Consider the following 54345-nt stretch of genomic DNA (forward strand, 5'->3'; position numbering starts at 1 on the left):
TCGGATTTTAATATAGCGGTAGATATTCTTGTTGAACTAGATAACCATGCACAGGTTATTATCGAAGTTCAACTAGCTAAGCAGGTATTTTTCGTTAATCGTATTTGGGCATATCTGTGTAAACAGGTTAATGAAAATATCGAAAAATTAAAACAAAACGAAGAAGAAAAGTTGGCTATTTATAAAAAATTACCACCTGTTTATGTAGCAGCTATCGTCGATCAAAATTATTTTGATGGCGATGAGGCTATAAGTACTTTTTTAATCAAAGAAGAAACAAGAAACACCGAATTAAAAATGTATGTAGATAGTGATACTAAAGAAATGCCACTATTGAAAATAGTATTTTTAGAATTAAAAAAATATAAAGAAGGTTTGAACAACGATTATAAGAAAATTAGATGGCTAGAATTTTTCGGAAATAAACAGTACACAAGCAAACCGGATGATATTCTTATTCAAGCTGATAATTTATTAAATCTTAGAAATTGGAGTAAGGAGGAGAAACTTATGTATGATGAAATAACAAGACAACAAGACCATTACTGGGCTTCATTAACTTATGCTCAAGAAGAAGCAAGAGCAACTGGGCTTGCTGAAGGTCGTGCTGAAGGACGCGCAGAAGGACGCGCTGAAGAAAGATTGGACATATTAATTAATTTGCTGAAGGATGGTTATATTTCTCCGGAAGTTGTTGCTGAAAAATTAAATATTAGCGTTGATGAATTGGATAAATATCTATAATTGAAAAATGATATTTACTAGACAATACTATATAACACTTTTCATATTTATAGTTATTTTTTTGATGAGAAATGCAGAAATAAATAAGATAATTTTAAAATTAATTAAAGAAAATAAATAGAATTTATTTTTATATTTATAATAATAGAAATTAGATTGTGTAGTACACCGTATATAGTAATATGCGGTGTTTTATTGATAATATTAAAAAAGATATAAAAATATATCTCAGATATATACTTGGAAAATCATCATGAGCTTATTTTATAAAGAATTTTGATTTAGGAAATTAGCAGTAAGTATAAGGTCTTAATAATCATGTTTTCAGTACTAATATTATAAATTTAGTGATATAATATTAGTATCGGGGGGATAAATATGAGAATTAATAAAGAAGAAACTGTTGTGTTTTTTAAACAAAATATTAAATCTATTGTTTTAGCATTTTTTTGTAGTGTAGTTGTTATAGGAATAGGGCTCTATTACTTTAATTATAATAAAACAGAAGACTATAATAACATTAGTTTTTCAAATCATAAAAGTGATAGAATAGATAATGAAGAAAAAAATGATGATAAACAAGATGAAAAGATTTTTGTTGATGTTAAGGGGGCTGTGAAAAATCCTGGTGTTTTTGAAACTACAAAGGATAAGAGGATAAAGGATTTAATAGATGTAGCTGGTGGCCTTTTAGATGATGCTGATACATCTACTTTGAATTTAAGCCAAAAAGTAAAAGATCAAATGGTTATTTATGTCCTTAAACATGGGGAAAAACCTAAACAAATGTCCGAGATTGGTACAACTAGTTCATCTAGTGGTGAAGTAATAAATATTAATACGGCTAATAAGGAGCAACTCATGAAAATTTCAGGGGTTGGTAAAACTAAGGCAGAGGCAATTATCGAACATAGAGAAAAAATGGAGATTTTAAAAAGAAAGAAGATATAACAAAAGTACGAGGTATAGGTAAAGCTACTTTTGAAAAAATTAAAGATAAAATAGAGGTATAATTATGCAAAGAATTAGTTGGGATGAGTACTTTATGGCTCAAAGCCACCTACTGTCTCTTAGATCGACTTGTAGTAGGCTGTCTGTAGGAGCTACAATAGTTAAAGATAAACGAATAGTTTCTGGTGGATACAATGGATCTATTAAAGGTGATGAACATTGTATAGATGTTGGCTGCAAAGTTGTGGAAGGACATTGTGTTAGAACTATTCACGCTGAAATAAATGCTATTTTACAGTGTTCTAAATTTGGAGTAGGAACTGAAGGTGCGACAATTTATGTTACACATTTTCCTTGTTTAAATTGTACAAAATCTATAATTCAAGCAGGGATAAAAGAAATTTGCTATGCAAATGATTATAGAAATAATGAATATGCTCGAGAGTTATTAGAAAAATCAGGAGTAATCGTAAGAAAAATAGATTACGATGTAAACAATGTGATTGAAAGGTTATTAAATAATAAGTAATGTTTTACTTACAACTTTCTTTACTAGCATTAGGGGCGATATTATTAAATTTTAACGTAGTAATATCTATGCTATGTATTGTTATTTTTCTGCTGATAACTTGGAAAAATAAAAATCTTGATGCTAGGAAAACTATTATCTGTATAATGGTCTTCTTAGCGTTTTTTATTCGGGGAGCATATGAACAAAAAACTAATACTTCTTATTTAATAAATATCGAAAATAAAGATTTTGAGGTATTAGTTTCTGATAAGATTGATGTTAATGGTAATTATATGTCTGGAATTGGATATATTAATAACGAAAAAGTTTTGATTAATTATATAGTGAAAAATGAGGATGAAAAGAGGTTTTTTAGAGAAAAATTTTTGGGAGGAAAGCTAGTGGTAAATGCCACGATAGAAGATATCCCAAGTAAAACTAATTTTTACTCATTTGACTATAAGAAGTATAATGCGAATAGGGGTGTTTTCAAAAAAGTCACTATTAATGACTTATATGAAGTTAAAAATGTAGACTCATTTAGATTTAAATTACTAACATATAGAAATCTATTAAGTCTTAAGATAGCTAGAGAACTTACTTTTGATAAAAGTGGATATTTTCAAGCTTTAATATTTGGAGATAAGAGTTATTTACAAAGGGATGATGTATCTGCCTTTAAAAATTTGGGAACAAGCCATTTACTAGCGATTTCTGGATTACATATTGGAGTGCTAATCTCTCTAATATATTTTATTTTATTAAAATTAAATATCAGTGTTAATATTATTGAAAAAATTATTCTTCTTATTATTCCGATATACATATTACTTAGCGGAGCAAGTGCATCTGTTCTAAGGGCTGGTTTTATGATTATATTATATATATTATTTAGAAGAAAGAATATTGATAAGTTGGACAGTCTTCTTCTTACATTGTTAATATTATTAATAGTCAATCCTATGTTTATTTTTAATATCGGGTTTCAGCTTTCTTTCTTGATAACATTTAGCTTATTAATGTCAGGACGTTTTATAAAAGATTCTAAGAATAAATTTCAAGGGGCTTTTAGGATTAGTCTTATTTCTACTCTGGCAAGCTTTCCTATTTTACTGTATAATTTCGGTACAATAGTTTATATTTCAGTGTTTAGTAATATTGTACTAGTGCCTGTTTTTAGTATTTTGATTTTCCCTTTGGTTTTAGTTAGTTATATAATATTTTTAGTAAGTAGTCAATGTTTCAATATATTTTGTAAACCACTTTTAAATTTTATCTTTAATTTATTTGATAGAATACAGGATCCCTTTTTATTAGCATCTCCTATTCGTATAGGGCAACAAAGTTTATTAATTATTGTTGTAATCTTTGTCCTTGTTATATTGATAATGGTACAATTGAATAATTTTAAATATATTAGAGCTTCTGTAAGTGGATTTTTTATAATAATATTGTGCTTTGGAGTAACTTATTTTCCACGAAATTATGTTGAAAAACTTAAAATTGGAAAAGAGAATGTCTATTATATTAGAGCAAATCAAAGTAATATGTTAGTAAATACATCCAGTAATATAAAAAATTTTCACACTGATTACAGAAAAAAAGATAAAGAATATGATATAATAAATGAGTATGATTTGCTTTTGAATTATGAAGGGAAGAATAAGTTTGATTATCTTCTCATTACTTCAGCGAAGAAAGGAAAGAGTGAATATTCAAAAGATTTATTAGCAAATGGACTAATTAAAAAGGTTATAGTAGTTGATAGTATAAATAAGAAGTTAATAGAGTTGAAAAATATAGCTGAGTTTAAGAAGGTAGACTACATAATTCTAAAAGAAGGAACAGAGATTAAACTAGGAATGACTACAGTATATTATTTTGCAGGTAAAGTAAAAATAAAGAATCAAAGTTTAGAATTTGAGATTGAGGTAGATAATTGATGAAAAATATCTATGTGATATATGGAGAAAATTTTGAGGCTATTAATGATTATGAAAAAAATATAGCTAAGAATTATTTGAAAGAGGTTGATGAATTTAATTATATAAAAATTAATATGCAAGAAAATACTCTTGAAACTTTAGTATATGAATGTCGTAGTAGCGGTTTATTTGGTAATGAAAAGGTAGTTGTTGCAGAAAATTGTAATTTTTTACTTTCGAAACCTAAAAAAATAAAAGTAGAACATAATATTGATACTTTGAGTAATTATATAGACAATATTAATAAAGAAGTTGTACTAATCTTAAAGATAGTAGATAAGATTGATAGTAGGAAGAAAATAGTAAAGAAAATAAAGGAAGTAGGAGAAGTTAAAGAATTTTCTAATTTTAATGAAAAAGAAATCGCAAGCTATATAGTAAAAACTGTTGTTGATTCTAATATGAAGATTTCGAAAGATGATGCTGAATTTCTAGTGAATTATACTCGGTTAGATTTCGCAAATATAAAAAAAGAATTAGAAAAACTGCTGCTTTATTGTGAAGATAAGAGAATTATTACAAGAACAGATATAGAACTATTAGCTACACGTAGTTTAGAATATGATGTTTTCAGTATTACTAATGAACTATTTGGAAAAAATTATTCTAAGCTAAGAAAAGTTTATAACTCGTTAGTTCTTAAGAAAGAAGAACCGATATTTTTACTTTCATTAATTAGTGGACAATTAAGAGTTTATTATAAAGTAAAAGTTTTGTTAAATGAACATTATTCCCAAAAAGATATAGCAAAAGAATTAGGTGTTCATCCATATAGAGTGCAATTAGCAGTACAGGGAATTAGAAATTATAGTGTTGAAAAAATAATGAAAACTCTTATTCTAGCAGCAGATTATGATAAATTATTGAAATCATCTTATATAGATAAGTATATCATATTAGATTTGTTTATTAATAAGCTAATTGAGGAATTAAAATAATATATTTAGATAAATTATAGAAAGGGACTGATCCAAAAGTCCTAGATTTAAAAAAGTATATATGAAAACTGATAGATGCAGTGATTTATTGGTATCTAAATTCGTTTTATAAAAGCTTTTTAGATATCAATAAACTGTGTGGGGGTGACTCGATAAAATCGAGATTTTTGAGTCACTCCCTATTTTTATTCTAAGAATTGAATAGTATTCTTGTAAAATATTATAAAAAAAACAAAAAATTCAGACAAATTAGTTTATTGATAATAAATATAATGTTATAATGGTACTATAAAAATAGAATTATTTGATATTATGAGGTATGACTTGATGAAAAAAATAGAAACTAAATTAGCTCAATTGGGAAATAGAAATGATAAGGTGACTGGTGCAATAGTGACTCCAATTTATTTATCTACAGCTTATGCTCATCCAGGCTTAGGAGAGAGTACTGGATATGATTATACAAGAACAAAAAATCCAACACGAACTATTTTAGAAGATGGTTTATGTGAGTTAGAAGAAGGGTGTAGAGCTATTGCGACAAGCTCAGGAATGAGTGCTATTCAGTTAGTATTTGAATTATTTGAATTAAACAGCGAATTTCTAGTTTCTAGGGACTTATATGGAGGTAGCTTTAGATATTTTGATGAACTTGAGCGCAAGGGAGCTCAGAAATTTGTATATTTCACAAATGAAGAAGATCTTAAAGAAAAAATTACAGATAAAACTAAGGCGGTGTTTATAGAAACGCCAACAAATCCCTTGATGCAAGAAGTGAATATTGAAAAAATTGCAGAAATAGCAAAAGGAAAAGGGGCATTGTTAATAGTAGATAATACTTTATTAACACCATTGAGACAAAAACCTCTTACTTTAGGAGCTGATATCGTTATTCATTCAGCAACTAAATATCTAACGGGTCATAATGATATTCTTGCTGGGGCTGTAGTTACGAGTGATGAAGAGATTGGTGAGAGATTAGGGTGGATTTCTAATACAACTGGAGCAGTTTTATCATCATTTGATAGCTGGTTATTTATAAGAAGTTTAAAAACTTTACCTCTTCGCTTTAATCAACAAGAAAAAAATGCGATGAAACTAGCGGAAGAATTGGAAAAACATCCAAATGTTAAAGAGGTATTATATCCGAACAGAGGAGCTATGCTTAGTTTCAAATTATATGATGCTTCTAAGATAGATCAGTTTTTACGTTCTTTAAAAGTGGCGACTTTTGCTGAAAGTCTAGGAGGAATTGAAACATTAGTAACTTATCCTACCACTCAAACACACTTTGATATACCAGAAGACTTACGATTATCATATGGCTTAACGCCTGATTTATTGAGAGTTTCAGTAGGTGTTGAAAATGTTGAAGATTTACTGGAAGATTTTTTACAAGCGTTAGAAGTATAAGAGGGATTAATTAATGAGTAGAGTAAAAGAGTTCGTTGAAAAATATTATGTGGAAAGAAGAAATACAAATAGTCTTAAGTGGGATGCGTTGAAAGAACGATTCGGAGATAGTGAGTTATTAGCATTATGGGTTGCTGATATGGAATTTAAAACACCAGAATGTATAAGAGAAGCTTTGATTGAGAGAGTAGATCATGGGGTATTTGGTTATACTAAACTTCCTGAAAGTTATTATGATGAATATGAAAGTTGGCATAAGAAAAAGTATAATATTGATATTGAGAAAAAATGGATTAGATTTGCACCAGGTATTGTTCAAGCAATACTGTGGGTGATTCAAGCTTACACTAAAAAAGATGACGCGGTTATCATCATGCCACCGGTGTATTATCCTTTTGCTAATTCAATTAGAAATAGCGGTAGAAAATTAGTAGAATCTCCATTATTAGAAGATAATGGTGTATTCAAAATAGATTATGATACATTTGAAAAACAAATAAGAGAAAATGATGTTAGGTTATATATTCATTGTTCACCACATAACCCAGTTGGAAGAGTATGGACATTAGAGGAGCAAAAAAAAGTATTTGAAATCTGTGAAAGATATGATGTGCTTGTATTATCTGATGAGATTCATCAGGATTTTACGTACGGTGATAATAAACAGATATCAGCTTTAGACGTTGACGGTGGAAGATATAATAAACGACTGATTGTGGCAAATTCTGGCTCTAAAACGTTTAACCTAGCTTCACTAGTACATTCAACTTTATTAATTCCGGATGAGGATGTTAGGAAGGTGTTTGATAAATTTAGTAAAGAAAATCTTGGAGCTGAACCAAGTTTATTAGGTCAAATAGCTCTTGAAGCTGGTTATAGAGAAGGGCATGAATGGCTTGAGGGATTGAAGGAGACGATAGTATTTAATTATAATCTACTTTGTGAAGAATTGGCAAAAAACGCTCCTGAAATAAAGGTTTATCCATTAGAAGGCACTTATCTAGTATTTTTAAATGTAGAAAAAGTTTTAAATGGAAAAACAACGAAACAATTTATACAAGATGAATGTGGTTTAGCTATAGATTTTGGGGATTGGTTTGGAAAAGGTTATAAAAACTATGTTAGAATTAATCTTGCAACAAGTCCGGATAATATAAGAAAAGCTATAGAAAGAATTGTAAAAAATTGTAAAATTAGTTAGAGTTGAAAGTTTAAAAGTTCACAGTATAAAAAAGTTTATATGCGAATATACACACATAATGGTTTATTGATATATAAATTTTTAAGTAAGTGAGAGTGATATGACAAAATAGATTTTATTGAAATCATGATTTTATTATGTCACTCCTTTATTTTCATATACAAAAAAACTACTCGGATGCCCAAGTAGTTTTTTTATTATTTAGCTAGGTTTGATTTATATCTAGCAGCTGCGTTTTTGTGGATTAAGTTAGTTTTAGCAGCTTTATCGATTTTTTTGTAAGCAAGGTTTACTAACTCTGCAGCGTTAGCAGCACCTTCAGATTTAGCTACTTTAGCTTTTTTAATAGCTGTACGCATTTCAGATTTTTTAGCTGTGTTAGCAGCATTAGTTTTAGCATCTTTTCTTACGCTTAATACTGATGATTTAATGTTTGGCATTCGATTCACCTCCTGGTTCGTATTTTTATTACTAAGAAATATTAATTAATATTCTTAATTACAATGAATTAAGTGTTGTTAAATACAACTACCTCATTTTAACATATTAAAAATGTAAATGCAAGGTATTTTTATAAAATTTTTTAAGGGGTTTTATTTTTTTTTATATTTTTTTAGATTTTTGTTGACTTACTAGTATAAAATGTGTTAGTATATATGACGTTGATATTTAATTTTACATAGGTAAGGTTATTTGTCTTCTGACTTTATTATAATAAAAGATGTTTGAGAGATCCATCTATAAAAAAAACCTGAAGTACTGGTTTCTCAAATCAGTACTTCTTTCTTTTCTCTTGAACAAGATAAGGAGATATAATGAAAAATAATGCAGTCAAAGTATTAACTATTCAAGCGTTAATAGCAGCTATTTATGTGGTGTTAACAGTAGCTATCGCACCATTTTCATACGGTGCAATTCAATTTCGTATTAGTGAATCGCTATCTCAATTAGTGGTATTTAGTAAAAAATATTGGTTCCCTATAACTTTAGGTGTTGCAATAGCAAATATTTTTAGTCCACTTGGTATAGTAGATGTGTTCTTTGGAACATTAGGAACAGGTTTAGCGTTAGCTATCAGTGTTTTTGTATTCAAATTTGTAAAAAATAGAATCGCTAGACACATCCTTAATATTGTTATTTATTTAGTGGTTTGTATGCCAATTATTGTATATGAAATTGCTATTTTTAGCGGTGAAAACTCTGCAAGAGTACCATTCGAATTTGAAGCATTTACAGCAATTTATGGATCACTTTTATTATCACAAGTTGTCGTAATGATAATCGGTATTGTTATTACAGAAGCCTTAAATAAAGCTATTGATCTTAAAAAAGTATTTGAATAATATTCATAAAAAATCGTTAAGGAATTTTCTTAGCGATTTTTATTTTAGTATTGACCTTTACGCTACGTGATGGTATATAATAAATTTATCACTAGTGAAATATTATAAAGTATAGAGGAATTAATATGAGAATAAATGAAGTGGTAAAACTTACAGGAGTAAGTGCAAGAACATTACAATATTATGACGAGATAGGACTATTGATTCCAGAAAAATTAAATAACGGGTATAGGGATTATTTGGATGAGAATTTAGAAAAACTCCAAAAGATACTATTTTATAAATTTTTAAAGTTTAAGTTAAATGATATAAAAAAATTACTAGAAGCAGATGTCGATAATTTAAAAGTACTTGAACAACAACGTGAGTTAATTTTAAAAGAAAAAGAGAAGTTCGAAATAATTCTTCATAATATAGAAAAAACAATAAAAACATATAAAGGAGAACACAAAATGACTATGGAAGAAAAATTTAATGGATTTAAAAAAGAGGATTTGAATAAGTATGAGAATCAAGCGATAGAGAAATATGGTCAAGAAACTATAGAGGAATCTAAAAAAAGACAGAGTGGTAAAGAAGATATTGTTGCTGAGAAATTTAATAGTGTTTTTCGTTCGATGGCTGAATATATAAAAGATGGATATAGTATAGAAGAAAAAGAAGTTCAATCTAAAATAGAAGATTTATATAACTATATGAACGAATATGCATTTGATTGTAGTGTAGAAGTATTTTCATATATAGGGAAAGGATATTCACAAAATCCAGAATTTAAAAGTAATATAGATAAATTTGGTGAAGGCGTAGCTGAGTATACATCTAAAGCTATAGAAGTATATTGTAATAGTAGATTAAATAGGTAATTTATAGAAGGAATATCTAGTTTAGAATTCTTTTTAAAATATTTTTTAAAAAACTATTGACAAATGAAATTATATATATTAGAATAATTAAGTCAGTTGAAAATGTACCGTAGACAGTAGGGGGAGAAATCCTTAATTAGCCTACCGAGGACAAAATTCGAAAAGAAACTTATGTGCCTTTTTGTATGTTCTCGCATGCAAGAAGGTTTTTTTAATGGTACTGAAATTGATAAATCTACTTAGGAGGAAGTTCAATGTCAAAAGCTATTGAGAGAAAACAAGAGTTAGTAAATCAAATCGCAGAAGAAATTAAAGCAAGTTCTTCAGTTGTTATTGCTGACTACCGTGGATTAAACGTTGCGGAAGTAACAGAATTACGTAACAACATGCGTAACGAAGGTTTAACTTTTAAAGTTTATAAAAACTCATTAGTTCGTCGTGCGATGGAGCAAGCAGGAATTGAAGGATTAGACGAAGTTCTAACTGGACCAAATGCTTTTGCTTTCTCAACAGACGATGCTGTAGCTCCTGCTAGAGTTTTAAACGATTTCGCTAAAGAACACGAAAACTTAGAACTAAAAGCTGGTGTTATAGAAGGAAAAGTTGCAGATCAAGCTGAAATTAAAGCTATCGCTACATTACCAAGTCGCGAAGGATTACTTTCAATGTTACTATCTGTATTAACAGCGCCAATGCGCAATACTGCTTTAGCTGTTAAAGCTGTTGCAGACCAAAAAGCTGAACAAGAAGCTTAATAAATAAAAAAATATTAAAAACATATAATTTAAAAATCGGAGGAAATTTATAATGACTAAAGAACAAATTTTAGACGCTATCAAAGAAATGTCAGTTTTAGAATTAAACGACTTAGTAAAAGCAATTGAAGAAGAATTCGGAGTAACTGCTGCTGCACCTGTAGCTGTAGTTGGTGGAGCTGCTGCTGGAGCTGCTGAAGAAAAAACTGAATTTGACGTAGTTTTAGCTAACGCTGGAGACTCAAAAATTAAAGTAATCAAAGTTGTTCGTGAAATCACTGGAGATGGACTAAAAGAAGCTAAAGAAAAAGTTGATGGTGCGCCAGCAACACTTAAAGAAGGAGTTTCTAAAGAAGAAGCTGAAGAAATCAAAGCTAAATTAGAAGAAGTTGGAGCAACTGTAGAAGTTAAATAATTTCTATTCTAAGTAGATAAAAAGATAGATGTAAATAAACAATAATATTCTATTTGAGAATATTTGATACGATGATAATAACAAAAATAGTATATCTCAAGTGCCTAGCTATGGGATATACTATTTTCTTTCATTTTAAGAGGTGTCTTTATTATGGAACATTATTATACAAATAATCCGACGACGCAAAGTCGCGAAAGAATTATTAACTCAACAATAGCAAATGAGGATTTGAAATTTTATACAGATAATGGAGTATTTTCTAAAGAGAGTGTAGATTTTGGAACTAAAACAATGTTAGAAAGTTTCACTACAGATAAAGAAAATGCTAAAGTTGCGGATATTGGATGTGGCTATGGTGTTATATCTATTTACCTAGCAAAAAAATATCCGGCTTTTAGGTTCACTATGGTAGATGTGAACAACAGAGTTTTAGAGTTATCTAAAAAAAATATTGAACTTAATAAAATAGAAAATGAAGTAGAAGTACTAGAAAGTAGTTCCTTTGATAATGTTGAAGGAAACTTTGATATAGTTTTAACAAACCCTCCTATAAGAGCAGGGAAAAAAATTGTACATAAAATAATGACAGACAGTTATGAACACCTAAATGACAAAGGAGAACTTTGGGTGGTTATACAAAAAAAACAAGGTATGGCTAGTTGTAAAAAGTTATTAGAAGAAGTTTTTTCTACGGTAGAAGTTGTAACGAAAAATAAAGGTTATTATATTCTGAAAGCCGTAAAATAATTGACAACTTGCTATGACTATGATAAAATGATATATTGCAAGTAATTCTATTTTCTTCAAGGTAGAATTACCAAAATTATATAAGTAAGTAAGAGAAAATGTTTATATTTTCTTTTTAGTTTTTAAGAGAAAAGCTGAGAGGTGACACAGTTGCAAAAAGTTAAATTTGGTAAGCACAGAGAAAGACGTAGCTATGCTAGAATATCAGAGGTAATTGATTTACCGGACTTAATTGAAATTCAAACGTTATCTTATGATAAATTTTTAGAAACTGGTCTAAAAGATGTTTTTAAAGATGTATCGCCGATTGAGGGTAATAATGAAAAATTAAGTTTAGAATTTATCGATTATAAATTAGGTACACCTAAGTATGATGTTGATGAATCAAAAGAGCGTGATGCTACATATTCAGCACCTTTAAGAGTGCGCGTACGTTTAATTAATAAAGAACGTGACGAAATTAAAGAACAAGAAGTATTTATGGGTGAATTACCGTTGATGACTGAAACTGGAACGTTTATCATTAATGGTGCAGAACGTGTAATTGTATCTCAATTAGTACGTTCGCCTTCTGTATATTTTACGGAAGATGACAAACTTAAAGTAAAAAATATTCCAAATGCCTATAAAACAACTGTTATTCCTAACAGAGGAGCTTGGTTGGAATTTGAAAAAGATATTAAAGGATTAGTTTACGCTCGTATTGACAGAACTAGAAAAATTCCTTTAACAACGCTTATTAGAGCGTTAGGTTTTGAATCTGACGAATCAATTATTAAATTATTCGGAGAAGATACAGAGCTATTAAACACATTAGAAAAAGATGAAAACCTAGACACAGGAACTGCGTTAAAAGTAATTTATGATAAATTACGTCCTGGAGAACCAGCTAACGTAGAAACTGCAAAAGCAACTTTACACGGTAGATTCTTCGATCCAAGAAGATATGACCTTGCTAAAGTAGGACGTTATAAATTAAATAACAAACTTCACGTTGGTGAACGTCTAGAAAATCAAATTCTAGTTGAACCAATCGTTGATACAGAAACAGGAGAAATTTTAGTAGAAAAAGGTACTAAATTAACACGTGAAATCATTGATGGAATTTATGAAGAATTAGGAACTACAGCTAACGTAGTTGAATTTGATATGAATGAAAGTCTTGATGGGACTGAAAGCTTAAAATTACAATTATTCAAAGTTGTAAATCAAGTTAAAGTAGGAAATGACTTCGATATCGATGAATTAACTAATGATCAAGTACTTCACATTATTGGTAATGGAGCACCTAACAAAGATGTTCTAACTTTAACAATTGCTGATATTGTTGCAAGTATTAACTATTATTTATTATTAATAAGAACTCGTAGAAATAGCGATGGATTTGAATTTGAATTAATTGGACGTGTAGATGATATTGACCACCTTGGTAACCGTCGTCTACGTTGTATCGGAGAATTATTACAAAACCAAATCCGTGTTGGTATTTCACGTATGGAACGTGTTGTTCGTGAGCGTATGAGTATTCAAGATACAAATGAAATTACTCCACAACAATTAATCAACGTAAGACCAGTTACAGCGATAATTAAAGAATTCTTCGGAAGTTCTCAACTTTCTCAATTCATGGACCAAGTAAACCCGTTAAGTGAGCTTACTCATAAACGTCGTTTATCTGCACTTGGACCTGGTGGTTTAACAAGAGAACGTGCAGGGATGGAAGTGCGTGACGTTCACTATTCACACTATGGACGTATGTGTCCAATTGAAACTCCAGAGGGACCAAACATCGGTCTTATCAACTCACTTTCTTCATTTGCTCGTATAAATGAATTTGGATTTATTATGACTCCATATAGAAAAGTTGAATTTGATGGAGAAGGACGTCCATATGTAACGGAAAACGTACAATACTTGACTGCTGATCAAGAAGATAAATACGTTGTAGCACAATCAACAGCTAATGTTGATAAAAAAGGTTACTTTGTGGATGCTGAAGTAGTTTGTCGTTTTAGAGGTGATAACACGGTTAAACCACGTGAAATGATGAACTTCATGGACGTATCACCTAAACAGGTAGTATCTGCTGCGACTGCATGTATTCCATTCTTAGAGAATGACGACTCAAACCGTGCTCTAATGGGAGCAAACATGCAACGTCAAGCGGTACCTCTAATGATTACTGAAGCACCATTCGTTGGTACAGGTATGGAGCACCTTGCAGCACGTGACTCAGGAGCTGCTGTTATTGCTAAATATCCTGGTATCGTAGAATACGTAGATGGAGCGAAAATCAAAGTACGTCGTATCGAAAGTCTAGAAGGTAAAGAAATTAAAGGTGACATAGATACATACGTAATACATAAATTTGTACGTTCTAACCACTCTACAGCTTACAACCAAAAACCAATCGTTAAAGTTGGAGATAGAGTAGAACCTAAAGATATCCTTGCAGATGGTCCATCAATGGATAAAGGAGAATTAGCTTTAGGTAAAAACCTTGTAGTAGCATTCGTAAACTGGGATGGATATAACTATGAGGATGCCGTTATTATGAGTGAACGTCTTGTTAAAGATGATGTGTATACTTCTATTCACGTAGAAGAATATGAAACAGATGCTCGTGATACTAAACTAGGACCAGAAGAAATTACTCGTGAAATTCCTAACGTGGGTGAAAATGCACTTAGAAACCTAGACGCACGAGGAATCATTAGAATTGGTGCTGAAGTTAAAGATGGAGATATTCTAGTAGGTAAGGTTACACCGAAAGGATTAACTGAACAAACTCCAGAAGAAAAATTATTATATGCTATCTTTGGAGCTAAATCTAAAGAAGTGCGTGATACTTCATTACGTGTACCTCACGGTGCTGATGGAGTAGTTGCTGATGTTAAAATCTTCAAACGTGAAGATGGTGCAGAATTGCCTAACGGTGTAAACGAACTTGTTCGAGTATTTATCGTTCAAAAACGTAAAATCCGCGTAGGGGACAAAATGGCTGGACGTCACGGTAACAAAGGGGTTATCTCAAATATCTTGCCAGAAGAAGATATGCCATATTTACCAGATGGTACACCTGTAGATGTAATGTTAAACCCACTAGGGGTTCCATCTCGTATGAACATTGGACAAGTATTAGAGCTGCACTTAGGTATGGCTGCTAAACAATTAGGAATTCACGTTGCTACACCAGTATTCGATGGTGCTAGTGATGAAGATGTATGGTCTACAGTCGCTGAGGCTGGAATGGCTAAAGATGCCAAAACAGTTCTTTATGATGGACGTACAGGTGAACCATTCGATAGCCGTGTATCTGTAGGGGTAATGTATATGATTAAACTTGCTCACATGGTTGACGATAAACTTCACGCTCGTTCAATTGGACCGTACTCATTAGTTACTCAACAACCACTTGGAGGTAAAGCTCAATTTGGTGGACAAAGGTTTGGTGAGATGGAGGTATGGGCGCTTGAAGCTTATGGTGCTGCATATACTCTTCAAGAAATCTTAACTTACAAATCAGATGATACTAATGGTCGTGTGAAAACTTACGAAGCAATCGTTAAAGGTGAAAATATCCCACGTCCTGGTGTTCCTGAATCATTCCGAGTGCTTATGAAAGAGCTTCAAGCCTTAGGTATGGACTTTAGAGTAATGGACAATGATGATAACGAAGTTGATATGGGTGACATTGATTTAGGAGATACTATTGATTTCCATGAGTCACACAATCACAACCACGATGAAGAGAATTCAGAAGAAGCTTCTGGAAAAGTTGAAGCTTCAAACGAAGATGCTGAAGAAGGATATCAAAGTTTAGCTAATTTGATTCTGTCAGATACTGATGAGTATGATGATGTAGAGAAAACTGATAGCGAAGAAGAAACTTCAGGATATCAAGCATTGGCAAGTCTTTTAATGTCAGATACAGATGAGTATGATGATGTAGAAGAAGACGATGCAGATGAAGAATAATATAAATTTTACAATTAATCACAAAGAACTATTCAAGGCTTTTATACAAAAAAATAAAGGAGGTATGCTCCTTGATAGACGTAAATAATTTTGCATATATGAAAATTAGTTTAGCTTCTCCTGAAAAAATCAGAAGTTGGTCTTACGGAGAGGTTAAAAAACCTGAAACTATTAACTATAGAACTTTAAAACCAGAAAATGATGGACTATTCTGTGAAAGAATTTTTGGTCCAACTAAAGACTGGGAATGTGCTTGTGGAAAGTACAAACGAGTTAGATATAAAAACATTAAATGTGATAAATGTGGAGTTGACGTTACTTTAGCAAAAGTACGTCGTGAAAGAATGGGGCACTTAGAATTAGCAGCCCCAGTCAGCCACATTTGGTATTTTAAAGGTATACCAAGTAGAATGGGTCTTCTACTTGACCTTAGCCCAAGACAATTAGAAGAGGTAATATATTTTGCTTCTTACATTGTTATTGATCCAGGTGAAACTGACTTCACGAAAAAACAAATCGTTTCTGAACGTGAAGTACGTGAAGCACGTAGTACATTTGGAGCAAACTCTTTCGTAGCTAAAATGGGAGCTGAAGCAATTCGTGACTTATTAGCTGAGTTAGATATCGAAAAAGAACTTAAAGAACTTAAAAATGAACTTAAAGAATTAAGTGAAAGTAACTATAAATCAGGTCAAAAAGTTGTTAAAATCATCAAACGTGTCGAAGTATTCGAAGCGTTTAAACACTCTGGAAATAAACCAGAATGGATGATTATGACTGTATTACCTGTTATTCCACCTGAATTAAGACCTATGGTTCAATTAGATGGTGGACGATTTGCAACAAGTGACTTAAACGATTTATATAGACGTGTAATTAACCGTAATAATCGTCTGAAAAAACTTATCGAACTTAAAGCACCAGGGTTAATCGTACAAAACGAAAAACGTATGTTACAAGAAGCTGTTGATGCATTAATCGATAATGGCCGTCGTGGTCGTCCAGTAACAGGTCCTGGTAATAGAACATTAAAATCATTATCTAATATGTTAAAAGGTAAACATGGTCGTTTCCGTCAAAACTTATTAGGTAAACGTGTTGACTATTCAGGACGTTCAGTAATCGTAGTTGGTCCAAACCTAAAAATGTATCAATGTGGATTACCTAAAGAAATGGCACTTGAATTATTCAAACCATTCGTAATGCGTGAATTAGTTAAACGTGAATTAGCTAATAATATTAAAAATGCTAAAAATCAAATTGAAAGAATGGAAGATCATGTATGGGATATCTTAGAAGATATTATTCGTGAGCACCCGGTATTACTTAACCGTGCCCCGACTCTTCACAGACTTGGTATCCAAGCATTTGAGCCAATCTTAGTAGAAGGACGTGCTATTCGTCTTCACCCTCTTGTTACAACAGCGTTCAATGCTGACTTTGACGGTGACCAAATGGCCGTTCACGTACCATTATCAAAAGAAGCACAAGCAGAAGCACGTATGCTAATGTTAGCTGCTCAAAACATCCTTAACCCTAAAGATGGTAAACCAGTAGTTACACCATCTCAGGATATGGTATTAGGTAACTACTACCTAACACTAGAAAGACCTGGAGCAGTAGGGGAAGGAATGATTTTCAAAGACGCTGATGAAGCAAGAATTGCTTATCAAAACGGATATATTCACCTACACACACGTGTTGGTATTGCAGCAAAATCATTTGATAATCCAACGTTCACAGAAGAACAAAATAAAAAATTACTTGTTACTACAATTGGTAAAGTAATATTCAACGATATATTACCAGAAGGATTCCCATACCTAAATGAGCCTACTAAAGATAATTTAGAAGTTGCGACTCCTGATAAATATTTCGTATCACCATCTGATTTAACAGAAGGTGGATTAAAAGCATTTATAGCAGAAAAAGAAGCTGTAACACCATTCAAAAAAGGGTTCTTATCTAAAATCATCTCTGAAATCTTTAATAGATTCCACATTACTGAAACATCTATGATGTTAGATAGAATGAAAGATTTAGGATTTAAATACTCTTCAAGAGCTGGTATTACAGTAGGGGTAAGTGACGTATTCGTCCTACCTAACAAATATGAAATCTTAGCAGACTCACAAGCTAATGTTGATAAAATCACAACATTATACAGACGTGGTCTATTAACTGAAGAAGAAAGATATCAAAACGTAATTGCTCAATGGGCAAAAGCAAAAGATATCATCCAAGATCAACTTATGGACTCTCTTCCAGCGACTAACCCAATTTACATGATGAGTGACTCTGGAGCCCGTGGTAACGCGTCAAACTTTACACAGTTAGCCGGAATGCGTGGTCTGATGGCATCTCCATCAGGACGTATCATGGAAATGCCTGTACGTTCATCATTTAAAGAAGGATTAACAGTATTAGAGTTCTTCATCTCTTCTCACGGTGCGCGTAAAGGTCTTGCCGATACAGCACTTAAGACAGCCGATTCAGGATACTTAACTCGTCGTCTTGTAGACGTTGCACAGGATGTTATCGTTCGTGAAAACGACTGTGGTACATCACGTGGATTAAGAGTAGCGGCACTTAAAAATGGAACAGATGAAATCGAAAGCTTACAAGAGCGACTTGAAGGTAGATACAGTAAAGAAACTGTTGTCCACCCAGAGACAGGAAAAGTTATCGTTGAAGATGGTCAATTAATTACATTAGATACAGCTAAAGAAATCGAAGCAGCTGGTATCGAAAGTGTTGTTATCAGATCAGCATTTACATGTAACTCTCGTCACGGAGTTTGTGAGAAATGTTATGGTAAAAACTTAGCTACAGGTGAAAAAGTAGAAGTTGGAGAAGCAGTTGGTACAATTGCCGCTCAATCTATCGGAGAACCTGGTACACAGCTTACAATGCGTACGTTCCACACAGGAGGGGTTGCCGGTGCCGATATCACTCAAGGTTTACCTCGTATTCAAGAGTTATTTGAAGCGCGTAATCCTAAAGGTAAAGCATTAATCTCAGAAGTAGATGGAACAGTTACGAAAGTTGAAATCGATAATAATCACGTACGTAGAATTTACGTATTAAGTGAAATTGGAGAAGAAAGAGAATATCAAGACTATGGTGCTAGTCGTATGTTAGTTAAAGAAGATGACAAAGTTAAACGTGGTCAAGCTTTAACAGAAGGTTCTATCGAGCCAAAAGAACTATTATCAATTGCAGGATTAGAGGCTGTTCAAAGCTATCTATTAACAGAGGTACAAAAAGTTTACCGTATGCAAGGGGTAGAAATCAGTGATAAACACGTAGAGGTTATGGTACGTCAAATGTTAAGAAAAGTACGTGTAATCAATGCTGGTGATACTGAATTACTTCCAGGCTCATTAGTTGATATTCATAAATTCACAGATGAAAACAAAAAAATTCTTGAAGTACGTGGAAACATGGCTACAGCTAAGCCTGTAATCCTTGGTATCACTAAAGCTTCATTAGAAACTGAAAGCTTCTTATCAGCAGCTTCATTCCAAGAAACAACTCGTGTTCTTACAGATGCGGCAGTTAAAGGAAAAATTGATAAACTTATGGGACTTAAAGAGAACGTTATTATCGGTAAGTTAATTCCAGCTGGAACAGGAATGCCAAGATATAATGATGTTGATATTAAAGTTGAAAATCAATTAGAAAAAGAAGTAGATAATGAATTAAGTAGACCTATTGAAGAAGAACTTCATGAAGAATTAGACTTAATTTAATTCAAATATAGATAAAAGTTAATAGGAATATAAAAAAATCTTATATTCCTATTGACAAATCTATAAAAAGTATGTAAAATAGATAATGTTGAATACAAAAGTAGAAGCACCCGTTTCTCACCTGCCAATATAGATTGTTCAGGTTACTGTAGATGAAATGTAGAATTTTAGGCTGGGTGTTTTGCACTCAGTTTTTTTAATGCTTTTAGTATTTAATGAATTTATAAATAGGAGGTGCTGATCATTAGTAAAGATACTGCACAAGTAAATGAAGGTATTAAAGCGAAAGAGTTTCTTTTAATTAGTCAAAATGGAGAACAATTAGGAGTAAAAACTAAGGCTGAAGCTATGCAAATCGCAGAGCGTATGAACTTAGATGTTGTTCTAGTAGCGCCAAATGCTAAAACACCTGTTGCTAAAATTATGAACTACGGTAAGTTTAAATTTGAACAACAGAAAAAAGAAAAAGAAGCACGTAAGAAACAAAAAATCGTAATAACCAAAGAGATAAGATTATCTCCGACAATTGAAAAACACGATTTTGAAACTAAGTTGAAAAATGCACGTAAATTCTTAGCAAAAGAAGACAAAGTTAAAGTTTCTATTCGTTTTAAAGGGAGAGCAATCACCCACAAAGAAATTGGACAGAAAGTTTTAGAAAACTTTTCTAACGAAGCTAGCGATATAGCTACTGTCGAACAAAAACCTAAAATGGAAGGTCGCAGTATGTTCTTAGTTCTAGCACCAAAAAAAGAGAAATAAAGGTTTAATATAGGAGGAATTTGATAATGCCAAAAATGAAATCTCACCGTGGTTTAGCAAAACGTGTGAAAAAAACAGCTAGCGGTAAATTAAAACGTAGCCGTGCTTATACTTCTCACTGGTTTTCAAGAAAAACTACTAAACAAAAACGTCACTTACGTAAAGCTTCATTAGTATCTCGTGGTGATTACAAACGTATTAGAACTTTATTAGTTAAATAATATTAAAGAAGATTAATTATAGCGTAAATACTTATTTAAGTTATACATAAGGAGGAATTAGATATGCCACGTGTTAAAGGTGGAACTGTGACTCGTCGTCGCCGTAAAAAAGTTTTAAAACTAGCTAAAGGATATTTTGGTTCAAAACATACATTATTCAAAGTTGCTAAGCAACAAGTAATGAAATCAGGAATGTATGCTTTCAGAGACCGTCGTCAAACAAAACGTAATTTCAGAAGATTATGGATCGTTCGTATCAATGCTGCTGCAAGATTAAATGGATTATCTTACAGCCGTCTAATGAACGGACTTAAAGTTGCTGGAATCGATATTAACAGAAAAATGTTATCAGAAATCGCTATCCACGATGCAGCTGGATTCGCAAGCATTTGTGAACAAGCTAAAGCAGCTTTAGCTAAATAATTAGTAATAGTTAAAAAAGTTACTTGCATATTTTTGCAGGTAACTTTTTTTTGTTTTATAAAATATAAACCGATTAAACTGGAATGCTGGTGAGATGATAAAAAATAAGTTTAAATTGTTAGTATACTATTTTTCTAGGATTTTTAAGGTTATAAAGCTTATCTTGAGCTATTTGGTTGTATACTTCTTCATTTCGTTTATCATATAATAAGGTAGCCCAAGTATACCAAAGTAAATCGCAGAACTGTAAGAATATGTCTAGCTTTTTAAAATTGCATATCTCATCAACAAAATATGATTTTAAGAATGTTATAGTTTCTTCGTAGTTTAAATTATTTTCGGATATAAAACTTGCAATATCAAAGTAATAGTCATTATATCCTGCATATTCAAAATCAATTAGGTATAGCTTTTCATTTGTAAATAGAAAATTGCCTTCAACTAAATCATTATGACAAAGACGATCCGGTGTATATACTTTTTTGAAATCAACTATAATATGCATAAATTTATCTAAATTATATTCAGTAGTATCTAGTTGTTCATAATATTCCATAAATTTAGATATCGGATCAAATTTATTTTTAGCTTGAAATTTGCTAGAGTGGAATTTTTTTAAAAGTTTTGAAATTCTAACTATATTTGACAGTGTTCTTTGTGAAAGAAATGTTTTGGGATTTTGTTGAAACTCAGTTATAAGATTATCATTATTAAAATAAACAGGTTTAAGAAAATATGATTCGGAAGATAGTAATGTTAGAGCTTCTTTTTCATTTGCTTTATTGACAATTTTTGTTGTATCTTTTGATGTTCTGTAGAAATATTTATTCGTATCAGTAGTAATAATATAATTTTTATTAGATACGCCATAGCTCGTTTCTTCAAGAGATATTATCTTTTGATTTAATATTTTTTCTAACTTATTAATATTGAACATATTATTCTCCTCCTTGATTTGTAAAATAATGTTATTTATTCATTTAAATTATACAATATTTGAATAAAAGATAAAAGTGAAAATGTTTTCTTTTTAATTCGATGAAGATTAAAATTTATTATTAAAATACTATTTTTTTTATAATAAAATTTAAATATAAGGAGATAAATTCCATATTAATTTAATAAGTTATTTATGTGAACTTATACTTTTAATAATATTGAAAAATATATGGTATATATAGTTATTTTCTATTTTTAATTAATAAAAAAAAGACGTTTTGTTGAAAAAAAATTAAAATTTTGGTATAATTATAATGTATAAAATATATTTATATACACATAGTTTCATTTTTAAATATCATAGGAGGTGTAAAATGAAAGAAGTTTTTATTAATACTGAATATATTACATTAGCACAATTTTTAAAATTAGAAGGCTTTATAGGTTCAGGAGGAGAAGCTAAATATTTTTTACAAGAAGTAGAAGTTGAGCTTAATGGAGTATCAGAAAATAGACGAGGGAAAAAATTATATTCAGATGATGTAATCAAATTAGAAGGAAATGAATTTATAATTATTAATGAAAATTAAGAGTTTAAAGTTACTCTACTTTCGAAATTATTTATCTGCGAATATAGAATCACATCCCTCGCTTAATGTTTTAGTAGGAAACAATGCGAATGGAAAAACTAATATTATTGAGTCTATTTTTTGCTTGGCACTAGGAAAAAGTTATAGAACAAAAAGCGATAGTGAGTGCATAATGTTTGGAGAAACTGCAACAGCTATGTCGTGTGTAGTTAACAAAAATAATAAAAATCTAGATATTATGTTAGGAATAAATAATAAAGGTAAAAGTGCTAAAATAGCGGGTTTGAAAAAAACTAAGTTAACAGATTTTGTCGGTGAGTTAAATGTAGTATTATTCTCTCCAGAAGATTTGCAAATAGTTAAAGGTTCGCCAGCGCTAAGACGTGAGTTTATTAATAGAGAATTCTATCAATTTTCTCGTGTATATCATAAGTATTATTTGATGTATCAACATCTTTTAAAACAACGAAATTCTTATTTAAAAGATATGAGAAAGAATCCAAAAGATGAGATGTCCCTAGCATATTTAGAAACTATTACATCTCAACTTGCCAAAGTAGCAATATATATTACTAAAGAGCGAGTAGCATTCGTTCATGAAATTTCGGCGTTAACATATCAGAATATGCTTAATATATCAAATGAACAAGAAACTTTAAAAATTAAGTACAGAAGTTCAGTGTTGGAATCATTAAATATAACAGATGTGAATGATACTAATTTTACAGAAGAGAATTTAGTAAAAGTTATGATGAAGAAATCGTTTGATGATATTATGCGTGGAAGTACAAAAATTGGGCCACATCAAGATGATTTAGAATTTTATATTAATGATCTTGATGCAAAAATGTATGCATCCCAAGGACAACAAAGAAGCATAGTATTATCGTTAAAATTAGCTGAAATTAACTATTTAAAATCAAAGACAGGAACATATCCGGTCTTACTTTTAGATGATGTACTAAGTGAGTTAGATAAAAATAGACAATTAAAATTATTAGATGCTATTAATGAAAATGTACAAACGTTCATTACGACACCTTCAATATCAGATATTAAAGAAGATTTATTGAAAAAAGCTAAAGTTTTTAAAATTGAAAATGGAAATATTAGCGAAATAGTCTAGAAAATTTATTTATAAATTTACTAAAATGAAAGGAAAAATCATGGTAGAAAATAAACAAATACAAGAATATAATGCCGATCAGATTCAGGTCCTTGAAGGATTAGAAGCTGTTAGGGTAAGACCAGGTATGTATATCGGTTCTACATCTAGCAAAGGTCTACACCACCTAGTATGGGAGATTGTGGATAACTCAATAGATGAAGCTTTAGCCGGATATTGCAACACAATAACAGTAGCAATAGAAAAAGGAAATTGGATAAGAGTAGAGGATAATGGGCGTGGTATTCCTGTAGATATTCAGGAACAAACAGGAAAACCTGCTTTGGAAGTTATTCTTACAGTACTGCACGCTGGTGGTAAATTTGGAGGCGGTGGATACAAAGTATCTGGTGGTCTTCACGGAGTTGGAGCCAGTGTTGTAAATGCCTTATCAACAAACTTAGAAGCATCAGTTCATCGTGATGGTAAAATTTACAGTATGAAATTTGAACGTGGTGATGTAGTTCAAGGGATTACAGTTGTAGGAGATACTGACAGAACAGGAACAACTATTCGTTTTAAAGCAGATCCAGAAATCTTCCAAGAAACAACAGTATATGAATATGATATTTTAAGAACACGTATTAGAGAACTTGCTTTCTTGAATAAAGGAATAACAATAATTCTTAAAGATGAAAGAGAAGGTCAAGAAAAAGAAGAAACTTTCTGTTATGAAGGTGGATTATTAGAATATGTGGAAATGTTAAATGAAAATAAAGACGCTCTACATGAAGCTATTTATGTGCATGGTGAGATGGAAGGTAAAGAAGTAGAAATCTCAATGCAATATAATACTGGTTATTCAAATAATGTCTTAAGTTATGCAAATAATATTAATACTCATGAGGGTGGGACTCACGAAAGTGGATTTAAAACTGCTCTTACAAGAATAATTAATGCATACGGTAAAAAGAATAAACTTATTAAAGATAAAGAATCTTTAACAGGGGATGATGTTCGTGAAGGACTTGTTGCAATTATCTCAATCAAACACCCAAATCCACAGTTTGAAGGACAAACAAAAACTAAACTAGGTAACTCAGAAATGAGTACTATTACTAACAAGCTATTCTCTGAAGAATTAGATAGATTCTTATTAGAAAACCCAAAAACAGCGAAAATAATCGTTGAAAAGGGACTTCAAGCATCACGTGCGAGAATCGCAGCGAAGAAAGCTCGTGAATCTACACGTCGTAAAAATGCATTAGAATTTACTAATCTTCCAGGTAAACTTGCAGACTGTTCAAGTAAAGATGCAGCTGAGTGTGAATTATTCCTAGTCGAAGGGGACTCTGCGGGAGGAAGTGCAAAACTTGGACGTAATAGTAAATTCCAAGCTATTTTACCGCTTAAAGGTAAAATTCTGAACGTAGAGAAAGTAAGAATTGATAAAGTACTAGCTAACGATGAAGTTCGTTCGTTAATTACAGCTATTGGTATGGGGATTGGTGAAACATTAAACATCGATAAACTTCGTTATCACAAAATCGTTATTATGACCGATGCCGATGTCGATGGAAGTCATATTAGAACATTATTATTAACATTCTTCTTCAGATATATGAGAGAATTAATTGATGCAGGATATGTTTATATAGCAAGACCACCTCTATATGGATTGAAAATAGGTAAGAAAGAAATATACTGCCATACAGAAGAAGAACTTAAACAAAATATTGAAGAACATGCTGGAGATAAAAAGTATACAGTTCAACGATATAAAGGTCTTGGAGAGATGAATGCAGAAGAACTATGGGATACAACAATGGATCCAGAACATCGTTTAATGTACCAAGTGAGTGTTGACGACGCTCAAAGAGCAGATGCTGCATTTGACACATTAATGGGTGAAAAAGTAGAACCAAGACGTAAATTTATCGAAGACAATGCGCTAAATGTTATTAACTTAGACATTTAGAAAGAAAGGATAGAACATGGAAGATAATAAAAATAATATTACCTTAAGAAACATAACGACTGAAATTGAAAATTCATTTTTAGATTATTCAATGAGTGTTATTGTATCGCGTGCTTTACCAGATGTGCGTGACGGGTTAAAACCAGTTCATAGAAGAATACTTTATGCTTTTAATGATTTAGGATTAACATATGATAAACCTTACAAAAAAAGTGCCTTCGTTGTAGGGGAAGTAATGGCGAAGTATCACCCACATGGTGACTCTGCAACATATGGAACAATTGTACGTTTAGCACAAGATTTCAACAGTAGATATCCTTTAGTAGATGGTCAAGGGAACTTCGGTTCTATTGATGGAGATGGTGCTGCTGCGATGCGTTATACTGAAGCAAGAATGAGTAAAATTGCTTCTGAGTTACTACGTGATATCAACAAAGATACAGTTGATATGCAAGATAACTACGATGGTACAAAACAAGAACCTAAAGTATTACCAGCAAGAATACCTAACTTATTAGTTAACGGAAGTAGTGGTATCGCGGTTGGTATGGCTACAAATATCCCACCTCATAATTTAGCTGAGGTTATCGATGGAGTAATTGCATTAGCTGATAACTCTGAAATAACAATTGCTGAATTAATGTCTAAAATTAAAGGACCTGACTTTCCAACAGGATCATTCTTATTAGGACGTAGTGGAATAGTTAAGGCATATACAACAGGACGTGGTTCTGTGATTATGCGTGGTAAAACTGAAATAGAACAGATGAAAAATGGTAAGGAAAGAATCGTTATTACAGAAATTCCTTATCAAGTAAACAAAGCGAAATTAGTTGAGAAAATTGCTGAACTAGCTCGTGATAAGAAAATTGAAGGTGTTACAGATCTTCGTGATGAAAGTAACTTAAAAGGTATCAGAATTGTAATTGAATTACGTCGTGATGTTAACAGTAACGTAATTTTAAACAATTTATACAAATTAACACCTTTACAAAGTTCATTTGGTGTTAACATGATTGCTCTTGTAAATGGAGTACCAAAGTTATTAAATCTTAAAGAAGTACTTTATCACTACTTAGAGCACCAAAAAGAAGTAGTAGTAAGAAGAACTAAGTTCGACCTTAAAAAAGCACAAGCTCGTGCACATATACTAGAAGGTTTAAGAATTGCTTTAGATAATATCGATAGAATTATTAGCTTAATTCGTGGTTCTCAAACTGCTGAAGAAGCGAAAGCTGGTTTAATTGATCAATTTGGATTAACTGAAATTCAAGCTCAAGCAATCTTAGATATGCGTTTGCAAAGACTTACAGGTTTAGAACGTGATAAGATTGAAGAAGAATATAGTAAGCTTATGGAACTTATTGCTGACTTAGAAGATATACTAGCAAAACCTGAGAGAGTAATTCAAATCGTTAAAGATGAGTTATTAGAAGTTAAGGAAAAATTTGGAGACAAACGTCGTAGTGTAATTATCGAAGGGCAAGTAGATCAAATTGAAAATGAAGATTTAATTGAACAAGAACAAATCATAATTACTCTATCTCACAATCAATACATCAAACGTCTTGCAGCAAGTACTTATAAATCACAAGGACGCGGTGGACGTGGTGTTAATGGAATGACTACAAATGATGAGGATAATGTAGCCTATATGTTAAGTTGTTCAACTCATGATCATATCCTATTCTTTACTGATAAAGGTAAAGTTTATACTCTTAAAGGGTATGAAATTAACCAAATGAGCCGTCAATCTAAAGGTATACCTATTATTAACTTATTAGAAATTGAAAAAGAAGAAAAAGTAAATTCTATTATTGCAATCTCTGATTTACAAGAAGAAGATACAAACTTAATCTTCTCAACTAAGTACGGTATTATTAAGAAATCTAAATTAGGAGATTACGCAAGTATTCTTAAGAAAGGTAAGATTGCTCTTAAACTTGATGATGATGATTCATTAATCGATGTTCAAAGAATTACTGATGATCAAGATATTATGATTGTTACAGCGAATGGACAAGCAATTAGAATTAATGCTGAAAAAGTTCGTACAATGGGACGAGTAAGTCGTGGTGTTAAAGGTATCACACTTTCTCCAGATGACTATGTAGTAGGTATGGAAGTAGTCGATGAATCTAAGAAAATTTTAACAGTAACAGAAAATGGTATTGGTAAAATATCTAAATCTACGGAATTTAATGTAATTAACCGTGGAGGAAAAGGTGTTAAAGTAGCAAAAGTTACTAAGAAAACAGGTAAGATTGTAGCTGTTAAATCAATCGCTGGAAATGAAGATTTAATGATTATGACTGATCAAGGAATAATTATAAGAATAGATGTTTCAACAATCAGTACACTTGGAAGAACAGCGACAGGTGTTAAAGTAATTAATCTTGTTGATGATCAAAAAGTAGCAACTGTTACATTAGCAGCGAAAGAAGAAGTTTACGAAGAAGAATAATAAAAGTTAAATAAAGATCAGACCTAAAAGGACTGGATTTTAAAAAAAGTTTACATGATAACTTTTAGACACAGTGATTTATTAATATCTAAATTCGATTTATAAAAAAGCTTTTTAGATATCTAATAAACTGTGTGGGGGGTGACTTTATAAAATCGATTTCTATGAAATCACGATTTTTGAGTCACTCCCTTATTTTATATTAATATAATATTTAAAAATTTAAAATTTATGTAAAACTAATTTAAATGAATTAAAAATATAATTAGAGAATTATTTAATGATATGAAAAATGAACAATTACATTGTATTTTTCATAAACATTTAGTAAAAAAGTTAATAATATGAAAAAAAATAATAAAATTCATTGTGTTATTTTAAAAAAAGTTTTATAATGGAATATGTAGTTAAAACTGATAAAATAAACTTTATTAGTAAAAATCTTATCAAGGAGTAACTAGATGAAAAAAACAAGACTAGAAAGCAATGTAAATGAAAATATTATACAAGAGGAGATTCAGATACTCACAGAAATGTTGTTAAAAGCAACTCAAAAGTTAATTTCGGAAGAGACATTTGAAAAAATTGTAGAATTAAAAGCATTAGCTGATGAAAAAAATTATGATAAATTAAATCTTATTATTAAAGATTTAACACAAGAAGAGATGGAAATAGTAGCTAATTTCTTCTCGGTTTTACCATTATTAATTAATATTGCTGAGGATGTTGACTTAGCATATGAGGTAAACTTCAAAAATAATTCAAATGAGGCTTATATTGGTAAATTATCTGAATCTATAAAAAATATAAAAGATAAAAATATTCTAGATAATATTAATGTAGTTCCAGTATTAACAGCACATCCGACTCAAGTACAACGTAAGACAATTCTTGATTTAACGGAAAAATTACATACATTATTAAGAAAACATCGTGATGTAAAAAATGGGCTTATTAATGAAAGAAAATGGAAAAATGATATTCAAAAGCATATAGAAATACTAATTCAAAGTGATATAATACGTGAAAAAAAATTAAAAGTAGCTAATGAAATCACCAATGTATTAGAGTATTATAATCTATCTTTTATTAAAGCAATTGGAAAATTAATGACTGAGTACAAAATGTTGCTAAAAGAAAATAACATTGAATTAAAAAATGAGACTCCTATAACTATGGGTATGTGGATTGGTGGAGATCGTGATGGTAATCCATTCGTAACTGCAGAAACGTTAAACTTATCTGCTATGAAACAATGTGAGCTTATAACAACATACTACTTAGAAAAGTTAGAAAGTTTATATAGAACTTTCTCTATGTCAACACAATATATAGAAGAAAGTAAAGAATTAGAAGAACTAGCCAATCTTTCAAATGATTCGTCGGTTTACAGAGAAAAAGAACCGTATAGAAGAGCTATTTTTTATATAAAGGAGAAATTAGAGAATACAAAAGAATACTTACTTTATGATAAAGAAATTGGAGAAAAGTATTTAACATCTACAGAATTTATTAATGATTTAGAAATTATTGAAAAATCATTATTAGAAAACAAAGGTGAAATACTAGTTACTGGAGAGTTTGAAGAGCTATTAAATGTTGTTAAAATCTTTGGATTTTATTTAGCTAGTATTGATATGAGACAAGACTCAAGTGTTTATGAATCATCAGTTGAGGAACTATTAAATAGTGCAAATATAGAGAAAAATTATAGTGGACTTACTGAAGAGGAAAAATGTAAATTGTTATTAAAACAATTAAAAGAAGATCCACGACCATTGAGCATCAATGATGAAAATAAGCAATCAGAAGAGTTGAAAAAGGAATTATCTATTTTTAGAACAGCAAGAAGATTAAAAGATAAACTTGGAGATAATATTATTAAACAAAATATTATCTCGCATACAACAAGTATTTCTGATTTATTAGAACTTGCAATTATGTTAAAAGAAGTAGGATTAGTTGGAAGTGACTTTGCTAGACTTCAACTAGTTCCATTATTCGAAACTATAGAAGACTTGGAAAATTCATATGAAATTATGGATGAATATTTAAGTCTTGATATAGTAAAAAAATGGGTAAGTGATAATAAAAATTATCAAGAAATCATGTTAGGATACTCTGATAGTAATAAAGATGGTGGATATTTATCATCAGGATGGTCACTATATAAAGCACAACAGGAGCTTTCTTCATTAGGAGAAAAACATAATATTAAAGTTACTTTCTTCCATGGGCGTGGTGGAACGGTAGGTCGAGGTGGTGGACCAAGTTATGATGCGATTATTTCACAACCATTAGGAAGTGTTCAAGATAGAATTCGATTAACAGAACAAGGTGAAATTATAGCGGCCAAATATGGAAATAGCGACGCAGCATATTATAACTTAGAAGCACTATTTTCTGCTGTTATTCAAAGAATGAATGCTGATAAAGTCAATACTGATATTAGAGGTATTCCTGAAATTCAAAGAATTATGGATGAGATAGTAGAGGATAGTTATAATAAATACCGTGAGTTAGTTTTTGAAAATAAAAACTTCTATAATTACTTCTTTGAAGCAACACCAATTAAAGAAATTTCTAGTTTAAATATAGGATCACGTCCAGCTTCACGTAAGAAAATTACTGATATCGGCGGGTTAAGAGCTATTCCATGGGTATTCTCATGGTCACAAAGTAGAATTATGTTACCAGGATGGTATGGAGTAGGTACAGCATTCTCTAATTTTATTAGTAAAGATAAAGATAATATAGAGATACTTCGTAACATGTATAAAAACTGGCCGTTCTTCAACTCATTATTGTCAAATGTAGATATGGTAATGTCAAAATCAAATATGGGAATTGCTAAAGAATATGCAAATCTATGTCATGATGAAGAAACTAAAAAAGTGTATGATGAAATATTAAGAGAATGGAATTTAACAAAACAAGTAGTATTAGAAATTTCAGAACATAAAGAATTTTTAGAAGATAATACTTATTTAACTCGAAGTTTAGAAAATAGGTTACAGTACTTCAATACTCTAAACTTGTTACAAGTAGAGTTAATTAAACGTGCAAGGGAAGGTAAATTACCAGAATCACAAATTAATACAATTCACATTACGATTAATGGAGTTGCTACCGGGCTTAGAAACTCAGGATAATATAATAAATAGATTCAGAAGTAGGTTTAATGAAATGCCAATTTCTGAATCTTTATTTTGTTTATAATCCAGTAAGATAAATTAGATTAAAGAGAAACCAGACTGATTAATAATAAATAAACTTTATATGATGTAATAGTTTATTGATATCTAAAATTATCATAAAAAGATTATTAGATATTTTATAATCTTAATAGGGAGGATACAAAAAACCAATCTTTCCAAAATCACGGTTTTTTAGACCTCCCTAGTTAAAAATATTATTTAATTTTAATAGCTATATAGCTATGTGGTGGTACAACTGTACCAAAAGGTGTAGAGTATATTTCAGTATTACCGAATAACTTATCACCGCAATAATTTTCAATAAAATGAGCTTTAGAGTCAAGATTAATAATACAAAGAATATTATTACGTTTATATGCAACGCATTTTTCATTAGTGTAAATAAATTCGAAATTTGTTATAAAATCTTCTCTATTGTCATTTCTAAATTTTGATAGATTAATGTAGTGATCTAATAAATCTTCATCTTTATTATCATGTGTAAAACCTAATCTATTATATGGATCTCTAAAACCATACATTCCTATTTCATCACCATAATAGATACATGGTACACCAGGTAAAGTGAATTGAATAAAACTTGCATACTTAAGTAGTTCCTTCGCTTTATTATATTGTTCAGGTGACATTTTATAAGTAGGTCTTTCATTGACTGGTACATTTTCTGGATTATCGAATGCCAGCATTGTTAGAACACGTTCTGTATCATGACTACCTAGCAAATTCATCACAGTATCAAGAGCAGGACGAGGATAGTTTTCTACAAGTTTTAATATTTCTAAAGTAAAATCTTCTGCATTTTTATTTTTTACAAAATCTATAATTGCATTTTTCCAAGGGTAATTCATTACACTGTCAAGTTGATCTCCAAGGAAATAGCGTCTTCGTGTATTATATGAGATTTTATTTGTAGCATCTTCCCAAACTTCACCTATTATAAGAGCATCTTTATCGTAATATTTAGCACTCTCTCGAATTCTATCTAAAAATTCATCTGGAAATTCATCTGCAACATCTAAACGCCATCCTGCGATACCTAATTTTTGCCAAAAATTAACAACTCCGGTGTCTTTGTTGTTGATAAAATCACTGTATTCTTTATTTTCTTTTATTACAGTTGGTAAGTTATCAAATCCCCACCATGAGTGATATTCATTAGGGAAATTCTTAAAGTCAAACCAAGGATAATAAGGTGAACTTTTAGAGTTAAATGCACCAATACTGTCGTAGTTATTATATCTATTGAAATAGATACTATCTGAACCAGTATGACTGAATACACCATCTAGAATAATTCTGATATTATCGTTTTTAAAGTTATTACAGAAACTTTCAAATTGTTCATTTGTTCCAAAATATGGATCAACATTAAAATAATCAGAAGTAGAATATCTATGATTTTCAGGGCTTTCTACAATAGGATTAAGATAAATGCTTTCAATATTTAATTTTTTAAAATATTCTTTTTCTTCTTCAATACCTAATAAATTACCCATTAAGAAATCTTTGGCCCCGTAATTTTCGTGAGTAATAGAAGAATGAGGAATGTTGTTCCAATTTTCATGGCGTATTCTAATATTTTCATTTCTAGCCACTTGTGCAATATATTTTTCACTACGTTTAAATCTATCTGGGAAAATTTGATACATAATAGAGCCTTTGTACCATGATGGGGTAGTAAAGTTCGAATCATAAACTGTAAGTTGCCAATCTGGAAGTTCATCAATATTGTTTACTAATTTAGCATTAAGTCTATCATTTTTCAGAAAAACATAGAAACTATCAAAATGAACTTCAAAATGATAAAAGTATAAACCTATGTTAAATGGCTCGAAGTTTACACCATATTTTGTGTAATTTTCTTCAGTTTTCTCTTTAAAAGATAAACTTTTAGTAATCAATTCGCCTGTGAAATCATTTCTAATTACAATTTTTAGATCATTAAAGTAAAAATCGTCTTTAATTAAGACTTCAAATTTTAAGTTTTCTTTGTTATTAATAGCTCCTTTAGGAAATTTATTTTTTATTGGATTAAATTTAATCATATTTTTTTCTCCGAAATGTTAATTTTTTGTTATTAAACTGTTTTACAAAATTCATCATTTTAATTTTAATATAAAAGTTTTTAAATGTAAATATTATTATTATAAAAAAAACAAAAAAATATTAGTATAAAAGCAATGTAAAGGGTGTAATTAGCGTTTGAAAAAAGTTACAGAAAACATTTACACTTAACACTTTTTGTGTTATAATATAGGTATAAATATTTAATGAATAAGCGAATATAATTTTAACTATTTTATACGCGGTATTTTTCATAATAAATTTTTTTAAGAGTAAAAGAAAACGGTTACTTTTAAAGAAAAGGGGGCTATTAAGTGAATAATAATATGGCGGAATATTTATTCCATGAAGGGACAAATTACCATAGCCATAAATTTTTAGGATCATTTTTAGAAGGAGACACATGTACTTTTAGAGTATGGGCTCCAAATGCGAAAAAAGTTTTTGTTACAGGTGAATTTTGTTCGTGGCATCCACATGCTCATGAAATGAGACTTATAAATGACAAAGGTATTTATGAAATTACAATACCAGGTGTTAGTCAATTTGATGCCTATAAGTATATCATAGTTACTAGAAGTGGAGTTGAATTATGGAAGGCTGATCCATATGCGAAACATGCAGAGACTAGACCATTGACAGCATCAAAAGTTTATTCTATGCCAGATTACAAATGGAATGATAGTAGATGGATGAAAAATAGAGAAGTACCTTATCATCGTCCAATGAATGTTTATGAAGTTCATTTAGGATCATGGAAACACCACGAAGATGGTAAGGAGATGAGTTATAGAGATCTAGCACATACACTGGTAGATTATGTTAAAGAAATGAATTATACTCATATCGAATTACTACCAGTAACGGAATATCCATATGATAAATCATGGGGGTATCAGGCAACTGGTTACTTCTCGCCAACTTCTAGATATGGAACACCAGAAGATTTCATGTATTTTGTAGATCGTTGTCATCAAAATAATATAGGAGTAATTCTAGACTGGGTTCCTGGTCATTTTACAAAAGATGCTCATGGGTTATATGAATTTGATGGGACTCCTTGTTATGAATATTCTGATCTAAGGAAAATGGAACATGAAGGTTGGGGAACAAGAGTATTTGATTATGGTCGAAACGAAATTAAGTCATTTTTAACTTCAAGTGCAGTTTCTTGGATAGAAGATTATCATATTGATGGAATTAGAGTAGATGCTGTTAGTTCTATGATATTTTTAAATTATTGTCGAGATGAAGAAAAATCTGCAAGAAACATCTATGGTGGATTTGAAAATCTAGAAGCAATTGATTTTATAAAGAATCTTAATCTATATATAAAAGAAAATTATCCTGGTGTTAGTATGATTGCTGAAGAATCTACAAGTTATCCAAAGGTTACAGCTGCAGTCGAGCATGGTGGTTTAGGATTTGATTTCAAGTGGAATATGGGATGGATGAATGACAGTCTTGATTACTTAGAAACAGATCCTTTCTTTAGAAAAGGAGTACATAACAAATTTACTTTTTCAATGCACTATGCATTCTCAGAAAACTTCATTTTACCTATATCACACGATGAAGTAGTTCATGGGAAAAAATCACTTTTAGATAAGAGTCCAGTACCTTATGATGAGAAATTTGGTAATTTTAAAGCATTTTTAGGATATATGTATGCACACCCAGGGAAAAAATTAACTTTTATGGGAATTGATATTGCACAGTATATTGAGTGGGATGAAGAAAGAGAATTAGATTGGTTATTGATGTTATATCCAAAACATGTCTTCACACATAGATATGTTAAAGAATTAAACAAGTTTTATAAAAATACACCAGCATTATGGGAAAACGATAGTGATTGGGATGGATTTAAGTGGCATGTAGTGGATGATTATATTAATAACGTATTTGCTTTTTCACGAAAAGATAGAGGAGGAAAAGAAGTACTAGTAATTAGTAACTTTTCTAGTCAAATATTGAAGAATTATGAAATCGGAGTAGATACTTGGGGAAGTTATAAAATAGTATTGAACTCGGATGCTAAAAAGTATGATGGTATAGCTATTACTAACAGAAATTTAAGGACGATAAATAAAGAAAAAAATGAATTTAAATATACTTTGAGTATAAACATTCCACCTTATACAACAATGTATATAGAAAAGAAATAATAAGTTTAGAAGAAGGGGGTCAAAATAATGGCACGAAAAAAAGAAGTAGTAGCTATGCTACTAGCAGGAGGACAAGGAACAAGGCTTCAAGTTTTAACAAAAGACATGGCTAAACCAGCCGTACCTTTTGGAGGAAAATATAGAATCATAGATTTTCCTTTATCAAACTGTGCAAATTCAGGTATTTCAACAGTTGGAGTATTAACACAGTTTATGCCACTTGAACTCAACTCATATATGGGAAATGGTCAACCATGGGATTTAGATAGAATGGATGGTGGATTATCTATTTTACCACCTTATACAGCTGGGAAAACTGGTGAATGGTATAAGGGGACTGCAAATGCAATATATCAAAATATAAAATATATAGAGCAGTATAATCCAGAATATGTGCTTATTTTATCAGGAGATCACATTTATAAAATGAATTATAAAGAAATGTTAGATTTCCATAAAGAAAAAGGTGCTGATTTAACAATTGCTCATATTAATGTACCAATAGAAGAAGCAAGTCGTTTTGGTATTTTAAATACTAATTCGGACTTGAAGGTAACTGAATTTTTAGAAAAACCAGAACATCCGATTTCAACAAAAGCATCAATGGGAATCTATATTTTCAGCTGGAATCAACTTAGAGAATATTTGATTCGTGATGAAGAAAATGAAGATAGTGAAAAAGACTTCGGTAAAAACATTATTCCAATGATGTTAAATGAAGGTAAAAATATCTATGCATATCCATTCTATGGTTATTGGAAAGATGTAGGAACAATTGAAAGTTTATGGGAAGCTAATATGGACCTAATTAAAAATAAAGAAAACTTTAATATCGATGATAAATTATGGAGAATATACTATAGACACGAAGGAGCTATGCCACAATATTTAGCTCATAGTGCAAATGTTAAAAACTCTATGATTTCTGATGGAACAGCTGTATACGGTACTATTTCAGATTCTATTATTTCTTCAGGTGTGAGAATTGAAGAAGGAGCGGAAATAGTAGGAAGTATTATTATGAAAAATGTATTAATTGAAAAAGGAGCGAAAATCTTTAATTCAATTATTGCAGAAGGTTCAGTTATCAAAGAAAATGTAGAAGTTGGAAATAGAGAAATAGTTTTAGGGAAAGAGCAAATAACTGTAATCGGTAGAGATGAAGTTGTAAATGAGAATAGGAAAGTAGAGGGAAAATAATATGGTAAATGCATTTTGTATATTATTCGCAGATAATTATCGTAATGATGACTTACAAGGATTAGTAAGAAATAGAACACTAGCATCTTTAGCTGTCGCTTCAAGATATAGAATGGTTGACTTTATGTTGTCTTCTTTAGTAAAAGCTGAAGTTTCTAACATTGCGGTAGTAACAAATCACCACTATAAATCACTAATGGATCACCTAAGTTGGGGGAAAGACTGGGATTTAAACAGAAAAAATAGTGGACTAAAATTCATTACTCCTATGTCAAATCATCAGTCAAATCGTCTAGCTCAAAATAAAATAGAAGCATTAGGCGATGCTGCAAGATATGCAGACACTTTATTAGAAGAATACTGTATTCTTACAGATGGAAATATCGTTGGTAATATTGACTTTAAAGATATGGTAAAATATCATAAATCAACAAATGCTGATATTACTTTAGCGTATACTTATAGACAACCTCAACAGCGCGAATCACAAATTATCTTTGATGACAAACATAGAGTATATGATAGTTTATTTCACTATGACGGATATAACGAAGTATGCCCGACACAAGTGAAGATTTATATAATGTCTAAGGGGATGTTCAAGGAAATAGTTAAAAAAGGTATGACATTAGGTTGGCAAGATTTATTATTAGACTTTATCGCTAAAAATTTCCATAGATTAAATGTGTATGGATATGAAGTTAAAAACTATATTAGAACAATTAATAGTGTTCAAGAATACTACAACTTTAACAAAGACTTATTAAACCCTGAGAAATTAAATGAATTATTTTTATCAGGAACTGATATCTTAACAAGAGTAGCAGATAGTGTACCGACAACATATGGAGATGGAGCGATTGTTAAAAACTCTATTTTAGGTGATGGCTGTGAAATTAATGGTATAGTTGAGGATAGTATATTATTTAGGGATGTTGTAGTTGAAGAAGGTGCTGTTATTAAGAACTCGATAGTTATGTCTAACAGTGTAATTAAAAAATCAGTATATCTAGATTATGTAATTGTTGATAAAGGTGCAGTTGTTTCAGAAAAAGTAGAATTAAAAGGAACTGAAAACTGTCAAGTTATTGTAGAAAAGAATAAAGTAGTAGAATAATAATAATGGGTTAGAATAAAATGTGGAAAAAGTTTGTAAAATCTTCGATTTTCTATTGAAAATAGAGTATAATATACAGATAGACTACATCTAAAACTAACCCTTTTAGTATGATAGTAATAACGAATAAGGAGAAATATAATGAAAATATTATTCGTGGCGGCAGAAGCGGCACCATTTGTTAAAGTTGGAGGTCTGGGAGATGTTATAGGATCTTTACCAAAGGCACTTCAAGATGAAAATGTAGAAGCAAGGGTAGTACTGCCATTGTATTCTTCAATAGATAGAGAAAAGTACGATTTAAAATATAAACAGCATATTTTTATAAACTTAGGATGGAGAACTGTTTACTGCGGAATATTTGAAGCACAAGTGAATGGTGTAACATACTATTTTATAGATAATGAACAATACTTCAATAGAGCTAGTGTATACGGACAAGAAGATGATGGAGAGAGATTTGCTTTCTTCTCTAAAGCAGCTTTAGAAATTTTACCACATATAGATTTTAAACCTGATATAGTTAATGCTAATGATTGGCATGCAGCGTTATCTATAATCTATCTTGATGATTTAAAATCACGAGGAGTGGAATTCTATCAAAATATTAAAAGTATAATATCTATTCATAATATTGAATTCCAAGGTAAGTTTAATCCGTATGATATGGGGTACCTGTTTGGCTTAGATAACAAATATTTTGATGCCCTAATATATAAAGGTGATTTAAATCTATTAAAAGGTGCTATCCAGTTAGCTGATAGAATTAATACAGTGAGCGAAACGTATGCACATGAAATATTAGATCCCTACTTTTCATACGGCTTAGATGACATCTTGAGAGTGGAACAAGGAAAACTTCACGGTATTATTAATGGTTTAGATATTGATAAATTCAATTCGAAAACTGATAACCAAATTTTCAAGAATTTTGATGTAAAGACATTAAAAAATAAAGTTCAAAATAAATTAAAATTCCAAGAAGAAATGGCGTTAGAAGTAAATGAAAATATTCCGATGATTGGTATGGTTACGAGATTAACTCACCAAAAAGGTATAGATCTAGTCCTTCATGTAGCTGATGAAATATTAAAAACAGGAGCACAGCTAATAATTCTTGGAACGGGAGATAGACATTATGAAGATGCTTTACGTTCTCTTGAGTATCGACGTCATGATAAGGTAAGAAGTTTAATAATGTTTTCACCAGAAGTTTCATCAAAAGTTTATAGTTCTTGTGATATGTTCTTAATGCCATCAAAAACTGAACCATGTGGGTTATCTCAGTTGATTTCAATGCGATATGCGACGATTCCAATCGTGCATAGAGTAGGCGGATTAAAAGATACAGTAGTTCCATTTGATGGTAAGTTTGGAACAGGATTTACTTTCGAAAGTTTTGATGCTTACGATATGCTAGATGCTATCTATAGGGCAACATATTGTTATTACCAAGAACGTCATATTTGGAACAAAATTATGAAAAATGCAATTAACCAGGATGTAAGTTGGAAAAAATCAGCATTACAATATATAGATATGTATAATGAAATTGTGTAAAACAATTAGAGTTAGGAGACACTAATGAAAAATAAAGAATTTGAACAAAAAGTTGAGAAGTATTTAAAAAGACAATTCGGTATAACTATAGCACAAGCAAGTAAACGTCAAGTTTATGAAGCTCTTATGAGTACGGTAAGAGAAAAACTATCTGAGAAGAAATTCGCTTACGAACAAGAATTGAAAAAAACAAAACAAAAACGTGCTTACTATATGTCGATGGAGTTCCTTGTAGGTAGAACATTAAGAAATAACTTGTTTAATCTAGGTGTAGAAAAAGATGTAAATAAATTTTTAGCAGACAATAATTTTGACTTAGATGAGATTTATGATATCGAGCCAGATCCAGGATTAGGTAATGGAGGGCTAGGACGTCTTGCTTCATGCTATTTAGATGCTTTAACAAGTAGTGATTACCCAGTTACAGGATTTTCAATTTTATATGAATATGGTATATTTAAACAAGTAATTAATAATGGGTGGCAACAAGAATTCCCAGACTATTGGTTAGATTTAGGTAAGTATGGATTAGTATATAGAAATGACGAAGAAATTGAAGTAAGATTCTATGGTTATGTCGAAGAAAAAATGACAGAAAATGGTTTTAAAGTTGAACATAAGGATTATACTTCAATTCAAGCAGAACCTTATGATTTACTAATTTCTGGATATAAAACAAAAACTGTAAATACATTGCGTTTATGGGAAGCAAAAGCAAAAACTGGATTTAATATGAAATTGTTCGAACGTGGAGAATACTCTAAATCTTCTGAAGCAGAAGCGATTGCCTCTTCAATTTCTAAATTATTATATCCGGCAGATAGCACAAATGAAGGTAAAGAATTACGTATTAAACAACAATACTTCTTTATTAGTGCGTCATTACAACAATTAGTGAAAAATCACTATAATGAATTTGGTACATTAGAAAACTTAAGTGAACATGTTGCTTTACACATCAATGATACTCATCCTGCGATGGGAGTACCAGAATTAATGAGATTATTACTTGATGAATATGGTTATTCTTGGGATAAGGCTTGGGAAATTACAACTAAAACTTTTGCCTACACGAACCACACAATTATGGCAGAAGCTTTAGAAAAATGGTCTGTGGATTTATTTAAACCATTATTACCACGTATTTATTCAATTATTGAAGAAATTAATAAACGATTCTGTCAGTGGGTAATTGATCAAGGAAAAGAATTTACATTAGCAGAGACTGCAATTATATACGATAACCAGATTAGAATGGCTAATCTATCAATCGTAGGAAGTCACAATGTTAATGGTGTATCAAAACTACACAGTGATATTCTTGTAGATTCTACGTTTAGAGCATTTAATGAACTTTATCCAACTAAATTCGGTAATGTAACAAATGGTATAGCACACCGTAGATGGTTAGGTCAAGCAAATCCTGAGTTAGCTTCTTACCTTGAAGAATTAATCGGAGATGACTTTGTAAAAGATTTATCTAAGATTAGTAAGCTAAATGAATTTAAAAACGATAAGAAAGTTGTAGCTAAGCTTCAAGAAATTAAAAAAATTAAAAAAGAACAACTTGCAAAATACATTCAAAATACTACAGGTATAACAGTTAATCCTGATTCAATTTTTGATGTTCAAGTTAAAAGACTACACGAATATAAACGACAATTACTAAATGCATTACATATTGTATACTTATACAGAGAGATAAAATACAATGGATTACGTCCAGTACCAAGAACGTTTATATTCGCGGCAAAAGCTTCATCAGGATATCAAATGGCAAAAAATATAATTAAATTTATCCACTCAATCTCACAAATGATAGAATGTGATGAATTAGTTCGTGATTACATTAAAGTTGTATTCTTACCTGATTACAAAGTAACACTTGCAGAAAAAATTATCCCAGCAGCTGATATTAGTGAACAAATCTCACAAGCTGGTAAAGAAGCAAGTGGAACAGGTAATATGAAACTAATGCTTAATGGAGCGTTAACATTAGGAACTTTAGATGGTGCCAATGTTGAGATTCATGAAGCGGTAGGTGATGATAATATCTTTATCTTTGGATTAGAAACTCCAGAAGTTGATGCTTTAAATGCACAAGGTTATAAACCATGGGAATACTATAATAATTCAACTAAGATTAAAGAAACTTTAGATTTTATTAGAACTATGACTGTTGGTGGTATGAACTTTAGCTTTATCGTAGATTATCTATTGACACAAGATAATTATATGTGTCTTGCTGATTTTGAAAGCTATGTTGCAGCACAAGAAAAAGTAGCTCAAACATATCAAGATAAAGAAAAATGGGGGCGTATGAGCTTAGTAAATACAGCTAATGCTGGTATCTTCTCAGCAGATAGATCTGTAGCCGAATACGCTAAAGATATCTGGAATATAAAAAAAGTAAAATAGTAGATTAAAAAAAGAGTAACTTAGAGAATTTTTTCTTTCTAAGTTGCTTTTTTTTATTTCAATAAAATTAATAGATGATTTTAGACATAAAGTATATATAAACGTGCCATTCTCATAGATAAAATACGATTAATATGGTAAAATTAAAAGGAAAGACTGTGCAAATTCCAAAATTAATATTTATTTTGAAAATGCACACTTAGTAAATTATAAAGAGGTAACTATGGCAAAAGAAAGAGCAGATGTCCTTTGTGTGAGTCAAGGGCTATTTGAATCACGAGAGAAAGCAAAACGAGCAATAATGGCTGGGATTGTTTATAATGATAATATTAGAATAGATAAAGCAGGAGAAAAAGTTGAGGTAACGGCTGAACTTAGAATTAAAGGTAAACAGATGCCTTATGTAAGCCGTGGAGGACTAAAATTAGAAAAAGCAATAAATGAACTGAATTTTGATGTGAAGGATAAAGTTATGATAGACATAGGTTCTTCAACTGGCGGATTCACTGATTGTGCTTTACAAAACGGTGCCAAGTTTGTCTATGCTTTAGACGTTGGTACGAATCAGCTTGTTTGGAAACTGCGTAATGATGAACGTGTAAAGGTTATGGAACAGACTAACTTCCGACATTCAGTAAAAGAGGATTTTGATGTATACGATATAGATATAGCTTCTATCGATGTTTCATTTATTTCATTATCATTAATATTACCAAATCTGGCCGAGATTATAAAAGACGGCGGAGAGGTTTGCGCCCTTGTGAAACCTCAATTTGAAGCGGGAAAAGATAAGGTAGGAAAAGGTGGAATTGTTCGAGATAAAAAAGTTCAACTTGAAGTAGTAGAAAAAGTGTTATTACTAGCAAATAGTGTTGGCTTTAGTATGACGAATCTTTCGTATTCACCCATAACAGGCGGAGAAGGGAATATTGAATTTCTAATGACTTTAAAATACAATGAAACTAAAGAAATAGAAAATAAAAATATAAACATTGAGCATATTGTTAATAATGCTCATAATCACTTTAAATAGAGGAGGAACTAATGTTAATTCAGTTGAATATTAAGCAATTTGGAATAATAGAAAAAGCTACAATAGAACTAAAAAATGGTTTAACTGTTTTAAGTGGAGAAACTGGAGCAGGAAAATCGATGATTCTAGCGGCAATTTCACAATTATCAGGTCAAAGAACGTCAACATCGTATATTCGATATGGAGAAGAAAAGGCTAGTGTAGAAGGAGTATTTGATTTTCCAAAGAGTAATGATGTTAAGAAGATTTTTAATGAACTTGATTTAGATTCTGAAGATGATGTTATTGTAGTTCGTCGTGACATTTATAATAGTGGTAAGAGTGTTTGTAGAATAAACGGAACTATAGTAAATCTATCAACATTAAAAAAGGTAGCAACTCATTTATTAGATATTCATGAACAACATGATAATCAGGTTCTATTAGTAGAAAAAAATCATCTTAATCTTGTAGATTCATTCAACAAAGAACAAATTCAGCCGCTATATTTAAAATACAAAGAAAAGTATAAAGAATACCAAGTAATTAAAGAAAAAATTGATAACTTAAAACAACAAGAAAGTGACGTTCTTCAAAAGGTAGACTTTTTAAAATTTCAATATAAAGAACTAAGTCAGATGAAGTTGAAAAAAGATGAAGATTTAGATCTTGAAAAAGATATTGATTACTTAGAGAATTTTGAAAAGGTAAATAATCTCGCTCATAGTATAACAGAAGGAATTGATGGAGAATACGGAGTACTTTCAAAATTAGCTGAGATTAGATCTAATTTAGGAGAACTAAGTAGGTATAATTCTAATTTTGAAGAAAAGTATGAAGAAATTACTAATTTATACTATATTCTAGACGATTTGAAATATGAAGTATCTAGTTATACTGATGTAATTGAATATGATGAAGAAAAACTTGATCGCTATATTTATCGTTTAGATAAAATAAAAACATTAGAGAAAAAATATTCAAAACCACTTAATGATCTTATAGCATTTACAGAGACTATTAAAGAAGAATTAGATGAGTTAGAGAACTATGAAGAAAATTTTGGAAATTACTTAGAAGAAAGCAAGAAAATAGAGAAAGAATTAGTGGTTTTAGCCGAGAATTTGAGTTCGAAAAGAAAAGAAACAGCGCTTAAATTAGAACAACTAATACAAGATGAATTGAAATTCTTATATATGGAAAAAAGTACTATTAAAGTAGATTTCAAAGAAAAAGAATTTTCAACTACAGGGAAAGATGATGTTAAGATATTAATTAGTGCAAACCTAGGAGAACCGTTAAAATCACTATCAAAAGTAGCATCTGGAGGAGAGTTATCTAGGGTAATGCTAGCTCTAAAAATTATTTTCTCAAGAAGTATAGAAGCTACTTCAATAATTTTCGATGAAATTGATACTGGAGTAAGTGGAAGAGTATCGCAAAGAATGGCAGAAAAAATGTACCAACTTGGTGTTGGTTCACAAGTACTTTGTATTTCGCACTTACCACAAACTACTGCCTTAGCAGATACAAACTTGTTGATAAGTAAAGAAATAAGTGATAAGAGAACGTTGACTGTGATTAGAGAGTTAACTGAAGAAGAGAAAATTGCAGAAGTAGCAAGAATGGTATCTGGGGATACTATGACAAAACTCTCTGAAGAACACTCTATAGAAATGTTAAAACTAGCAGAAAAAACTAAAGCAGATATAAGAGAAAAAATAAATAAATAGTTATAGTAAATACCAAAAGGGTATAGGAGGAACATGACTAAAGAAGGAAAAATTTTAAAAGCACTTAGTGGATTTTATTATGTAAATTGTTCTGAAGAAATAGTTACGTGCCGAGCACGAGGTAACTTTAGAAATGAGAATATTACACCTTTAGTAGGAGATGATGTAAAGATTCAACTAAGTGACAATAACACGGGATATGTGATAGAGATACTAGAAAGAAAGAATGAGTTATTACGACCAAAAGTTGCCAATATAGATTACAGTATTATTGTAGTATCAGTAAAAGACCCAGAATTTTCTAGTAAGCTACTAAATAAAATAATTTGTTTAAATGAAAATAGTAATGTAGATATCATTATCATTTTTACTAAGTTAGATTTATTAAAAGATGATGAGTTAGAAAAAATGAAAGAAATAATGAACTACTATTATGAAATTGGTTATCAAGTATTCACTAATTCAGAGGAAGATATCGATAAACTTAAAGATGTCATTTCTAATAAATATGTAGCAATATCAGGGCAATCAGGAGCAGGAAAATCTACGTTTATTAATAAATTAGCAGAGCATTTAGCTATAGAAACAGGAGAAATTTCGAAACATTTAGGGCGTGGACGACATACTACAAGGCATACGGAATTTTATCAAATAGATGATTTTTATATAGCAGATACACCGGGATTTTCATCTCTAGATATTACATTTATTGAAAAAGAAGATTTACAATACCTATTTAGAGAATTTCATGATTATGATTGCAAATTCAAACCATGTAATCATATGGAGGAAATTCAATGCGGTGTTAAAGAAGCGGTAGAAAGTAAAGAAATACTTGCAAGTCGTTATGAAGACTATAAGATGTTATTTACAGAAAAACAAAATCAAAAAAGAAAATATATAAAGGAGAGATAAGATGAAGAAAATATTACCTTCGATTTTATCGGCAGATTTTTCTAACTTAGAAAAAGATATTAAAGAATTAGAAAATATCGGAATTGATATGTTTCATATCGACGTAATGGACGGAAATTTTGTTCCAAATATTTCATTTGGATTCCCAATAATTGAGTCAATTCGTCCTAAAACAGATAAGATATTTGATTGTCATTTAATGATAGATAATCCAGAAAATTATGTTGAACAATTTTGTAAAGTAGGATGTGATATGGTTTCGTTTCATATTGAAGCTACAAATCATGCAGACAGATTAGTTCAAGTAATTAGAGACAATGGAAAAAAAGCTGGAATTGTATTAAATCCTCAAACTCCAATTGAAAGTATAAAATATTTATTGCCAAAATTAGATTATGTTTTGATTATGACAGTTAACCCTGGATTTGGTGGACAAAAATTCATTTCAGAAATGTTAGAGAAAATCGAAGAATTAGCAAAAATTCGCGAAGATAAAGGTTATAACTTCTTAATAGAAGTAGATGGAGGAATTAATATAGAAACTTCAAAAGCTTGTCGAGATAAGGGTGCGGACTTATTGGTGTGTGGTTCATTTTTATTTGGAGCAAGTAATAAAGAAAAAACATTAGGTGAGTTGTTGAAATAATGAATATAAGAAAGATAAATATAATGTTAGGAGGAGTATTTCCGAAAGAAATACCATCGACTGACTTATGGTGTGGAGTAGATAAAGGAGCACTGTACTTACTTAATAAAGGAGTGAATCCAATATTAAGTTGCGGAGATTTTGATTCGATAACTTTGGAAGAAAGAAAAGAAGTTGAAGAAAAATCTAAGTACTTTAAAGTGAAAAATAGTGAAGATTTAACAGATGCAGAATTTGCGTTAGAACATATTTTAGAATTATTTGAAGAGGTTGAAGTCATAGATATATATGGAGCAACTGGACGTAGATTAGATCACTTTTTTGGCAATATTTTATTATTAAATAATTTAAAGTATAATAATACTAAAATTAGAATTATAGATGATAATAATATTATCACAACAGCTAAAAAAGGATTAAATTCTTTTGAAAGAATAGAAGGGTATAAATATTTCTCAATAGTTCCTATTTATGAGAATACAGTTATGACGATAAAAAATTCAAAATATGAAGTAGATAATTTAGTTCTGACTTTAAATCGTCCGAATGCAACAAGTAATGAATTTTCAAGTGGAAAAGCAATTGAGTTGCAAGTGAGTGAAAATGTATTAGTTATATATTCTAAAGATTAGAAGGTGAATGTATGGTAGAAATATTACAATTTATGCTTATAGCCGTTTTTGCGGGATTTTTAGGTTCATTAGTTGGTCTAGGTGGTGGAATCATCATCACTCCCGCATTAACAATTTTATTTGGATTTGATATAAAATATGCTATTGGAGCAAGTATTGTTGCTGTTATAGCGACAAGTAGTGGTTCTGCGATAGCATTCGTAAAAGATCATGTAAGCAATATGAGAGTCGGAATGCTTTTGGAAGTATTTACTACAGCAGGTGGAGTAGTTGGTGCATTAATGGCAGGTGTATTTTCATCAAAATTATTATATATATTCTTCTCATTGATACTATTGAATTCTTTTTATGGAATGCTTAAAAAAGCAGGTATAATTACTAAAAAACGAGTAGAAGAAAAAGTAGAAAATGATAAATATGCTGAAAAATATAAACTTAATTCATCATATTATGATAAAGCGACAGGTAAAACTATCGAATATAATGTCGCAAATGTTCCACAAGGTTCGTTAGTAATGTTTGGGGCAGGATTTGCCAGTGGGTTATTAGGAATTGGTAGTGGAGCTTTTAAAGTAATAGCCTTAGATAGTTATATGAAATTACCAATTAAAGTAAGCACAGCAACAAGTAATTTTATGATGGGAGTTACAGCCACAGCCAGTGCATTAATATATTTCTTTAATGGAACTATTAATCCAGTAGTAGCAGCACCAATTGCATTAGGAACATTAATAGGTTCTAGAACAGGTGCGAAAGTAATGCAAAGATTAGATGCTAAATACATACGCTTAATTTTTCTTCCAATTCTGTTATTTACAATAGTTAATATGTTCTTAAAAGGACTGGGGGTGCTTTAATATGAGTGAAAAAAGAGATGTTAATGTAGTAATCGCAAATATTATAAAAACAGGAGTCTTCATAAGTTCATTCTTTATTATAACAGGTATAATACTTAGCTTCATACAAGGAGCAAATGGTGTATTAACTGTAGAGAGATATACTTTTAATGAAATGCTAAGAGGCTTAGTATCACTTAATTATTATTCATACTTAATGTTCGGTATATTTCTTCTAATACTAACCCCTGTATTACGTATTTTAGGATTACTGTATATCTATATTGAACAAAAAGACTACAAATTTGTAAGAATTTGTATTTTAGTACTTGTGATTCTAATTGTGAGTCTATTTTTGGGAGTAACACATAGCTAAAATATAAAAAAAATTAAATAATGCAATGTTCAACTATGTGATAGCAATAGAATTTATCGCGAAATGTGTACAAAATGTGAACGAAAAATGGTAAAATGTGGTAGAAATACTTGTTTTTAGCATTTTTCTTTTGCTATAATAATAACTATGTTATACAATAATAATATAATATTTACAATTAAATATAATTTAACACATATAAGGAGGTATATCTATGTTGGATCCACTATTACTTGCAAGGATACAGTTTGCAGCGACAACAGTGTTCCACTTCTTCTTTGTGCCTATCACTATAGGTATGGTGTTCTTAATCGCAATTTTTGAAAGTATTTATGTTAAAACTGGCGATGAGCATTATAAGAGAATTACGAAGTTTTTTGGTCACTTATTCCTAATTAACTTCGCTGTTGGGGTTGTTACAGGTATTCTTCAAGAGTTCCAATTTGGTATGAACTGGTCTGAATATTCTTCATTTGTAGGGGATGTTTTCGGACCATCACTTGCGATAGAAGCCTTGCTTGCATTCTATCTTGAGTCTACATTTATCGGTATTTGGATTTTCTCTTGGGAGAAAATTAATAAAAAATTACACGCAATGTGTATTTGGTTAGTAGGTATCGGAACAATTATGTCAGCGTTCTGGATTTTATCAGCTAACTCATTCATGCAACACCCAGTAGGTGTTAAATATGTTGAAAACAGCGTAATTGGTAAAAAAGCAGAAATGATTGACTTCTTTGCAATCATTAAAAACCCATACTTATGGAATCAATTCCCTCACGTAGTAACAATGGCAATTACTGTAGGGGCATTTACAATTGCGGGTATAGCATCTTGGAAAATACTTCGTAAACAAGAAGTTGAAATCTTCAGAAAAGCTTTTAGAGTTTCAATTATTGCTGCTCTAATTGGTTCTACTGGATTATTCGTAACAGGACACTCTCAAATGCAATATTTAGTAAGAGAATATCCTATGAAAGTTGCAGCTGCTGAAGCTTTATATGAAGATACTGGAAATTCAGCAGCATTCTCTGTTCTAGCAACAATTGATCAGAAACAACAAAAAGCAGAACATTACCTTGAAGTTCCTGGTATGTTAAGTTTCTTAGCATATGATAAATTTGAAGGAAGCCTTAGAGGTATGAAATCTCTTCAAAAAGAAATGGATGAAAAATATTATCCAGTAGTTGGAAAACACATCGATTACACACCGCATGTACCAACAATTTATTACTCATTCAGGGTTATGTCTGGTGCTGTAGGTATCTTAATATTAATGTCATTACTTGGAACAATTTACTCATTTAAGAGAACTGAAACTAAGAAACGTTTGTTCTTACAACTTATGCCATGGACTTTACTAGTAGCTGAAGTTGCTACTGCTTGTGGTTGGATAATGGCTGAGATGGGACGTCAACCGTTCTTAATCTTTGGAGTAATGGCTACTGAATCAGGAGTTTCACCAAACTCTGGAGCATCAGTATTATTCTCGTTATTAGTATTCTGTGTATTGTATACAATCTTAGGAATTATACAATTTATCGCATTTAGATACACAATGAATAAAAAAGAAACAACTGTGAAGGAGGTAGCATAGTATGGATTGGTCAGTAGCATTGCCAAATATTTGGTTCTTACTTATTACGATACTATTTACAGGATTCTTCGTATTAGAAGGATATGACTTCGGGGTTGGGGTACTAGCTCAAGTACTAGGTAAGACTGATGAAGATAAACGTGTTTACTTCAATACAATTGGTCCTTTCTGGGATGCAAACGAAGTTTGGCTATTAACAGGTGGTGGAGCAATGTTCGCAGCTTTCCCGATCTGGTACGGTAAATTATTTAGTGGGTACTATATCGCATTCGTATTAATGTTAGTAGCGTTAATCTTGCGAGGCGTATCATTTGAATTTAGAGGTAAATTAGGTGATAATAGAACTTGGATTAAATCATTCGATATAGCAATGTTTGTTGGTAGCTTACTTCCTCCAGTATTATGGGGAGTTGCAGTAGCTAACTTCATGACAGGAGCAAACCTTGATTCTAAGAAAAACTTAGTTGATGGTTTCTTAGGTTTATTATCTCCATTCACTATCCTTGGTGGAGTAATGATGTTACTTCTTATGTTAGTTCACGGAGCACAATTCTTAGCTCTAAAAACTACAGGAGAACTAAGAAACGCAGCTCGTGCAACATCTGCATTATTATTCCCATTTGCTGCGGTAGTAACATTAGTATTTGCAATATGGGCATTATTTAAAACAGATATCTTTACAACAAACTATTATGTTGGTTTAGTACTAGCAGTAATTGCGGTAGTATTCTTCGTATTATCATTTGTTTTAAACTTTAAAGGTCGTGACTTAGGTGCATTCTTAAGTACATCAGGAACATTAGCGTTCCTAACTCTAAGTGTCTTCGCAGGTATGTTCCCACGTGCTATTATAAACAGTAATGATGTTAGTCAATCACTATTTATTTATGATGCTGCGAGTGGAGTATACACTCTAAGACTTATGACAATAGTTGCATTATTCCTATTGCCATTCGTTTTAGGATACCAAGTTTGGTCATATTCTATTTTTAGAAAACGACTAACTAAAGAAGATAAATTGGAGTATTAGTCAATGAAAAAAAAGGAAGCAAAATTAAAACTTCCTGTTAAAAAAAGTCTTACATTGACACTATTAATATTATCAATATTCGAAGCAGCTTGTATAATTATACAGGCTGCTTTTTTAGCAAAAGCCATAGTTGGGCTATTTGATAGAAACTTTGATAATGTAGTAAGAGACAGTGTTCTTTTTTTAATAGGTTTTATTTTTAGGATAGTGTTCTTACATTTACAACAATATTTTACTGAAAATCATGCTATTAAATTCGAAAAAGATATTAGAAGAAAATTACTTCAGAGTTACTTTGATTTAGGTCCTGATTTTACCTCAAGAGAAGGATCAGGAAAACTAGTAACATTAGCAATTGATGGAATAGGTAAAGTTAAACAGTATTTTGAACTAAATGTTTCAAAACAAATACGTGGAGCTATAATACCAACCTTAGTAGTTATATTTATATTTTATACAGATTACGTTTCTGCGCTAATGATAATATCTGTAATACCAGTTATCGTAATTTTCATGATTCTACTAGGAATTAATGCTAGAGATATGGCGAATAGACAGTATAAAAAATATAGAGCATTATCTAATAACTTTATTGATACAATTCGAGGAGTAGAGACGCTTAAATTTTTAGGAGTAAGTAAAAATTACTTACCTATAATGGAAAAGAAGAATAGAGAATATCGTCAGAGTACGATGAAAACACTTAGTGTTGCTTTTTTAAATAGCTTTGCTTTAGATTTTTTAACAACAATAGCAATAGCACTATTAGCAGTAAGATTAGGGATACTTTTATTAGATGGAAGTACAGTCTTATTGCCATCACTAACAGTATTATTAATAGCACCTGAATTTTTCCTTCCTATGAAACAAGCTGCAACAGATTATCATGCAACGCTTGACGGACAAATGGCATATGAAGATATCAACAGAATGATAATCGATAATGAAAATAATAAATCAGAGAAATCTTCTATTGAAAGTGTGGAAAATATTAAACTACAAAATGTAAGCTTAATAAAAGATGAGAAGAAAATTCTCGATAATATAACTTTATCAATAAACAAAGGTGAAAAGATTTGCCTTGTAGGCCAAAGTGGAAGTGGGAAAACTTCATTAATCTCAGTATTATCTGGGTTTAATGAACAGAGTGAAGGTGAGATATTAATAAATAATGAAGTTACAAACTTAAAAAATGTACATTGGTCAAACAATATTTCTTATATTTCGCAATTTCCTTATGTATTCCCAGATACAATTCGTAATAATATATTATTCTATACTAATGAAAATATAAGCGAAGATCAGTTAAGAAAAATTAGCGAGTTAGTAGGTTTAGATAAATTTATTTCTACATTATCACAAGGATACGATACTAATATTGGAGAAGGTGGTCAAGAGTTAAGTGGAGGTCAAGCACAACGTATTGCCATTGCCAGAGCTTTAATTAGTAATAGAGAAGTAATTATTTTAGATGAACCTACAAGTCATCTGGATATAGAAACAGAGTTTGAAATAAAAGAAAAACTATTAGAATTATTTAAAGGTAGAACCGTAATTATAGCTACTCATAGACTACACTGGTTGAATAATGTGGATTATGTGTTGAATCTAGAACAAGGAAAGGTTAGTGATTTTGAAAAAGTAGTTGAATTTAAAAATTCACCACGTTTTGAAGAATTGAAAGCTAATCTAGTAGGAGGTAGCTATAGTGAAAAATAATTCAATTATAAGAAAAGAAATTAAAAAGAATAAAGGCGTAATGAGTGGAGTAGTCTTTTTAGGATTAATGTCTGTTATTAGTGGAGCAGCGTTAATGTATGTATCAGGTTACTTAATCAGTAAAGCATCATTACAAATTGGAAATATTTTAATGCTACAAGTACCTACAGTACTGACAAGAACATTTTCACTATCACAATCTACATTTGCTTATATTCAAAGATTAGTAAGTCATAACTTAGTTTTAGGTATAATCGAAAAAATGCGTAGTAGGGTATATAAAATATTAGAACCTAAAGCATTAAAATTGAAGAAAGAATATAAGTCTGGTGATTTACTAGGTATTATTTCTGAAGATATTGAAAATATGCAAAATATCTATCTAAAAACAATATTCCCAAGTATTATTTCATTAGTATTATATGTACTTTTCATTACGGTAATGTTTGGCTATGATGCGAATTATGCAATCTTAGCAGCTCTATTTGGAATTTTTATAATCTTTGTAGTTCCATTTGCTTCACTTACTATTACTAGAAAGAACTTTCAAATTATGAAGGAAGCTAAGTACAACCTATACCGTGATTTTACAAGTGCGATTTTTGGACTAAGTGACTGGATTTCTTCTAATAAAGTAAATGAATTTATGGATGATTACCAAGCTAAAGAAGAAAAACTTTTACGTCGTGAAAGAAAGATTAAAACATTCGTTCACTTAAGAGAAAACTTTGTAAACATACTTGCGGGTGCCGTAGCATTCTTAATGATTTATAGTTGTTGGAATATGACTGTTAACAATGTAGTAGAAAATGTTTATATCGCATCATTCTGTATGATGGTATTATCAGTTCTTAGTGTAGCTGTAATGACAAGTGAAGCTGTGGCCCACATTCCAGGATACGAGGTTTCTATAAATAGAGTAAAAGAATTTTATGCTCAAGGAAATGACGAAAAAGTTGAAGTTGTTGATTCAATAAATTCTGAAGGAAATATTATTGATATTAAAAACTTATCTTTTGAATATGAAAAAGGCAAAACTATTTTAAATAATTTATCACTTTCTATTAAAAAAGGTGAGAAAGTAGCAATATTAGGAAGAAGTGGTGTAGGAAAATCTACATTGGTGAAATTATTAACAGGTACTTATACAGATTATCAAGGTGAGATAGTTGTTCTTGATAAAAAACCAATAGAAACAATGTTAGGTACAGAAATTTCGCTTTTAAACCAAAAACCTTACCTATTTGATATGACGATTAGAGAAAATCTTAAACTTTCTCTGCTAGATACAAAATTAGAGGAAGCTGAAATTGAAGATAAAATTAATGACAGTTTAGAAAAAGCACAACTAACTAAATTGCTTCAAAGTTTACCAGATGGTATAGATACGAATGTCTTCGAAACTGGTAGTAGGTTTTCAGGTGGAGAACGTCAACGTATTGCTTTTGCTAGAAGTATAATTCAAAATAATGAATTGTTATTACTAGATGAGCCGACTGTAGGATTAGATCCAAAGACAGAGCATGAACTATTAACTACAATTTTTGAGTCTAGTAAAGATAAAACAATTGTATGGATTACCCATCATTTAAACTCTATTGAATATATGGATAGAATAATATTTATTAAAGATGGAGAAATAGAGATGGATGGAACTCATAGTGAACTTTACGCAACAAATGATAAGTATAAGAAATTGTATGATATGGATAACATAGCGTAATAGTATTTGCAAAACTTTACAAATATAGAGCAGTTACAGGAACAAGAAAAATGACTAACACAGGTAAAGAGAAACGAGTTAGACCTATAAATTTTGATTGAAAAATGCTATAATACAACTTGTATAAAAGTATAAAGTATTTGGAGGTTTAGAATATGGAAGTAATTGCACTATTGAGATGGTAGCACTTTTGTCCAAACTCGATGTCGATAAGCATATAGACGTTGAAATTAAGCTGGATGAGCTGGATTTGACAAGTGCGGAGAGTAAAGCAACATATGCTCAAATCAAAGAATATGT

40 protein-coding genes, 1 pseudogene and 2 other annotated features are annotated in these 54345 nt (G+C 30.6%); of the genes and pseudogenes, 38 read left to right on the forward strand and 3 right to left on the reverse strand.

Annotation, left to right across the window (positions count from 1 at the left end; genetic code table 11):
* The 7 genes and pseudogenes from RWL85_RS02375 to RWL85_RS02405 form a co-directional block, all read left to right on the forward strand.
* On the forward strand, positions 1–744 hold a 744-nt coding region (locus RWL85_RS02375), incomplete at its 5' end, for an Rpn family recombination-promoting nuclease/putative transposase (RefSeq protein ID WP_314084494.1).
* Between the two features lie 378 nt (positions 745–1122).
* Positions 1123–1757: pseudogene (locus tag RWL85_RS02380) on the forward strand (helix-hairpin-helix domain-containing protein).
* Positions 1758–1759: 2 nt separating this feature from the next.
* Positions 1760–2224 (forward strand): ComE operon protein 2, encoded by a 465-nt coding sequence (locus tag RWL85_RS02385; protein WP_314084497.1) that lies wholly within the window; start codon positions 1760–1762, stop codon positions 2222–2224.
* Positions 2224–4149 (forward strand): ComEC/Rec2 family competence protein, encoded by a 1926-nt coding sequence (locus RWL85_RS02390; RefSeq protein WP_314084500.1) that lies wholly within the window; start codon positions 2224–2226, stop codon positions 4147–4149. Before RWL85_RS02385 ends, RWL85_RS02390 begins: the two co-directional genes overlap by 1 nt.
* A complete protein-coding gene (gene holA / locus RWL85_RS02395; RefSeq protein ID WP_314084503.1) occupies positions 4149–5129 on the forward strand; it encodes a DNA polymerase III subunit delta in 981 nt (326 codons plus the stop codon). The genes RWL85_RS02390 and holA overlap by 1 nt, the downstream gene beginning before the upstream one ends.
* Positions 5130–5456: 327 nt before the next feature.
* Complete coding sequence (locus RWL85_RS02400) at positions 5457–6542, forward strand: PLP-dependent transferase (RefSeq protein ID WP_314084506.1); 1086 nt, start codon at positions 5457–5459, stop codon at positions 6540–6542.
* 13 nt (positions 6543–6555) lie between these two features.
* Positions 6556–7743: a MalY/PatB family protein gene (locus tag RWL85_RS02405; RefSeq protein ID WP_314084509.1), complete on the forward strand. Its 1188-nt coding sequence runs from the start codon at positions 6556–6558 to the stop codon at positions 7741–7743.
* A 197-nt stretch (positions 7744–7940) separates the two neighbouring features.
* Here the strand turns inward: RWL85_RS02405 and rpsT are convergent, their stop codons facing one another.
* Complete coding sequence (gene rpsT, locus RWL85_RS02410) at positions 7941–8183, reverse strand: 30S ribosomal protein S20 (RefSeq protein ID WP_003145397.1); 243 nt, start codon at positions 8181–8183, stop codon at positions 7941–7943.
* Positions 8184–8558: 375 nt separating this feature from the next.
* Between rpsT and RWL85_RS02415 the strand changes: the two genes are divergently transcribed.
* The 10 genes from RWL85_RS02415 to rplT all read left to right on the forward strand — a co-directional run bounded on the left by RWL85_RS02415 (position 8559) and on the right by rplT (position 21005).
* The gene (locus RWL85_RS02415) at positions 8559–9086 is read left to right on the forward strand and encodes a QueT transporter family protein (protein WP_314084514.1); all 528 of its coding nucleotides are present in this window, start codon (positions 8559–8561) and stop codon (positions 9084–9086) included.
* Between the two features lie 125 nt (positions 9087–9211).
* Positions 9212–9949, forward strand: a complete 738-nt coding sequence (locus RWL85_RS02420; protein ID WP_314084516.1) for a MerR family transcriptional regulator — start codon at positions 9212–9214, stop codon at positions 9947–9949.
* A gap of 89 nt (positions 9950–10038) precedes the next feature.
* Positions 10039–10171 (forward strand) — a sequence feature (ribosomal protein L10 leader region).
* Positions 10172–10203: 32 nt separating this feature from the next.
* Positions 10204–10704, forward strand: coding sequence for a 50S ribosomal protein L10 (gene rplJ, locus RWL85_RS02425; protein WP_003146331.1), 501 nt, complete (start codon positions 10204–10206; stop codon positions 10702–10704).
* Between the two features lie 52 nt (positions 10705–10756).
* Positions 10757–11119: a 50S ribosomal protein L7/L12 gene (rplL, locus tag RWL85_RS02430; RefSeq protein WP_003146330.1), complete on the forward strand. Its 363-nt coding sequence runs from the start codon at positions 10757–10759 to the stop codon at positions 11117–11119.
* 153 nt (positions 11120–11272) lie between these two features.
* A complete protein-coding gene (locus RWL85_RS02435; RefSeq protein WP_314084522.1) occupies positions 11273–11869 on the forward strand; it encodes a class I SAM-dependent methyltransferase in 597 nt (198 codons plus the stop codon).
* A gap of 141 nt (positions 11870–12010) precedes the next feature.
* The gene (gene rpoB, locus RWL85_RS02440; protein WP_314084525.1) at positions 12011–15847 is read left to right on the forward strand and encodes a DNA-directed RNA polymerase subunit beta; all 3837 of its coding nucleotides are present in this window, start codon (positions 12011–12013) and stop codon (positions 15845–15847) included.
* Positions 15848–15918: 71 nt separating this feature from the next.
* Positions 15919–19599, forward strand: coding sequence for a DNA-directed RNA polymerase subunit beta' (gene rpoC / locus RWL85_RS02445; protein ID WP_314084527.1), 3681 nt, complete (start codon positions 15919–15921; stop codon positions 19597–19599).
* A 92-nt stretch (positions 19600–19691) separates the two neighbouring features.
* Positions 19692–19804, forward strand: a sequence feature (ribosomal protein L20 leader region).
* Between the two features lie 29 nt (positions 19805–19833).
* Positions 19834–20361 (forward strand): translation initiation factor IF-3, encoded by a 528-nt coding sequence (gene infC, locus RWL85_RS02450; RefSeq protein WP_314084529.1) that lies wholly within the window; start codon positions 19834–19836, stop codon positions 20359–20361.
* 26 nt (positions 20362–20387) lie between these two features.
* Positions 20388–20582, forward strand: a complete 195-nt coding sequence (rpmI, locus tag RWL85_RS02455; RefSeq protein ID WP_003145690.1) for a 50S ribosomal protein L35 — start codon at positions 20388–20390, stop codon at positions 20580–20582.
* Between the two features lie 63 nt (positions 20583–20645).
* Entirely contained in the window at positions 20646–21005 is a 360-nt protein-coding gene (gene rplT, locus RWL85_RS02460; protein WP_003146326.1) for a 50S ribosomal protein L20, read from the forward strand.
* A 118-nt stretch (positions 21006–21123) separates the two neighbouring features.
* Here the strand turns inward: rplT and RWL85_RS02465 are convergent, their stop codons facing one another.
* Entirely contained in the window at positions 21124–21942 is an 819-nt protein-coding gene (locus tag RWL85_RS02465) for a choline/ethanolamine kinase family protein (RefSeq protein ID WP_314084534.1), read from the reverse strand.
* Positions 21943–22318: 376 nt separating this feature from the next.
* Between RWL85_RS02465 and yaaA the strand changes: the two genes are divergently transcribed.
* The 5 genes from yaaA (at position 22319) to ppc (ending at position 31233) form a co-directional block, all read left to right on the forward strand.
* A complete protein-coding gene (yaaA, locus tag RWL85_RS02470; protein ID WP_314084536.1) occupies positions 22319–22534 on the forward strand; it encodes a S4 domain-containing protein YaaA in 216 nt (71 codons plus the stop codon).
* Positions 22524–23660, forward strand: a complete 1137-nt coding sequence (gene recF, locus RWL85_RS02475) for a DNA replication/repair protein RecF (RefSeq protein ID WP_314084539.1) — start codon at positions 22524–22526, stop codon at positions 23658–23660. The genes yaaA and recF overlap by 11 nt, the downstream gene beginning before the upstream one ends.
* A 40-nt stretch (positions 23661–23700) precedes the next feature.
* A complete protein-coding gene (gene gyrB / locus RWL85_RS02480) occupies positions 23701–25617 on the forward strand; it encodes a DNA topoisomerase (ATP-hydrolyzing) subunit B (RefSeq protein WP_314406878.1) in 1917 nt (638 codons plus the stop codon).
* Positions 25618–25633: 16 nt separating this feature from the next.
* Positions 25634–28081 carry a DNA gyrase subunit A gene (gene gyrA, locus RWL85_RS02485; RefSeq protein ID WP_314084543.1) on the forward strand — a complete coding sequence of 816 codons (2448 nt, stop codon included), beginning with the start codon at positions 25634–25636 and terminating at the stop codon, positions 28079–28081.
* A 461-nt stretch (positions 28082–28542) separates the two neighbouring features.
* Positions 28543–31233 carry a phosphoenolpyruvate carboxylase gene (gene ppc, locus RWL85_RS02490; RefSeq protein ID WP_314084546.1) on the forward strand — a complete coding sequence of 897 codons (2691 nt, stop codon included), beginning with the start codon at positions 28543–28545 and terminating at the stop codon, positions 31231–31233.
* Between the two features lie 260 nt (positions 31234–31493).
* Here the strand turns inward: ppc and RWL85_RS02495 are convergent, their stop codons facing one another.
* Positions 31494–33344, reverse strand: coding sequence for a glycoside hydrolase family 13 protein (locus RWL85_RS02495; RefSeq protein WP_314084549.1), 1851 nt, complete (start codon positions 33342–33344; stop codon positions 31494–31496).
* A gap of 333 nt (positions 33345–33677) precedes the next feature.
* Between RWL85_RS02495 and glgB the strand changes: the two genes are divergently transcribed.
* The 16 genes from glgB to cydC all read left to right on the forward strand — a co-directional run bounded on the left by glgB (position 33678) and on the right by cydC (position 54045).
* Entirely contained in the window at positions 33678–35531 is a 1854-nt protein-coding gene (glgB, locus tag RWL85_RS02500) for a 1,4-alpha-glucan branching protein GlgB (protein ID WP_314084552.1), read from the forward strand.
* A 27-nt stretch (positions 35532–35558) separates the two neighbouring features.
* A complete protein-coding gene (locus RWL85_RS02505) occupies positions 35559–36731 on the forward strand; it encodes a glucose-1-phosphate adenylyltransferase (RefSeq protein ID WP_314084555.1) in 1173 nt (390 codons plus the stop codon).
* Position 36732: 1 nt separating this feature from the next.
* Entirely contained in the window at positions 36733–37848 is a 1116-nt protein-coding gene (gene glgD, locus RWL85_RS02510; protein ID WP_314084558.1) for a glucose-1-phosphate adenylyltransferase subunit GlgD, read from the forward strand.
* A 141-nt stretch (positions 37849–37989) separates the two neighbouring features.
* Complete coding sequence (gene glgA / locus RWL85_RS02515) at positions 37990–39408, forward strand: glycogen synthase GlgA (protein ID WP_314084560.1); 1419 nt, start codon at positions 37990–37992, stop codon at positions 39406–39408.
* 24 nt (positions 39409–39432) lie between these two features.
* The gene (locus RWL85_RS02520) at positions 39433–41826 is read left to right on the forward strand and encodes a glycogen/starch/alpha-glucan phosphorylase (RefSeq protein ID WP_314084563.1); all 2394 of its coding nucleotides are present in this window, start codon (positions 39433–39435) and stop codon (positions 41824–41826) included.
* A 223-nt stretch (positions 41827–42049) separates the two neighbouring features.
* Positions 42050–42859, forward strand: coding sequence for a TlyA family RNA methyltransferase (locus RWL85_RS02525; protein WP_314084566.1), 810 nt, complete (start codon positions 42050–42052; stop codon positions 42857–42859).
* 11 nt (positions 42860–42870) lie between these two features.
* Entirely contained in the window at positions 42871–44571 is a 1701-nt protein-coding gene (recN, locus tag RWL85_RS02530) for a DNA repair protein RecN (protein ID WP_314084568.1), read from the forward strand.
* 33 nt (positions 44572–44604) lie between these two features.
* On the forward strand, positions 44605–45486 hold the full coding sequence (rsgA, locus tag RWL85_RS02535) for a ribosome small subunit-dependent GTPase A (RefSeq protein ID WP_314084571.1): 882 nt from the start codon (positions 44605–44607) through the stop codon (positions 45484–45486).
* Position 45487: 1 nt separating this feature from the next.
* The gene (gene rpe, locus RWL85_RS02540; RefSeq protein WP_314084574.1) at positions 45488–46132 is read left to right on the forward strand and encodes a ribulose-phosphate 3-epimerase; all 645 of its coding nucleotides are present in this window, start codon (positions 45488–45490) and stop codon (positions 46130–46132) included.
* Complete coding sequence (locus RWL85_RS02545) at positions 46132–46764, forward strand: thiamine diphosphokinase (RefSeq protein ID WP_314084577.1); 633 nt, start codon at positions 46132–46134, stop codon at positions 46762–46764. Before rpe ends, RWL85_RS02545 begins: the two co-directional genes overlap by 1 nt.
* Positions 46765–46775: 11 nt before the next feature.
* Positions 46776–47621 (forward strand): sulfite exporter TauE/SafE family protein, encoded by an 846-nt coding sequence (locus tag RWL85_RS02550; protein WP_314084580.1) that lies wholly within the window; start codon positions 46776–46778, stop codon positions 47619–47621.
* A 1-nt stretch (position 47622) separates the two neighbouring features.
* Positions 47623–47976: a DUF1634 domain-containing protein gene (locus tag RWL85_RS02555; protein WP_314084581.1), complete on the forward strand. Its 354-nt coding sequence runs from the start codon at positions 47623–47625 to the stop codon at positions 47974–47976.
* A 214-nt stretch (positions 47977–48190) separates the two neighbouring features.
* Positions 48191–49573, forward strand: coding sequence for a cytochrome ubiquinol oxidase subunit I (locus RWL85_RS02560; protein ID WP_314084583.1), 1383 nt, complete (start codon positions 48191–48193; stop codon positions 49571–49573).
* Between the two features lies 1 nt (position 49574).
* Positions 49575–50603, forward strand: a complete 1029-nt coding sequence (gene cydB, locus RWL85_RS02565) for a cytochrome d ubiquinol oxidase subunit II (RefSeq protein WP_314084586.1) — start codon at positions 49575–49577, stop codon at positions 50601–50603.
* Positions 50604–50606: 3 nt separating this feature from the next.
* A complete protein-coding gene (gene cydD / locus RWL85_RS02570) occupies positions 50607–52322 on the forward strand; it encodes a thiol reductant ABC exporter subunit CydD (protein ID WP_314084589.1) in 1716 nt (571 codons plus the stop codon).
* The gene (cydC, locus tag RWL85_RS02575; protein WP_314084590.1) at positions 52312–54045 is read left to right on the forward strand and encodes a thiol reductant ABC exporter subunit CydC; all 1734 of its coding nucleotides are present in this window, start codon (positions 52312–52314) and stop codon (positions 54043–54045) included. The genes cydD and cydC overlap by 11 nt, the downstream gene beginning before the upstream one ends.
* The last annotated feature ends 300 nt before the right edge of the window (positions 54046–54345 follow it).

This window comes from uncultured Gemella sp., from assembly GCF_963515875.1.
GTDB lineage: Bacteria > Bacillota > Bacilli > Staphylococcales > Gemellaceae > Gemella.

Coding starts and splice junctions, on each gene's coding strand:
- RWL85_RS02385 (WP_314084497.1), top strand. CDS start 1,760: ATGCAAAGAATTAGTTGGGATGAGTACTTTATGGCTCAAAGCCACCTA.
- RWL85_RS02390 (WP_314084500.1), top strand. CDS start 2,224: ATGTTTTACTTACAACTTTCTTTACTAGCATTAGGGGCGATATTATTA.
- holA (WP_314084503.1), top strand. CDS start 4,149: ATGAAAAATATCTATGTGATATATGGAGAAAATTTTGAGGCTATTAAT.
- RWL85_RS02400 (WP_314084506.1), top strand. CDS start 5,457: ATGAAAAAAATAGAAACTAAATTAGCTCAATTGGGAAATAGAAATGAT.
- RWL85_RS02405 (WP_314084509.1), top strand. CDS start 6,556: ATGAGTAGAGTAAAAGAGTTCGTTGAAAAATATTATGTGGAAAGAAGA.
- rpsT (WP_003145397.1), bottom strand. CDS start 8,183: ATGCCAAACATTAAATCATCAGTATTAAGCGTAAGAAAAGATGCTAAA.
- RWL85_RS02415 (WP_314084514.1), top strand. CDS start 8,559: ATGAAAAATAATGCAGTCAAAGTATTAACTATTCAAGCGTTAATAGCA.
- RWL85_RS02420 (WP_314084516.1), top strand. CDS start 9,212: ATGAGAATAAATGAAGTGGTAAAACTTACAGGAGTAAGTGCAAGAACA.
- rplJ (WP_003146331.1), top strand. CDS start 10,204: ATGTCAAAAGCTATTGAGAGAAAACAAGAGTTAGTAAATCAAATCGCA.
- rplL (WP_003146330.1), top strand. CDS start 10,757: ATGACTAAAGAACAAATTTTAGACGCTATCAAAGAAATGTCAGTTTTA.
- RWL85_RS02435 (WP_314084522.1), top strand. CDS start 11,273: ATGGAACATTATTATACAAATAATCCGACGACGCAAAGTCGCGAAAGA.
- rpmI (WP_003145690.1), top strand. CDS start 20,388: ATGCCAAAAATGAAATCTCACCGTGGTTTAGCAAAACGTGTGAAAAAA.
- rplT (WP_003146326.1), top strand. CDS start 20,646: ATGCCACGTGTTAAAGGTGGAACTGTGACTCGTCGTCGCCGTAAAAAA.
- RWL85_RS02465 (WP_314084534.1), bottom strand. CDS start 21,942: ATGTTCAATATTAATAAGTTAGAAAAAATATTAAATCAAAAGATAATA.
- yaaA (WP_314084536.1), top strand. CDS start 22,319: ATGAAAGAAGTTTTTATTAATACTGAATATATTACATTAGCACAATTT.
- recF (WP_314084539.1), top strand. CDS start 22,524: ATGAAAATTAAGAGTTTAAAGTTACTCTACTTTCGAAATTATTTATCT.
- gyrB (WP_314406878.1), top strand. CDS start 23,701: ATGGTAGAAAATAAACAAATACAAGAATATAATGCCGATCAGATTCAG.
- gyrA (WP_314084543.1), top strand. CDS start 25,634: ATGGAAGATAATAAAAATAATATTACCTTAAGAAACATAACGACTGAA.
- ppc (WP_314084546.1), top strand. CDS start 28,543: ATGAAAAAAACAAGACTAGAAAGCAATGTAAATGAAAATATTATACAA.
- RWL85_RS02495 (WP_314084549.1), bottom strand. CDS start 33,344: ATGATTAAATTTAATCCAATAAAAAATAAATTTCCTAAAGGAGCTATT.
- RWL85_RS02505 (WP_314084555.1), top strand. CDS start 35,559: ATGGCACGAAAAAAAGAAGTAGTAGCTATGCTACTAGCAGGAGGACAA.
- glgD (WP_314084558.1), top strand. CDS start 36,733: ATGGTAAATGCATTTTGTATATTATTCGCAGATAATTATCGTAATGAT.
- glgA (WP_314084560.1), top strand. CDS start 37,990: ATGAAAATATTATTCGTGGCGGCAGAAGCGGCACCATTTGTTAAAGTT.
- RWL85_RS02520 (WP_314084563.1), top strand. CDS start 39,433: ATGAAAAATAAAGAATTTGAACAAAAAGTTGAGAAGTATTTAAAAAGA.
- RWL85_RS02525 (WP_314084566.1), top strand. CDS start 42,050: ATGGCAAAAGAAAGAGCAGATGTCCTTTGTGTGAGTCAAGGGCTATTT.
- recN (WP_314084568.1), top strand. CDS start 42,871: ATGTTAATTCAGTTGAATATTAAGCAATTTGGAATAATAGAAAAAGCT.
- rsgA (WP_314084571.1), top strand. CDS start 44,605: ATGACTAAAGAAGGAAAAATTTTAAAAGCACTTAGTGGATTTTATTAT.
- rpe (WP_314084574.1), top strand. CDS start 45,488: ATGAAGAAAATATTACCTTCGATTTTATCGGCAGATTTTTCTAACTTA.
- RWL85_RS02545 (WP_314084577.1), top strand. CDS start 46,132: ATGAATATAAGAAAGATAAATATAATGTTAGGAGGAGTATTTCCGAAA.
- RWL85_RS02550 (WP_314084580.1), top strand. CDS start 46,776: ATGGTAGAAATATTACAATTTATGCTTATAGCCGTTTTTGCGGGATTT.
- RWL85_RS02555 (WP_314084581.1), top strand. CDS start 47,623: ATGAGTGAAAAAAGAGATGTTAATGTAGTAATCGCAAATATTATAAAA.
- RWL85_RS02560 (WP_314084583.1), top strand. CDS start 48,191: ATGTTGGATCCACTATTACTTGCAAGGATACAGTTTGCAGCGACAACA.
- cydB (WP_314084586.1), top strand. CDS start 49,575: ATGGATTGGTCAGTAGCATTGCCAAATATTTGGTTCTTACTTATTACG.
- cydD (WP_314084589.1), top strand. CDS start 50,607: ATGAAAAAAAAGGAAGCAAAATTAAAACTTCCTGTTAAAAAAAGTCTT.